This window comes from Salipiger sp. IMCC34102, from assembly GCF_004145405.1.
GTDB lineage: Bacteria > Pseudomonadota > Alphaproteobacteria > Rhodobacterales > Rhodobacteraceae > Loktanella.
Genome location: NZ_SELQ01000012.1, coordinates 1 through 57671, shown reverse-complemented (window position 1 = coordinate 57671; position 57671 = coordinate 1). Strand labels below are relative to the sequence as shown.

Annotated in this window: 48 protein-coding genes and 3 pseudogenes; 27 read left to right on the top strand and 24 right to left on the bottom strand. The window is 64.6% G+C overall.

Features of this window, described 5'->3' with window-relative positions:
• Window positions 1-49 precede the first annotated feature (49 nt).
• Together EU805_RS16455 and EU805_RS16450 are read right to left on the bottom strand one after the other, a co-directional pair.
• Complete coding sequence (locus EU805_RS16455) at window positions 50-250, bottom strand: DNA-binding protein (protein ID WP_129765071.1); 201 nt, start codon at window positions 248-250, stop codon at window positions 50-52.
• 231 nt (window positions 251-481) lie between these two features.
• Window positions 482-1288: a hypothetical protein gene (locus tag EU805_RS16450; protein WP_129765070.1), complete on the bottom strand. Its 807-nt coding sequence runs from the start codon at window positions 1286-1288 to the stop codon at window positions 482-484.
• 336 nt (window positions 1289-1624) lie between these two features.
• Between EU805_RS16450 and EU805_RS16445 the strand changes: the two genes are divergently transcribed.
• Entirely contained in the window at window positions 1625-2758 is a 1134-nt protein-coding gene (locus EU805_RS16445) for a DUF4268 domain-containing protein (protein WP_129765069.1), read from the top strand.
• A 576-nt stretch (window positions 2759-3334) separates the two neighbouring features.
• On the opposite strand, the gene EU805_RS16440 is transcribed toward EU805_RS16445, so the two are convergent.
• The 4 genes from EU805_RS16440 to EU805_RS16425 are packed head-to-tail and all read right to left on the bottom strand — an operon-like array spanning window position 3335 to window position 7424.
• Window positions 3335-4426 (bottom strand): NADH:flavin oxidoreductase, encoded by a 1092-nt coding sequence (locus EU805_RS16440; protein ID WP_129765068.1) that lies wholly within the window; start codon window positions 4424-4426, stop codon window positions 3335-3337.
• A gap of 24 nt (window positions 4427-4450) precedes the next feature.
• The gene (locus EU805_RS16435) at window positions 4451-5869 is read right to left on the bottom strand and encodes a DHA2 family efflux MFS transporter permease subunit (RefSeq protein ID WP_129765067.1); all 1419 of its coding nucleotides are present in this window, start codon (window positions 5867-5869) and stop codon (window positions 4451-4453) included.
• An 11-nt stretch (window positions 5870-5880) separates the two neighbouring features.
• Window positions 5881-6495 (bottom strand): class I SAM-dependent methyltransferase, encoded by a 615-nt coding sequence (locus EU805_RS16430; RefSeq protein ID WP_129765066.1) that lies wholly within the window; start codon window positions 6493-6495, stop codon window positions 5881-5883.
• Window positions 6496-6506: 11 nt separating this feature from the next.
• A complete protein-coding gene (locus EU805_RS16425) occupies window positions 6507-7424 on the bottom strand; it encodes an NAD(P)/FAD-dependent oxidoreductase (RefSeq protein ID WP_129765065.1) in 918 nt (305 codons plus the stop codon).
• Window positions 7425-7557: 133 nt separating this feature from the next.
• Here EU805_RS16425 and EU805_RS16420 point away from each other — a divergent pair, with 133 nt between their 5' ends.
• Entirely contained in the window at window positions 7558-8043 is a 486-nt protein-coding gene (locus EU805_RS16420; RefSeq protein WP_129765064.1) for an Rrf2 family transcriptional regulator, read from the top strand.
• A gap of 205 nt (window positions 8044-8248) precedes the next feature.
• Here EU805_RS16420 and EU805_RS16415 read toward each other — a convergent pair whose 3' ends face one another.
• The gene (locus EU805_RS16415) at window positions 8249-9064 is read right to left on the bottom strand and encodes a serine hydrolase (protein ID WP_242494209.1); all 816 of its coding nucleotides are present in this window, start codon (window positions 9062-9064) and stop codon (window positions 8249-8251) included.
• A gap of 467 nt (window positions 9065-9531) precedes the next feature.
• On the opposite strand from EU805_RS16415, the gene EU805_RS16410 reads away from it, so the two are divergent.
• Window positions 9532-10644, top strand: a complete 1113-nt coding sequence (locus tag EU805_RS16410; RefSeq protein ID WP_129765062.1) for a zinc-binding dehydrogenase — start codon at window positions 9532-9534, stop codon at window positions 10642-10644.
• Between the two features lie 864 nt (window positions 10645-11508).
• Here EU805_RS16410 and EU805_RS16405 read toward each other — a convergent pair.
• On the bottom strand, window positions 11509-12123 hold the full coding sequence (locus EU805_RS16405; protein ID WP_129765061.1) for a TetR/AcrR family transcriptional regulator: 615 nt from the start codon (window positions 12121-12123) through the stop codon (window positions 11509-11511).
• A gap of 103 nt (window positions 12124-12226) precedes the next feature.
• Here EU805_RS16405 and EU805_RS16400 point away from each other — a divergent pair, with 103 nt between their 5' ends.
• Window positions 12227-13414 (top strand): MFS transporter, encoded by a 1188-nt coding sequence (locus EU805_RS16400; RefSeq protein WP_129765060.1) that lies wholly within the window; start codon window positions 12227-12229, stop codon window positions 13412-13414.
• Window positions 13415-13632: 218 nt separating this feature from the next.
• Here the strand turns inward: EU805_RS16400 and EU805_RS16395 are convergent, their stop codons facing one another.
• On the bottom strand, window positions 13633-14391 hold the full coding sequence (locus tag EU805_RS16395; RefSeq protein WP_129765059.1) for a MauE/DoxX family redox-associated membrane protein: 759 nt from the start codon (window positions 14389-14391) through the stop codon (window positions 13633-13635).
• Window positions 14392-14420: 29 nt separating this feature from the next.
• Window positions 14421-15302, bottom strand: a complete 882-nt coding sequence (locus EU805_RS16390) for a DUF305 domain-containing protein (protein WP_242494208.1) — start codon at window positions 15300-15302, stop codon at window positions 14421-14423.
• Between the two features lie 127 nt (window positions 15303-15429).
• Here EU805_RS16390 and EU805_RS16385 point away from each other — a divergent pair, with 127 nt between their 5' ends.
• On the top strand, window positions 15430-15702 hold the full coding sequence (locus EU805_RS16385) for a metal-sensitive transcriptional regulator (RefSeq protein ID WP_129765058.1): 273 nt from the start codon (window positions 15430-15432) through the stop codon (window positions 15700-15702).
• Window positions 15703-15745: 43 nt separating this feature from the next.
• Here the strand turns inward: EU805_RS16385 and EU805_RS16380 are convergent, their stop codons facing one another.
• The 4 genes from EU805_RS16380 to EU805_RS16365 form a co-directional block, all read right to left on the bottom strand.
• The gene (locus EU805_RS16380) at window positions 15746-16195 is read right to left on the bottom strand and encodes a cytochrome c (RefSeq protein ID WP_129765057.1); all 450 of its coding nucleotides are present in this window, start codon (window positions 16193-16195) and stop codon (window positions 15746-15748) included.
• On the bottom strand, window positions 16192-16677 hold the full coding sequence (locus tag EU805_RS16375) for a DUF411 domain-containing protein (RefSeq protein WP_129765056.1): 486 nt from the start codon (window positions 16675-16677) through the stop codon (window positions 16192-16194). The genes EU805_RS16380 and EU805_RS16375 overlap by 4 nt, the downstream gene beginning before the upstream one ends.
• Window positions 16678-16755: 78 nt before the next feature.
• Entirely contained in the window at window positions 16756-17136 is a 381-nt protein-coding gene (locus EU805_RS16370) for a DUF305 domain-containing protein (RefSeq protein ID WP_129765055.1), read from the bottom strand.
• A gap of 328 nt (window positions 17137-17464) precedes the next feature.
• The gene (locus EU805_RS16365) at window positions 17465-18019 is read right to left on the bottom strand and encodes a hypothetical protein (RefSeq protein ID WP_129765054.1); all 555 of its coding nucleotides are present in this window, start codon (window positions 18017-18019) and stop codon (window positions 17465-17467) included.
• Between the two features lie 113 nt (window positions 18020-18132).
• Here EU805_RS16365 and EU805_RS16360 point away from each other — a divergent pair.
• The 15 genes and pseudogenes from EU805_RS16360 (at window position 18133) to cysG (ending at window position 38828) form a co-directional block, all read left to right on the top strand.
• Window positions 18133-19361, top strand: a pseudogene (locus tag EU805_RS16360) (IS3 family transposase).
• Window positions 19362-19771: 410 nt separating this feature from the next.
• Window positions 19772-20629 (top strand): annotated as a pseudogene (locus EU805_RS17965) (type IIL restriction-modification enzyme MmeI); the annotation flags it as partial.
• Window positions 20606-23167 (top strand): class I SAM-dependent DNA methyltransferase, encoded by a 2562-nt coding sequence (locus EU805_RS16350; RefSeq protein WP_370318229.1) that lies wholly within the window; start codon window positions 20606-20608, stop codon window positions 23165-23167. The pseudogene EU805_RS17965 and the gene EU805_RS16350, both read left to right, overlap by 24 nt.
• Window positions 23157-23390, top strand: a complete 234-nt coding sequence (locus tag EU805_RS16345) for a hypothetical protein (RefSeq protein WP_129765053.1) — start codon at window positions 23157-23159, stop codon at window positions 23388-23390. Before EU805_RS16350 ends, EU805_RS16345 begins: the two co-directional genes overlap by 11 nt.
• 422 nt (window positions 23391-23812) lie before the next feature.
• On the top strand, window positions 23813-24397 hold the full coding sequence (locus tag EU805_RS16340) for an ANTAR domain-containing response regulator (protein WP_129765078.1): 585 nt from the start codon (window positions 23813-23815) through the stop codon (window positions 24395-24397).
• The gene (locus tag EU805_RS16335) at window positions 24394-25572 is read left to right on the top strand and encodes an ABC transporter substrate-binding protein (protein WP_129765052.1); all 1179 of its coding nucleotides are present in this window, start codon (window positions 24394-24396) and stop codon (window positions 25570-25572) included. The genes EU805_RS16340 and EU805_RS16335 overlap by 4 nt, the downstream gene beginning before the upstream one ends.
• A 262-nt stretch (window positions 25573-25834) precedes the next feature.
• Window positions 25835-27202 (top strand): CmpA/NrtA family ABC transporter substrate-binding protein, encoded by a 1368-nt coding sequence (locus EU805_RS16330; protein ID WP_129765051.1) that lies wholly within the window; start codon window positions 25835-25837, stop codon window positions 27200-27202.
• Between the two features lie 64 nt (window positions 27203-27266).
• Entirely contained in the window at window positions 27267-28343 is a 1077-nt protein-coding gene (locus EU805_RS16325; RefSeq protein ID WP_129765050.1) for an ABC transporter permease, read from the top strand.
• Window positions 28344-28387: 44 nt separating this feature from the next.
• The gene (locus tag EU805_RS16320) at window positions 28388-30046 is read left to right on the top strand and encodes an ABC transporter ATP-binding protein (RefSeq protein WP_129765049.1); all 1659 of its coding nucleotides are present in this window, start codon (window positions 28388-28390) and stop codon (window positions 30044-30046) included.
• Window positions 30043-30981 (top strand): GAF domain-containing protein, encoded by a 939-nt coding sequence (locus EU805_RS16315; protein WP_242494206.1) that lies wholly within the window; start codon window positions 30043-30045, stop codon window positions 30979-30981. The genes EU805_RS16320 and EU805_RS16315 overlap by 4 nt, the downstream gene beginning before the upstream one ends.
• Before the next feature lie 7 nt (window positions 30982-30988).
• Window positions 30989-33421, top strand: coding sequence for a nitrite reductase large subunit NirB (gene nirB / locus EU805_RS16310; protein WP_207208128.1), 2433 nt, complete (start codon window positions 30989-30991; stop codon window positions 33419-33421).
• Entirely contained in the window at window positions 33418-33750 is a 333-nt protein-coding gene (gene nirD / locus EU805_RS16305; RefSeq protein ID WP_129765047.1) for a nitrite reductase small subunit NirD, read from the top strand. Before nirB ends, nirD begins: the two co-directional genes overlap by 4 nt.
• The gene (locus EU805_RS16300) at window positions 33750-36416 is read left to right on the top strand and encodes a nitrate reductase (protein ID WP_129765046.1); all 2667 of its coding nucleotides are present in this window, start codon (window positions 33750-33752) and stop codon (window positions 36414-36416) included. The genes nirD and EU805_RS16300 overlap by 1 nt, the downstream gene beginning before the upstream one ends.
• A complete protein-coding gene (locus EU805_RS16295; RefSeq protein WP_129765045.1) occupies window positions 36413-37384 on the top strand; it encodes a glycosyl transferase family protein in 972 nt (323 codons plus the stop codon). Before EU805_RS16300 ends, EU805_RS16295 begins: the two co-directional genes overlap by 4 nt.
• A 13-nt stretch (window positions 37385-37397) precedes the next feature.
• Window positions 37398-38828 (top strand): siroheme synthase CysG, encoded by a 1431-nt coding sequence (gene cysG / locus EU805_RS16290; protein ID WP_129765044.1) that lies wholly within the window; start codon window positions 37398-37400, stop codon window positions 38826-38828.
• A 54-nt stretch (window positions 38829-38882) separates the two neighbouring features.
• Here cysG and EU805_RS17860 read toward each other — a convergent pair whose 3' ends face one another.
• The 6 genes and pseudogenes from EU805_RS17860 to EU805_RS16265 all read right to left on the bottom strand — a co-directional run.
• The gene (locus tag EU805_RS17860) at window positions 38883-39011 is read right to left on the bottom strand and encodes a hypothetical protein (RefSeq protein ID WP_255465915.1); all 129 of its coding nucleotides are present in this window, start codon (window positions 39009-39011) and stop codon (window positions 38883-38885) included.
• A 97-nt stretch (window positions 39012-39108) separates the two neighbouring features.
• The gene (locus tag EU805_RS16285; RefSeq protein WP_129765043.1) at window positions 39109-40443 is read right to left on the bottom strand and encodes a sigma-54 dependent transcriptional regulator; all 1335 of its coding nucleotides are present in this window, start codon (window positions 40441-40443) and stop codon (window positions 39109-39111) included.
• Complete coding sequence (locus tag EU805_RS16280; protein WP_129765042.1) at window positions 40440-42344, bottom strand: ATP-binding protein; 1905 nt, start codon at window positions 42342-42344, stop codon at window positions 40440-40442. The genes EU805_RS16285 and EU805_RS16280 overlap by 4 nt, the downstream gene beginning before the upstream one ends.
• A 179-nt stretch (window positions 42345-42523) precedes the next feature.
• Window positions 42524-44746: a TRAP transporter permease gene (locus EU805_RS16275; protein WP_129765041.1), complete on the bottom strand. Its 2223-nt coding sequence runs from the start codon at window positions 44744-44746 to the stop codon at window positions 42524-42526.
• A gap of 68 nt (window positions 44747-44814) precedes the next feature.
• The gene (locus EU805_RS16270) at window positions 44815-45810 is read right to left on the bottom strand and encodes a TAXI family TRAP transporter solute-binding subunit (RefSeq protein ID WP_129765040.1); all 996 of its coding nucleotides are present in this window, start codon (window positions 45808-45810) and stop codon (window positions 44815-44817) included.
• 341 nt (window positions 45811-46151) lie between these two features.
• Window positions 46152-46298, bottom strand: a pseudogene (locus tag EU805_RS16265) (transposase); the annotation flags it as partial.
• On the opposite strand from EU805_RS16265, the gene EU805_RS17530 reads away from it, so the two are divergent.
• Window positions 46230-46520 carry a hypothetical protein gene (locus EU805_RS17530; RefSeq protein ID WP_165352001.1) on the top strand — a complete coding sequence of 97 codons (291 nt, stop codon included), beginning with the start codon at window positions 46230-46232 and terminating at the stop codon, window positions 46518-46520. The pseudogene EU805_RS16265 and the gene EU805_RS17530 overlap by 69 nt on opposite strands.
• Before the next feature lie 23 nt (window positions 46521-46543).
• On the opposite strand, the gene EU805_RS16260 is transcribed toward EU805_RS17530, so the two are convergent.
• Both EU805_RS16260 and EU805_RS16255 read right to left on the bottom strand, forming a co-directional pair.
• Window positions 46544-47014, bottom strand: a complete 471-nt coding sequence (locus EU805_RS16260) for a Dps family protein (RefSeq protein ID WP_129765039.1) — start codon at window positions 47012-47014, stop codon at window positions 46544-46546.
• Window positions 47015-47060: 46 nt separating this feature from the next.
• On the bottom strand, window positions 47061-47456 hold the full coding sequence (locus EU805_RS16255; RefSeq protein WP_129765038.1) for a hypothetical protein: 396 nt from the start codon (window positions 47454-47456) through the stop codon (window positions 47061-47063).
• Window positions 47457-47678: 222 nt separating this feature from the next.
• Here EU805_RS16255 and EU805_RS16250 point away from each other — a divergent pair, with 222 nt between their 5' ends.
• The 6 genes from EU805_RS16250 (at window position 47679) to EU805_RS16225 (ending at window position 55040) form a co-directional block, all read left to right on the top strand.
• Complete coding sequence (locus EU805_RS16250; protein WP_129765037.1) at window positions 47679-48686, top strand: ABC transporter substrate-binding protein; 1008 nt, start codon at window positions 47679-47681, stop codon at window positions 48684-48686.
• Window positions 48686-49723, top strand: coding sequence for an iron ABC transporter permease (locus EU805_RS16245; RefSeq protein WP_129765076.1), 1038 nt, complete (start codon window positions 48686-48688; stop codon window positions 49721-49723). The genes EU805_RS16250 and EU805_RS16245 overlap by 1 nt, the downstream gene beginning before the upstream one ends.
• Window positions 49720-50484, top strand: coding sequence for an ABC transporter ATP-binding protein (locus EU805_RS16240; RefSeq protein WP_129765036.1), 765 nt, complete (start codon window positions 49720-49722; stop codon window positions 50482-50484). Before EU805_RS16245 ends, EU805_RS16240 begins: the two co-directional genes overlap by 4 nt.
• Window positions 50485-50536: 52 nt before the next feature.
• On the top strand, window positions 50537-51433 hold the full coding sequence (locus EU805_RS16235; protein ID WP_242494205.1) for a DMT family transporter: 897 nt from the start codon (window positions 50537-50539) through the stop codon (window positions 51431-51433).
• A gap of 264 nt (window positions 51434-51697) precedes the next feature.
• The gene (locus tag EU805_RS16230; protein ID WP_165352002.1) at window positions 51698-52987 is read left to right on the top strand and encodes an HlyD family efflux transporter periplasmic adaptor subunit; all 1290 of its coding nucleotides are present in this window, start codon (window positions 51698-51700) and stop codon (window positions 52985-52987) included.
• A 1-nt stretch (window position 52988) separates the two neighbouring features.
• Window positions 52989-55040, top strand: a complete 2052-nt coding sequence (locus EU805_RS16225) for a glycosyltransferase (RefSeq protein ID WP_129765034.1) — start codon at window positions 52989-52991, stop codon at window positions 55038-55040.
• 76 nt (window positions 55041-55116) lie between these two features.
• Here the strand turns inward: EU805_RS16225 and EU805_RS16220 are convergent, their stop codons facing one another.
• Window positions 55117-57111, bottom strand: coding sequence for an MDR family MFS transporter (locus EU805_RS16220; RefSeq protein WP_129765033.1), 1995 nt, complete (start codon window positions 57109-57111; stop codon window positions 55117-55119).
• Window positions 57112-57396: 285 nt separating this feature from the next.
• The coding region (locus EU805_RS16215) for a response regulator transcription factor (protein ID WP_129765032.1) at window positions 57397-57671 on the bottom strand (275 nt) is incomplete at its 5' end.

Here is a 57671-nt window from a genome sequence, read left to right as displayed (position 1 = left end):
AATGCTCTCTAACGCTTTGACATTTATGGACATTAGTGTCCGTACGTCCCTAGCGATGAAGGCGCCAGCGGTAGGCGGAATGCGCATCGGGATGGATCCGGAGAAGTCGGCCCGAAGGTCCGACACGGATCACCTCCAAGAGGCCCGCCTCGATAGCTCGGCGAACGGTCTTCTCGGACACGTTGTCTTCACAAGCGACCTCCTTGACCGTTTTAAGTTGAATGTTCGCTGAAGTCGTCTTGCGGGTCATCTGTGCGCACCTTTTCCGATGAAATAGGGTGACGCGTGTTCGCCTCTGCCTCTCCGAAGAGGCGAGCCAAGGACAGTATAGCCTGGTCTATCCGATCGAGATCAGATGGTTTTTGCTGCTTGGGATGGGGAACGCGTGTCATGGCCTGACCATGAAAGCGCGCTGCAAAACACACCAAGTGTATCAAACAATCTAAATCAAAACGATCGATACACTTGGCGAAGACGATGGCTACTCGGCATCGGACGGCAGCTTTTTGAAGGCTTCGATGTCTTTCTGGATCGTGTCCGCGCTGAGGATGAAGTTCGGGCTTGTGACGTTCAGCGCAACGATGGTTTGAACGAACTCGATCAAAGGACCACCCCGCGTGCTGCGCTTCGAGCCATCAGGTGTCGTCGTATAGGTTACGGGCTTGCCGGCCGCTCTCCACGTCAGGCAGCAATCATACACAACCCCAATGCGTCGACGGTCGCTCACCTTTCTTAGATCTGTGGCATCGAACACGAACGCAGGCTGATCCTGTGAAGATAGTTTGGACAGGTCATCGACCAAGGCATTGACTAAGCGTTGGATGACTTGCTGAGACTCTTTAACCTCCAACAGATCTGACGCGGGCTGCGCGCCGTATGTGAACTCGCCTCCGAGCGGCTGCAAAGCATTCCCGCATTTGTTAAGCTGATCTGAGACCTTCTTGCTTCGCTCCAACGCTTCAAGCAGCCCTTTGCTACCCCGCTCAGCCGCTTTTTCCTTCTCGACTTCGACGGCGCCCAAAAGCGACCCCTCGTGCAAGGTTGCCGCCAGTTCCCGTGATAGGTCACGTACAAGGTCAAGCGTCAGATCGAACCGTTCAGCGAGCTCGCTGATCTGTCCTGGCGTCAAGGCGTCAACTTCGCTGTCTCGCAAAAGGCGCCACGGATTTTGAACGTCAAGACCAGTTATGGCGGGATAGATTGCTTGCTTCTTGGTTTTAAACTCAGCCTCCGGTTCAGGACCGAAAACTGGTGGGAGGTAGTTCATCGGCTTCAAAAGGCGGCGCATCTTTTGGCCTCGTTTGGAAGAAGAGCAACCAACGCGTAGCCGAAAAAGCCATATCCTGTCGAGTTTACCGAGGCTTCCCAACGGCTGCCGATAGCGATTTGGACTGACACCCTATAAAACGCTGCAAGTGGATACTCAAACTGAGATGGCAGGGTGTCAGCTATGCGGACAGGGAAGTCGTTTGGGCCCGCCTAGCGTCGACAGCGCCGTCAGTCATTGAGAATTCGCTATCGATCTAAGGTTGATCGGAAACCCGATGACATCATCGCCGCGGTGCGCGATTGTTGGTAAAATTTTGCTCTTGGACAGAATGTGTCCACTTACTAGGCTACGTGGATGTTCCAAGTAAATCGCTCCGAAAATCGCCTGCATAAGCTAGAGGAGAAGCGTTTCTCTGATCTCGCCCTGCGTGAGCGGGATCACCTTCAGGAATGGCTCGCCAATCAGCCTGATGCGCTGGGAGAGGATCTACTGATTATCCAGAAGGAGTTTGACGGCTTCGCTGACACCCGCGAGCGGCTGGACCTTCTGGCGCTCGACAAAGATGGCCAGGTGGTAGTGATCGAGAACAAACTTGACGACTCTGGCCGGGATGTCGCTTGGCAGGCCCTCAAGTATGCGGCCTATGTTTCTAGCCTGAAAACCACTCAGATCGTGGAGATTTTCCAGCATTATCTTGCTCGGCACACGGACGGCCAAAACGCAGCACAGATCATCGCTGAATTCCTGGGTCTTGATACACTTGACGGTGAGACGCTGAACGAAGGTAGTAGTCAGCGCATCGCACTCATCGCCGCCAATTTTCGCAAGGAAGTAACGTCGACCGTCCTCTGGCTACGTGAATATCAGATCGACGTGCGCTGCTATCGTGTGATTCCTTACGCTTTCGGCGAGGAGCTGCTGATCGACATTCAGCCTGTGATACCGACGCCCGAAGCCGCAGATTTTATGATCCGCATGGCTGAGAAGGAAAGCGAGGCCAAATCTGCTCACACCGTAAAGAAACGTCGCCATGATCTCCGTCAGGAGTTCTGGGCTGTCGCGCTGGATCATCTGCGCCAGCATGGTGTTTCGCGGTTCGACGCAGTTGGACCCAGCCGGGACAACTCGATTACCTGCGGAACAGGTCTGAGCTCGGTACACTACGGCTTGGCATTTACTCAGTCAGAGGCGCGCGTCGAGCTCGTCTTCAACACCAGTAGCCAAGAGAAGAACAAGCAGATGTTCGACTTAATCGCGTCTGAACGCACACAATGGGATGCCGCTTTCGGTGCTCCGCTCGAGTGGCAGCGGATGGACGATCGCAAAATGTCCAAGGTTTGTTTAATTCAGTCGTTTGATGGGTTCGATCGCGAGATCTGGGCAAACATGGCTGAGTGGATGGCCGCGAACATGAAGACCATGCAGGAGGTCTTTAGCCAACCAGTGACTGCACTGCGCCCCAGTGGTGGCGGCGAGCGACAAACCTAACGACCAGACTGGCGCTTCTGGTATGCCACATTGGGAAAGCCTGCAGCGTTGACCGAGTCTGACCAGAACCAGACCTTCGCCGCAAGCAACATCAAGGTCCGCACCTGAAGGCCCGCAGAGTGCGGGAAAGATAGTTGATTCCGCGCTGAAATCAGGCGTGAAGTGGTGCGCGGGTTCGCAGGGGTGGGTCCACTGGCCGGGCGTTGTGAATGTTGTCCGAGACCAACAACTTAACGAAGGCCTGAACCAACAGTGCAACGGCTGGACCAGTGCCGTTTTCGCAGATCAGAGCCGACGCAACTAGTCAGATGAGATGAAACCAGGACTTTGGATCGATGTGGCGAATTGCCCGCTTGCAAGCCAAAGCGGTCTTTCCGCGCGTGCCCAAAACCATGGTTTTTGAGAGTGCTAGAAGCCCCAGAACAGACCTTTGAGCGCGGGCCGGTCACTGTCCGCTTTGCGGGACAAAGCGGCCATCAGTGAATGGCCGCTTTGGTGCTTCAAGCGATGCTGCCCTCGTTCTTTCACCGAAGCTCCAAGCAAACTCGCGATCGAGAACGCAATCGCAGTAGTAGCTCAGCCCTCGACGAAACTCCGTTGCCCACGCAGGTAGGCGATGAAAGCTGCACCGACCCCTTCCTGTCGCAATTCCGCTGGCGAAACCGGAAGTGCGAGGGAAGTGTAGCGAGGTTCCTTCCTGATACGGATCGGAAGGTCGTGGGCCAGTATGCCTGCCTTGCCGATTGCTACGTAATCCGCGCCCTCGGACAGCGCCCATTCCGCCTGGGTTGCGGTCATGATCCCACCGGCAACGCCGAGCGCGCAGAGGCCCCGGTCGAGGCCGGTGAATAGCGACATCAGGGTGCCTCCCTTGAAGGCGTGGTCTTCTGGTTCCTTGGTGACGTCCCACAGCGATAGATCGAGGTAGTCCATCGCCCCGTCCGCAAAGAGCTGTGAAGCCAAATCGACCATCTCTGGCAGGACCAGTCCGAAACGCTCCGTCGAGATCCGGATGCCGATCTGGAAATCGGATCGGCATGCTGCGCGGATTCGGTGGAGGATCTCGAATAGGAACCGCGCCCGGTTTTCGGGTGAGCCGCCCCACCGGTCGGTGCGCTTGTTCAGCTCTGGCGACAGGAACTGGGCGATGAGGTAGCCGTGACCGCCATGAATCTGGACGCCATCGAACCCGGCCAGCTCGGCACGGCGGGCAGCGGCGACGAACTCTTCAATGACGAGTTCGATCTCGGCGTCGGTCAGACCCCGGGCACCGGTTTCGGCGTGGGCGGAGGGTCCGGCCAATTCGCCGACCTCAGGAAGCGACCGCATGCCACCATGCTGAAGTTGCAGCGACGAAATCGCACCCTGCGCCCGCAGGCCGGCCGCGAGGCGTTCCAGACCTGGCAAATGCCGGTCGTCGAAACAGCCCAGCTGACCCGCGAAGGCCTTGCCGGCGGCCGACACGTGGCTGGCGCAGGTCGTGACGAGGCCAAAACCGCCCTCTGCGCGCATTGTGAGCCAGCGGTATTCATCGTCGGACAGGGTTCCGTCCTCGAAGCTCTGAGTATTGGTCAAAGGGGCGAGGATGAAACGATTGCGGATCTGCGGCCCGCGCCGGAGGTTGAGCGGGGCGAACAGGTCGGGGCCTGATTTGATATTGGAAGTCATGAGAGTGTCCTTGAGATTGGTTTGTCAGGCGGCCGTGCGCCTGGAGGCACGTCGCGGCAGAACCAGCACGACGATGAGAGCGACGAGAAAGAGGACGGCGGCGGCACCGAACGCCGCGCGGTAGCCCTCTGGTGTTTGCAGGCCAATGCCAGGGGTTGCCGCAGTGGCCATGAGGAAGATCGTGTTGAGCAGAGCCGGGCCGATGGAGCCGCCGACTTGCTGGGTCACGTTGACGAGGGCCGACGCCACGCCGGATTCCTCGTCCCTCACGCCGGTCAGAGCCGAACTTGACGCGGGCACGAAGTAGACACCGAGGCCGAAGCTCATGACGCAGAGCGCAGGCAGCACTTGCGTCCAGAAGCCGGGACCCGCACCGACCGGCACCAACCACATCATCCCGACCGCAGCCCCGAGCAATCCGATCCACATGGTTCGGCTGTTACCGAGGCGCTGCATCAGCTTCGATGCGAGTGACGAGCCAAGCACGATCCCGACTGAGAAAGGAAGGAACGCGAGTCCTGTCGCCAAGGGCGAGAACGCCAGCACCGACTGGAGGTAGAACGCGAGGAACATCAGCATCCCGAACATCCCCGCCCCGATCAAGGCCATGGACAGGAAGGCCGTGGCGCGGTTGCGGTCCGCCGGTATCGAAAGCGGCAGGAGCGGATTGCGGGCCCGGCTTTGGCGAAGGAGGAAGAGCGCGAGAAGCGCCACGCCCGTCAGGATCGTGGCCGAAGCGAGGGCAGGATGCGTTTCCGCCCCGCCTTCACCGGCAACGGTTAGGCCATAAACAACGGCTGCAAGACCCGTGACGGAGAGGAGGGCCCCGAGAAGGTCCAGCTTGGCTCGGGTCCGCTCAAGGCTGGGGGGAAGTGTGCGCAGCGCGACGAGTGCTACGATCAGCGCGATTGGCAGGTTGATATACAAGCACCAGCGCCAGCCGAGGTATTCCGTCAGCACGCCACCCAAGAGAAGCCCGACCGCTCCGCCCAGCCCCTGAACAGCGCCGTAGACCGCGAAAGCGCGCGCGCGATCCTCGGGGGATGTGAATGTCGTGGTCAGGAGTGCCAGCGCCGCCGGAGCGAGGATCGCCCCGAAGACGCCCTGCAGGGCGCGCGCAAGGATGAGGGTCGTGCCGGACGCGGCCACTCCACCGAGGCCAGAGGCCAGCGCGAAGCCCGCCAATCCGAGCAGGAACATCCTCCGATGACCGAACCGGTCACCGAGCCGTCCGCCCAGAAGAAGCAGGCCACCAAAGCTCAGCGCGTAGGCCGTGATCACCCAAGGGCGGGCCGTATCGGACAGGCCGAGACTGGCCTGTGCGCGTGGCAAGGCGATGTTGATGATCGATGCATCGAGCACGATCATGAGCGTGGCCGAGGCAATGACGGCAAGCACGACGAAGGGGTTCCCCGCCCGCGGCGGAGTCGATGTAGGGTTCATTTTGGAAGGCCTCAGCTCAGACGTTGCAGGAAGAGGATATTGTCGGTCACCGTGGCGCTCTGTCCGCCCGGGCCCGAAGCGCTGCGGGCGATGGGGCAAAGGCAGCGATGTGCCCAATCCTTCGAATCGAGTTGCATCGACGCCAGCGTCTGTTCCGCGGTCGGAAAGCGTGTGTTTTCGGGCGACCACGACCAAGGCGCGCGCGAGGCATGCTCGATGATCAGCAGATGACCGCCGGGAGCCACGGCCGCCGCGCCCTTTGCCAGAACCTCGCCGCGCGGCCAGTCCTGCGGCGAATGGAGGAAGCTGGCGGTGACGAGGTCGAACTGGCCGTCCGGAAAGGACAAAGCGAGATCGTGCACCGCGAGCCAGATAAGGTGCGCGACACCGGCGGCTTCAGCATTGCGGGCAGCGATGTCGAGCGCCACGGATGAGACATCGACCGCGGTTATCTGCCAGCCCCGCCCAGCCAGCCAGACGGCGTCGTCACCTCTTGCACAGCCGAGCTCCAGCGCCGTGCCCGCGCGAAGCGGCCCCGCAAACTGGGTCAGGGCCAGTCCGGGTTTGCCCGACGACGTCTGCGGGCCCTTCGCATATATGTCGTTCCAAATGGTTTCGGTCTGCATCTGTCGTCTCCTCAGGCAGATTCGGTGAGATCAGGGTCGAAGATCAGCGATCGATGCGCCGCGCCGCCCGCCAGCACGCCCGCGGCCGCAGCAAGGGTCGCGTTGGGCATCGGGCTGGCGAGGTCGCCCGCTGCGAAAACGCCCGGAACGCTGGTCGCCTGCGTCCCGTCCACGGCAAGGTAGGGACCGGTGGGGCCGTCCTTCTTCTCGCAGCCAAGCATGGCGCCGAGGTCGGACGACGGCGCGGTCTGCGGGGCAATGAACAGTCCGGCCAGAAGGACCTCGCGGCCATCGGCCAGTCGGACGGCCTCGAGCGCCGGGGCGGGGCCGACGAGGCCGGTGATCGGCACCTCTTCGACAATACCGCCTCGTTTCGCCAGCGTCTGACGCTGGTCTTGCGTTGGCTCGAAGATGCCTTGGGTAAACAGCGTGGTCGGCCCCCAGTCGGGCAGCAGCATGGCCTGATGCATCGCCATCTCGTTCCGGGCCAGAACACCCACCGGTTGCCGGTTTAGCTCATAGCCGTGGCAATAGGGGCAATGCAGCACGCTCGCGCCCCACCGTTCGCGCAGTCCCGGCAGGTAAGGCAGCGTGTCGCGGACGCCGTAGGCAAGAATGAGCCTGCGCCCGGTGATCTCTTCTCCGTTCGAGAGTGAGACGACAAATCCGTACCCTCGCCGGGATGCCGCCGTGGCTTCTGCCCCGCGGATCTGAACGGTCGCATAGGCGCTCAGTTCGGCACGCAAAGCCGCCGTGATCGCATCCGGAGACTGCCCGTCCTGCCCGGGAAACCCGTGCGACGTGGCGGCATAGCGATTTCGCGGCGCGCTGGTGTCGAGGATGAGTACGTCGCGTCTGGCGCGCGCGAGCTGCATGGCCGCCGAGAGGCCAGCAAAGCTGCCGCCAATGATGATAACGTCTTGGCTCATCGGTTCATTCCTGTTCATAAAATATCTTGCAACACGACGAGTTACATACCCGCAGGCCCGATAGCAAGACATGAAACTTGGAATGTTGCATTAGCGGTGATAGAAACCTCTCAACCGTAAAAGGACCTTGCCAATGCCGCGCGACCTTCGCATGTCCCGGATGCTGCACGTGTTGATCCACATGGACCGGCATGTGAGCCTCGCGACCTCCGAGCAGATCTCGAAAATGATATCGACCAACCCGGTGGTCGTGCGCCGGATGATGGGTGGGCTTCGCGACCGAGGAATCGTCACGTCTGAAAAAGGGCATGGCGGCGGCTGGACACTTGCGCGCTCGTTGACCGAGGTCACGCTGCGCGACGTCTATGACGCCGTCGGCGCGCCACCTTTGTTCAACATCGGTCCGAACGCAGACCCGTCCGATTGCCTCGTCGAGAAGGCCGTAGATTCTCAACTCAAGGCCTCACTGCGCGAGGCAGAGGTGCGACTTCTCGCGCAGTTCTCGGAAATCTGGGTAGAAGATCTGGCAGCCGACTACGAAAGCCGGACCGCCGGAAAGCAGGAGATCGCTCATCCCTCTTCCGTCGCCGCGAACGCGCATACCGGAAATGGCGCATAACGTGCTGTCGGTTAAGATAGTCAAGAACTCCGAATGACACGGGTCAACACTCCCCGCCGCGTATTCGACCAACCCTGGGCCATGGCCATGGGAAATACCAAAAGGTCATAGCCGACCTTCGCGGCGGCGCAGCAAATTTGTAGTCTGGGCTCTTTCCGGACCTTCGCTGCGGACCGGCCCGAGGACCGCTGTGCGGACGAAACCGTCAGTGGTCGAGTGCAAGTCCTGCGGCGGCGAACTCTGCCGCCCCTTGATCTGTCGCATTGGTGAAAGCGGCTATGGTCGTCGGATCGGGAAGATCGGGAAAATGATAGACAGCATTCACGCTGAAGGGTCCGGCGCCGGTGTGGCCGATGGCGCGTCCCGCATCGCCCATGGAACCCGACACGAGACCGAGCGCATATCCACATTCGGTCCAAGGACGCCCGGGAATCGCACCGCCCAAGGATCTTCTGACCAGCATGTCGTTTAACGTCTCCGAGCCAAGCAGATTGCCGGCGAAAAGAGCGTGCAGCAGACGTGCCGCGTCCGGGGCCGACCCGATCAGGCACCCATGATAGACCCATCGCGGATCATACCCTGAGCCATCGTCCCAATGCAGCGCCGCCGACTGGTCGAGGGTGTCCCAGAACTCCAGGCTCGCCAGACCAAGGGGTTTGCAGATCAGGTCGTGAATGAAGTCGCCAAGAGGCTTACCCGTCGCCTCCTCGATCAGGTCGCGGACAAAGAGATATTCGATATTGGAATAGGACCACCCTTCGCCCGGGGGAAAATGCATGTCCTGGGCGAGGGTCGCATCAAGCAGTTTTTGGCGGGGCCAAGGCCGATCTCCCCGTGCCACTGCGGCGTGATACTCCTTCAGCGACCCATAGTCGGGCAGACCGGAACTGTGGCCAAGGAGCTGGCGTAGCGTGAAGGGATGTTCCTCGTGCGGCGCGTCCAGGCTCAGAAGGTCCTCGTCAACCAGCTTGAGCGCGCAGATCGCGATCGCGGTCTTCGAAAAGCTCCAGTAGGGAAACACAGTGCCCTCCGGGCTGTCGCAGCCACTGAGCCCGGACACCGTCATCCACGCTGTAAATCTGCTCAGCCCTTCCATACGGATTGCATAGGTGGCCGTTGAACATTGGTCAATTTGGGCTCGAACCGGACTTTCGTAACATCGCGTTGCAAACTCGGATGAGCGCACATCGGCGGGGGCATCCTGTCCGGTCGCCTCGGGCAGGACGGCACATTGGATAAGCTGATACAACCTGCCATAAGTGCAGCGGCATGACCGCACCTTTTGTCACCGGAAAGCAGAGCGCCGCCTTTTCTGCTTTCCAGGCGCATTAAATCTTAACGCAGGTGTCCCTGTTTTCCGATCGCGCCAATTCGACCTTCCGCCACGCGAACGTCTCCCACCCACTCGTGGCGCTCCGACCGTGATCCATGACATCTGAACCACTTGGCTTAGTTATACCCGAAACGGATCAAGCAAAGGACCCCGCCATGGCCACTACAGGAAAACAAATTTTCACCACGCTGGAGGCGGACGGAACGCTGACCGTCGCGCTGGAGGACGTGACCTTTGACGATCCTACCGGCGACCAAGTGCTGGTGCGCATGGAAGCCGCCCCGATCAACCCGTCCGACCTCGCGATCCTCGTCGGTGGCGCGGACATGGAGAATGCCGCATACACGCCCGGCAAGTTCGTCGCGAAAATGCCGGAGAACGTAAACGCAGCGTCGAAGGCCCGTCACGGTTTGAAGCTGCCTGCCGGCAATGAGGGCGCCGGCACGGTGATCGCCGCGGGCGACAGTGACGCGGCGCAGGCCCTGATAGGGCAGCGCGTCTCATGTGTTCCGGGCAATGCCTATAGCCAGTATTGTATCGCCAATGCCGGGATGTGCCTGCCCCTCGGCGAGCATTCGGCGGAAGAGGGGGCGAGCGCCTTCGTCAACCCGATGACCGCACTGGGCTTTGTCGAGAACGCCAAGGCGGACGGGCAGAACGCCATACTGCACACCGTCGGTGCCTCCAACCTTGGCCAGATGCTCACCCGCATCTGCAAGGAGGACGGGATCGGCCTGGTTAACATCGTTCGCAAGGACGAACAGGTCGACCTGCTGAAGAATATTGGCGCGGAGCATGTGGTCAATTCCTCCAACGACGACTTCATGGACCGGCTGACTGCCGGCATCCGCGACACCGGTGCCTTCTACGGGTTCGATCCCGTGGGCGGTGGAAAGCTCGTCGATACAGCGTTCAGGGCAATGGAGCGTGTCGCGGTCGAACGGATGAGCGAATATTCTCGCTACGGCTCGAACCAGCAGAAACGCATGTTCATCTACGGCCGCCTCGACACTGGCGCGACTGTGCTGACGCCAAGCTACGGCTTCGGCTGGACCTTGTCGGGTTGGCTGCTGTTCCCCTTCCTTCAATCGGCCGGGCAGGAGACAATGGGGCGCATGCGCCAACGTGTGCGCGACAACCTCACAACGACCTTCGCCAGCCATTACAAGAAGCACGTCACACTGGACGAGATGCTAACGAAGGAGGCCGTCATAGACTACCGCACGATGCGCACCGGTGAAAAGTACCTCGTCAGCCCATGGGGGTAATCAACCGAGAAGCATCGCCGCAGCAGCAACAAGGCGGTGCTTTTAATCAGACTGACAAATATCGTAGCCGGTCGAACTTGGATCGTTTTGTGCGCCAAGAGGTGCATGACAAATGCTGGCCGCCCCCCGTCTCTGTAAGAGCGTCGGTCTCGGCCCTCTGCGGCCATTGGCCAGCTTCGGCTTTGCCGCAGCGTGGCTTCCCCATAGCGGACCTTGATGGCACCGCGCAGCATAGCCCAAGTGCCCAAGGTCGGCAGAGCGGACAAAGACGACCTTGAACAACTCGGCTCTTTGCCTAATCTCTCCAAAAGCCAAAATACGTCTAAAACGGGATTTTCGTGTTGTTTAAAGCTACTATTATGTACTTACCTTTCGGAGTCGGAGCCCTCTTGGGTTACTATAGTGTTTCCTTTTGGTTTAATTTTATTGTTTCAGTAGGGCCGGTTGCACTAGTTTTGTCGTTTTTTGATCCGATGGCAAAGTCCGAGTTAGTCAGATTTTTTGCCTATTATGGGATCTCAACCATTTCGACAATTGTAGGCTATGGCGGAGGTAAGCTTCTGCGAGACAGAGCTGTCAGGAAAGATCAAGATTGAACGATTGTTAAAGCAGTATGGGCTCGAAGCAGACCTGCGGCGGCGCAGCATGAGGCACCTCCGTGGCTCCCCAAGTGCGCCGCCGCTCCCGGCCCGAAGCTGCCGTTCAGTCCCTGACCGATCGCCGCGGTGCAGCTTCACCAAACCGGCCATCCGTCCATCGCGCAGCATTTTCCGAGGATGAAGGTCGGCAGCGCGGACAGAGCCGACATTGGTTTCTCCGAATAGCATGACTGGAGATGCAAAGGCGTGTTGCCGGTCGAGGCCGCTATTTCTCGGTGGGCTGGCAGACACTCCAGCTTGCCATGGCCAAACTTACAGCCCTTTCAAGCGCCTCTCGGCTTGCGCCGTCGCGTGCCGACGTGGCGATCCCGACCATGAAGGTGCTGAAAAGAGTCGCGTTCGCATGGGCGTCGGTGTCCGGCGGCATGTGTCCTGATGCAATGTCGCGCTCGACTTGCTTGAAGATCGCGTCGAAGTTCGCCCTTCGCTCCGCCGAAAGAACCTCGGCGGCAAACTGGTTTTCGGGGCCGCAATTCGTCGCAGCTTGCGTCACAAGGCAGCCGATCGGATGAGAAGCATCCGTCTGCATGGCGACGGAGCGGCGCAGACATGTCTCGACCACCTCGCGCGGCGGAAGACTCTCATCCCGCAGGATGTCGGTGACGCTGCCATGCGTGACGCGATACCGTTCCACGACTTCCCGGAACAGGGCCTCCTTAGATCCGAAGGCCGCGTAGAAGCTGGTGGGAGAGATGCCGCCCATGGCCTCCTTGAGCATGTTGAGCGTCGTCGGCTCAAAGCCATGTTCCCAGAACAGGTGCATCGCCGCGTCGAGCGCCGCGTCGCGGTCGAAGCCGCGCGGTCTTCCGGTTCTTGCCATGTTGGTCCTCCTGACGATTAATGAATTAGTTGATACAGAAGTCATTGACAAGGGCTGCAACCGCCCCCTAATTCCGTATCGAGCGATACATAATGGACACTCAATGACAACCACGACACATTTTGGCGCCGAAGAGCGCTTCCCCATCGCGGCCCTGCTGGCGCTGGCGATGACAGGCTTCATCTGCATTGCGACCGAGACCTTGCCTGCGGGGCTGTTGCCGCAGATGTCCGATGGGCTCGGTGTCTCACCCTCCCTGGCAGGACAAACCGTGACGGCCTATGCGTTCGGCTCGCTCCTGGCGGCCATTCCCCTGACGATCCTGACGCAAACATGGCCACGCCGGTCTGTGCTGCTGCTGACCGTCTTCGGCTTTCTGATCTTCAACTCGGCGACAGCCCTGTCGGAGAGCTATTGGCTGACGATGGGCGCGCGGTTCATGGCCGGGGCGGCAGCAGGGCTCGCGTGGAGCCTGATTGGCGGATACGCGCGGCGCATGGTTTCGGCGGCGCAGCAAGGGCGCGCAATGGCCATTGCGATGGTGGGCACGCCTGTTGCCCTCTCTGTAGGCGTTCCGCTTGGCACATGGCTTGGAACCGCCATCGGATGGCAGATGGCCTTCGCGGTCATGTCCGGGCTATCCGCCCTGCTGATCGCGTGGATCCTGATTGCCGTGCCGGACCATCCGGGCCAGAAAGCGGAAAGCCGAATTCATCTTGGCAGCGTCATTGCCGTGCCAGGCGTGCGCGCGGTTCTCGCCGTGGTCTTGCTCTGGATGCTCGGCCACAATATCCTCTATACCTACATCGCGCCATTCGCAGAACGCGCCGACTTGGGCGATCGCGTCGATCTCGTGCTGCTGATCTTTGGCGTTGCATCCTTGCTGGGCATCTGGATTTCAGGACAATTGGTCGATCGCGCGTTGCGCCGTTCGGTCCTGATCAGCCTGTCGGTTTTCGCTCTGATGGCGCTTGCCCTGGGGCTGTTCGGGCACCATCCTGAAACGGTCCTCATTGCCGCCGTGGTCTGGGGCCTGACTTTTGGTGGCGCTGCAACCTTCCTTCAGACGGCGCTTGCCGATACCGCCGGTAAAGGCGCGGACGTTGCTCTGTCAATGAATGTCGTGGTGTGGAATTCCGCGATTGCCTCTGGAAGCATCGTTGGCGGTATTCTTCTCGATGCCGGGGGACCGGGCGCGTTTCCATGGGCGGTCTTCTTCCTGGCTGTTGTGGGCTTCGTTGTCACATTCGGTGCGCGCAGGTCTGGCTTCCGCCCCGGAAGCCGCGGATAAGGAATTTAACGCAAGACGGCGGCGGGCTCGAGGCGGACCTGCGGCGGCGCAGCACGAGGCACACGCGTGGTTGCCCCAAGTGCGCCGTCGCTCAAAGCCCATAGCAGACTTTCAATCTCCGCTCGCTCGCAGCCGTGCAATAGTGCCGAAGGAGACATTCGTGACGACATGCGGCATTACGAAGCTGACGTCCAGCGGTGTTGGACCATCCGATGGCCTCACGTCAGCAACAGCACCAGCATTGTGATCGACATGGCGACCATGCCCAGGTTCTCGGTCAGCGACACGAAGCCGAGCGGGACATTGCTGTCGCCGCCGACGCAGGCGCACTTCAGCTCGCGCTTGTCGATGTAGACCGCCTTTAACACGCTGATGGCACCGATCGTGCCGATCACCAATGCCAGCGGCGCCGACAGCCAGGTCGCGACCATCGCCGTCATCAGGATGCCTGCTCCCGTCTCGATGAACGGGTAGACGTAGCCGTAGCGCACCCAGCGTTTCGCCAGCAGGTCGTAGTTTAGGAACATGGTCGAGAAGCTCTCGATGTCCTTGAGCTTCTGCAAGCCCAGCAGGATCATCGAGATCGAGACGAACCAGCCCAGCGTCTGCCAGGTCAGCAGCGTGCCGAAGGCATACCAGGTGAACGCCACCGCCGTCAGCGCCGCGACCGAGAAGAGGGCGATGACCGGCGTGTAGGACAGGCCGTCGTCCTCCGGGTCCTTCTTGCCGAAATGCACGGCAAGGTCGTCGTAGCCGCCGACGGGCTCGCCGTCGATGAAGGTCTGCGGCGTGGTCTTGACGTCATGCTTTGCCTTGAAGGCGTCGGTCTCCTCACGCGTCTTCAGGTGGTGATCCTCGATCGTGTAGCCTTCACGCTCCAGCAGGTCCTTGGATTTCAGGCCGTAGGGGCAGGTGTGTTCCGGCATGACCATCCGGTAGAGGACGGCCGTCTTGGCAGTGGCGGTATCCTTTGGCATCATGTTCTCCTTGTCTGAGTGACCTGCGGTCAGGCGGCACAGGTCCAATAGCCGTCGTAGCCGACGGTAAGGGATGGGGTGGTTGCGAGGTCGAACAGCAGCGTCGCCTCGCCTGCGGCGGCGTTCGGCGTTACGGTGATGCGCAATCCGTCAGTCGAGCTCACGACACCGTCCACCGTGGGCGCGGCCTCGCTGGTCAGCTGGATCGGCTGTCCGGACACCTTGGTCGCCGCGCTGCCGTCGGCGGCCACGACCAGGACGGGATCGGTGTCGGTGCCGCGCCGAAAGGTGCAGGCCGCCCCGACGGGCACCGCGAGGGCCACATCTTCCGCCGTCAGCGGTGCCAGATCCACGGCGGCGATCACCGGTGACGCCAGTGCGTCGGCCAGTGTCGCGATCTGCGCGGGCCCCTCGGCCTCGCCCAGAGGGAAGGCGGTCTGCTTGCCGTTGGCCTCGATGTCGGCAACCATCCAGCGCATCTCCGAGATCTCGCGGTTCTGGGCCAGCACGATCTCGTCCGCCAGCTTGCGCACGCGCGGGTCGGTGATGTGGGCGCGGGATGAGGTCATGATCGCGATGGAATGGTGCGGAATCATCGCCTTCATCCAGGCCACGTCGTCCACGGTCGACTGCGACCGCACCAGCCAGAGGCACAGCGCGAAGGCCACCGCCGCACCGCCGAAGATCGCGGCGTTCAGCATCGTGTTGCGATACATCCCCAGCATGAAGGCCAGCATGATGATGGCCATGACCGCCCCCATGTAGAGCGCCATCCACATCCGCGTCTGTGAGAAATAGACATGCTCCAGCGCGTAGGTGTTGAGATACATCAGCCCGAACATCACGATCGTCGAGGTCGCGATCATCGCGAAGAACCGTCCGTAGCTGCTGCTCTGCTTGTCGTGGTCCACGGTCAGATCCGTCCTATTTTGAAGGAAGAGGGCGGTCAGCCCGATATCGGCAGTCGTATACCCCCAGTGGGTATGGAACGCGAGGGTGCCGTGAAGAGTTCCAACCGGACAAGTGGAAAGACGACGGATGAGGGAAAACAGGCAGAAGACGCTGGATCGGCTCGCCCGGCTCGAAGGCCAGGTGCGCGGCATCGCCAAGATGGTGTCCGAGGACCGCTACTGCGTCGACATTCTGGCGCAGACGGCGGCCGTCCGCTCGGCGCTCAAGGGGGTCGAGCGCCTGATCCTCGAAGACCACGCCCACCACTGCGTGCAAGCCGCCATCGACAGCGGTGACCCGGCGGAACAGCAGGCAAAGTTCCAGGAGCTGATCGCGCTGTTGCAAAAGACGCAAGTTTGACGGCAGTGACAGGCAGCCCCCGCCACGAGAAATGCGGTGAGCCTCAGAGCCCGTCGTGGCGCGCGCGGATGTCGGCGGGCCAGGTCGACTTGATGTAACTCAGGACCGCCACGATCTCCGCATCACTCAGGGTGTCGGCGAAAGCCGGCATGTCGGATGCATATCCGGGGTCGCCGATCATCTCGGCCACCCCGACCTTGGTCAGTTGAAACAGGGCAGTGGCGTCATGGTGCCAGGTGTGGCCGGTCTCATCGTGTGGCGGAGCTGGCAACCGCCCGTCGGCATTGCGGGAGCGCCAGTTCGGCTGGCCCTCCAGATCAACCCCGTGACAACTGGCGCAGGCCGCGGCGTAGATCTCTGCCCCCTGCGTCACCACGTCCGGCGAGTCGGGCCGCAGCCGGATGGTCTCGGCCTCTGCCATGCGGTCGGCCACGACGAACCAGGCCACCCCGGCGGCCAGGACGCTCGCCCCGGCAATCAGGCTGCGCCTCATGCACCGGCCTTGAAGTAGACCTGCCCGTCCGCCGCATCGCCGCCAAAGGCGATCACATCGAAGCGCGCCGTCGGATCGTCGCCCATGCCGGGGGAGCCTATGGGCATGCCCGGCACGGCGAGCCCAGTGATCGCTGGCCTGTCACGCAGCAGCATGGCGATGGCCGCGAACGGCACATGGCCCTCGATGACGTAGCCCGCGACCGACGCGGTATGGCAAGACCACAGGGGCTGCGGCACGCCAGCCTGCACCTTGGCGGGGGTCACGTCATCCATCTCCGTCGTTGCGACGTCGAAGCCTTCGGCGACGGCCAAATTCACCCAGGCCTCGCAACAACCGCAGGTCGGGCTCTTGGCGACGTGCAGCGCGAGCGGGGTCGCCGGTGCCTCTGCTCTCACGACGGCGGGAAGCGCCAAGGACGTCACGCCACAGCCGATCGCCCCGAGTGCAGAGCGGCGGTTGAGCGAGGGATGAAACGTCATTGTGAACCTCGTGAATGGATGGGGTGTAATATTCTGGGGCAGTGGCAGACGGCTGACTCGTCCACCACACGACATCCCCTATTCGACGGGATGACCCAGCCGGGTCAGCATCGCCTTCATCATGTCGATCTCGGCTTCCTGCGCCTCGATGATGGTCTCGGCCAAGGCGACGGTTTCCGGGTCGTCCATCTCCGCCAGCGAGGCGCGCGACATGTCGACGGCGCTCTGGTGGTGCGGGATCATCATGAGAAGGAAGTCGGCATCCGCATCGCCGGTCGGCTCGATGGGTGCCATGGCCTCCATCATGGTGTCCATGGCACCCATGCTGCCCTCGTCCGTGGTCATGGTGCCGTGCATGGTGCCATGGTCCGTCGATTGCGCGATGGCGGGCGCGGCGGACATGAAGACGGTGGCGACGAGTGCGGCGAAGGTTGCCGCTGGGCGGAGATGGTCGGTCATGGATGCATCCTTGCGTGAAGTGCGCGAGACAATTGAAGACCCGCTCCTATCCCTCATATGGGCACCGCACGCGAAGGACCAACGTCAAACTGACGGAGGCAAGGGATTGTGAACCACGCGGTCGCGCACGGGTATGATGTGGAATTCTTCCTTCGGGAAAGAACTACATCTTTTCAAGCTGAGATGGCACGAGAAACTGGGGATAAGCGTCCGCTTTTGTAAGTCCATGTCGTGCCAATGCGCCCGCAGCGAAAGTCTGCTTTCCGCCCTTTCTGAACAACACTCAGATCTTAGAGGTCAGAAATACCTTCTGGCATCACCAACGCTGTTAACCGAAATTCCCGGTAGTTCGGTTCAAGCCAATGCGCCCTCCCGCAACCAACTCAAACGAACACGCCGCTGCCGAAAGGCCCGCGGCGTTTTTGCTGTCCCCAAAGCCCAGCAATCCCAGCATCGTACCTGCCAACTCGACCTCGTGCCCACCGCCGGGGCGCGGACGCACGATGACCGCGGAAATCAGCTCCCGCAGCGCATCCGACCCGCGGTCGCGCACCGTCGGGTCCGACAGCGATCCTACCAGATCTTCCACATGGGTGCGGTAGAGCGTCGGCAGGTCGTCGGGTAGCTCCACCGGTGCCGGCGTCGCCGCCTCCCGCTGGCTCTTCATCTGCTCGAGCTCGGCCTGGAGGGTGTTCAGGCGTGCGACGAGCGGTGGGGAGAACTCACCAGTCTCGATGGCCCCGAAGATATTGTCGACCTTGGCCTGCTGCTCGGCGATCATCTTGTCTCGCAGCTTCAGGTCATCGCCGATCGTTGATTGCTCGGCGCGAAGGCGCGCCTCGAACTCCCGGCGGAAGGTCTCGTAGGGTCCGTCCTGCATCATGCCGGTCCTGACCTGCTACGGGATTTTTCCCCCACCGTCGATTAGAGTCCGGCCCAACTTGAAGGCGGACAAAGAAGCGAACGAGATTCACGGACGAGTATATCATCGGCATCATGACCGAGCACAAGGCAGGTGCGAAGTGCGCGGACCTGCGCCGCAGTTCAAGCGTCAAGCAAACGATCCGCGGGATCGTTTGTAGCGCCGAACGGCATGTCGGAAGGCACCTTCTACAACTGGAAGGCCAAGTTCGGCGTCCTGACAGTATCGGAAGCGAAGCGGCTGAAGGCACTCGAGGATGAGAACGCCAAGCTGAAGAAGCTACTTGCCGAGCAGATGCTCGATCTCGCCGCGATGAAAGAGCTTGTTTCAAAAAAGTGGTGACGATGAGCCATGTCACGCCATTGGTCCGAGTGACAATGGCGAATGCGTGAAGCGCGAGGCGGTCGCGCATCTGAAGGCCCGGTTCGGACTCTCGGAACGGCGGGCGTGCCGGATTGCCGGGGCGGATCGCAAGATGATCCGCTACCAAGCGCAGCGCGCGTCGGACACGGTGCTACGCGGGCGGTTGCGGGAGCTGGTCAACGAACGTCGGCGGTTCGGCTATCGGCGCCTCTTCGTGCTGTTGCGCCGCGGGGGCGAGCCTTCGGGGATCAACCGGATCTATCGGCTCTACCGCGAAGAAGGTCTTACGGTCCGTAAGCGAAAGGCCCGGCGCAAGGCTGTCGGGACACGAGCCCCGAACCTAGTCGAGGTGAGGCCCAATGCGCGCTGGTCGCTGGATTTCGTCCATGACCAGTACGCCAACGGTTAACACTTCCGGGTTCTCAACGTGGTCGACGACGTCACCCGGGAATGCCTCGCTGCGATCCCGGACGCCTCGATCTCGGGGCGCCGTGTGGCGCGTGAGCTGACGGCGCTGATCGAACGCCGCGGCAAACCCGGAATGATTGTCAGCGACAATGGCACCGAACTGACCAGTAACGCGATCTTAACCTTCGCGGCCGCCCACAGGATCGAGTGGCACTACATTGCGCCGGGCAAGCCGATGCAGAACGGCTTCGTAGAAAGCTTCAACGGGCGGATGCGGGACGAGCTGCTCAACGATACCATGTTCCGCAACCTGGCCCACGCCCGGGTCGTAATCGCCGCCTGGGCTGCCGACTACAATACTGAACGCCCGCACTCGGCCTTGAATTACCAAACCCCGGCTGACTACGCGCGGGCCCTGACCACCGCAATCGCCCGCCCCGCTGCGCGAGAGGAAAGCTCTGCGCGTCGGGCGATTACTCACCCTGCGCCGATCGGCGTAAACTCCAACCGGGCTCCAGTCACGGCTGGATGAAAGACCCGTGGCAGGTCACAACCACCGGCAGTGATCTACTCGCTGCAAATCGAAGTAGCGCAACCCGATCAGCAGGAGCAGATCAAGGCTTAAAAAGCGCCACATCCTGTCCAGAGAATGCGGAGCGCCTCTCGCGGCGACGGCCCTCGTGCATGGCATGAGTGTCGTGACGCGCAACGTCCGGGATTTCGAAGCGACGGGCATTGCGATCGTCGATCCGTGGTCGGGCGACAGGTAAAGCCGAGGTACCGGATCATGAAGTCAACAAATGGGTCCGAAGAGCTCTCGTGGAGTCTGCTTCAAGGTCGGTTCGAGAGCCGTTGCCGTGCTTTCGATTGCGTGTAATCCTCCCGGCCGAGGGAAAAACCGTTTTGTCGATTGAAGAATTCGTTTAGCGCTGGAGCAGGTCCGGCGGCAGCGAAATGGCGAACTTTCAGCAGTTCGCAGCAGAGTTGTGTAACGTGCTGGAGGTCGATCGCCCGAAACCGGCGCAAAGCGACGGCCAGACGGATGACTACCGGTTCGAACGTCCCGTCACGGAAACCCATCGGGTGCGACGCAGCCCAAGGCGGATCGACCTGTACCGCAGCGGGTGCTTCGTGATGGAGGCCAAGCAGGGGGCCGGACCGAAGGCGGAGCAGGATCAACTGGACCTTCGGCAGGGCGGCGGGTCCGAGAAGGTCGGCCACGGGCGTCGCGGCACGCGGTCCTTCGAGGACACCATGCTGCGGGCCCGCAACCAGGCGGACAACTATGCGCGGGCCGTGTCCCGCAGCGACGGATGGCCGCCGTTTCTGCTGATCGTGGACGTGGGCCACGTCATCGAGGTCTTCGCCGATTTCTCGGGGCAGGGGCAGGGCTACACGCAATTCCCGGACGGAAACCGGTTTCGCATCCACCTCGACGACCTGCGCGACGAAGGGATCCGCGCGCGGCTGCGCACCATCTGGACCGATCCCGCAGCACTCGACCCCGCGCGAAGGTCGGCGGAGGTCACGCGGGAGATCGCCGGCCACCTGGCCGAACTGGGCAAGAGTTTCGAGGGGCAGGGACACGACGGCGAAACCGTCGCGCGCTTCCCCATGCGATGCCTCTTCACGATGTTCGCCGAGGACGTGGAGCTTTTGCCGAAGGACAGTTTCCGCGACAAGCTGCGCGAGTTGCGGGGCAAGCCGGACCAGGCCGAATTCGTGCTGCAATCGCTGTGGGACACCATGAACACCGGCGGCAACTCGCCCGTGCTGATGGCGAAGCTTCTGCGCTTCAACGGCGGCCTGTTCCGCGATGCCATGGCGCTGCCCCTGTCCGAGGTTCAGCTGAGCCTGTTGATCGAGGCGGCGGAGGCTGACTGGAAACAGGTCGAGCCGGCGATCTTCGGCACGCTTCTGGAGCGCGCCCTTGACAAGAAGAGCCGGCACAAATTGGGCGCCCACTACACGCCGCGGGCCTATGTCGAGCGGCTGGTGATGCCGACGATCATCGAGCCCCTGCGCGCCGACTTGCGCAGCGTACAGGCCGCCGCCGACCTGCTGCGCAGTCAGGGCAAGGAAAAGGAGGCGCTGCGCGCAGTTCAGGACTTCCACCGCACCCTCTGCGAGGTCACCGTGCTGGACCCGGCCTGTGGCAGCGGAAATTTCCTCTACGTCGCGCTCGAGCTGATGAAGCGGCTTGAGGGCGAGGTGGTTGCCACCATGGAGGAGCTGGGCGAGACACAGGCCAACCTTGGCCTTGCGGGATATACCGTCGATCCGCACCAGTTCCTTGGGATCGAGCTGAACCCCTGGGCCGCGAACGTGGCCGAGCTGGTGCTGTGGATCGGCTACCTGCAATGGCACTACCGCACCCACGGCAAGGCGGCGCCGTCAGAGCCGATCCTGCGCGACTTCGAAAACATCGAACATCGCGACGCCGTCCTAACATGGACGGACCGCACGCCCCGGCTGGACAAGGACGGCGCGCCTGTGACCCGCTGGGACGGGACGACCACCATGCGCCATCCGGCGACGGGGGAAGAGGTGCCGGACCCCGCGGCGCGCGTGCAGATCTACGACTACGCCGATCCCCGCCCGGCGGTCTGGCCCGAGGCGACCTTCATCGTCGGCAACCCGCCGTTCATCGGCAAGCTCAAGATGCGCGAGGCCCTCGGCGACGGCTATGTCGAGGCCCTGTGGACCGCCTATCCGAAGATGCCGCAGAGTGCCGACCTTGTGATGTTCTGGTGGGAGAAGGCAGCGCTGAAGGCCCGCGCCTACGATGGCGAGACTGGCCTGCGTCGGTTCGGCCTGATCACAACGAACTCCCTGCGCCAGACCTTCAACCGCCGAGTGCTGGAGCCGCATCTGGGCGATGCGAAGCGTCCCCTGTCGCTGCTCTTCGCGATCCCGGATCACCCTTGGGTGGATACCGTGGACGGTGCTGCGGTGCGGATCGGCATGACCGTCGCAGCAGCGGGCAGTCGGGCTGGGCGGCTGGTGACGGTCGTGTCCGAGAGCGGGGAGCGAAACGAGGCAGAAGGGAGGGATGTCGCGCTATTCACAAAATTTGGGTTGATAATGCCAGATATGCGCATAGGGCCCGATTTGAGTAAGGCGAGGCCACTTCGCGCAAATCTTCGTTTGGTATCTCCTGGAGTAATTCCTCATGGTGAGGGGATGGTCGTTTCAGGTGCTGTCGCAGAGAAGCTAAAGACTGAGGACGATTCCGCAGCACAAATCCTTCGTCAATATTGCAATGGGCGAGAAATACTCGCTGGCGATATATCAAGATATGTCATTGATGCCTATCCGAGAAACGAAGAGGAACTTCGGAAGGACGCTCCGGCTATTTATCAGTGGCTTACGGATCGCGTCAGACCATTCCGAGCAACAAATCGCGATCCGGACCTTAGGGAGAAATGGTGGCTTCACAGACGAGCAAATCATGATCTTAGGGGCTTTATAGCTAACCTTGATCGATTCATTGTTACTGTTTTGACTTCGCGGCATAGAATTTTCCAATTCCTTGATGGACAATTCTTGCCAGACCAGACACTTGTAGTAATCGGATCAGACGATGCCGCCGTCTTTACAATTCTGAACTCAGGTGTGCATACGGCATGGGCTCGAGAAACTGGATCTTGGCTTGGGGTTGGAAACGACCAGAGGTATACGAAGTCGCGCTGCTTCGACCCCTTCCCCTTCCCCGAGCTCACCCCCGCGCAGCGCACCACCCTGCGCCAGCTTGGCGAGGAGCTCGACGCCCACCGCAAGGAGCGGCAGGCGCGGCATCCGAAGCTGACGCTGACCCAGATGTACAACACCCTCGAAAAGCTTCGCGCCGGTGAAGGGATCGAGGGCAAGGACAGGCAGGTCTACGAGGACGGTCTGATCGGTCTGCTCAAGGACATCCACGACCGGATCGACGCCGCCGTGGCCGCGGCCTATGGCTGGCCCGAGGGCCTCTCCGAGAACGACATCCTGATGAACCTCGTGGCCCTCAACCACGAACGCGCCGCGGAAGAGGCCCGCGGCCACGTCCGCTGGCTGCGCCCCGACTACCAGAACCCCGACGGCCGCGCGGCGGAAGCGAAGCAAGGCAAGCTCGAGATCGCCGCCGCCGCCAGGACCGGCAAAGCCCAATGGCCCAAGACGCTTCCCGCCCAGATCGCCGCAGTCCGCGAGGCGCTGGAGGACCTTGGCGAGGCCGACGCCGAAGCGGTCGCCCGCACTTTTACCCGCGGCCGCGCCACCACCGTCGCTCCGCTGCTCGAAACGCTCGCGGGTCTCGGCATGGCCGAGATGACCGAGGAGGGCCGCTATGCCATCTGACCGCCGCTTCACGATCGAACCCGAGGGATTGCCGGATCTCGCCGGCATGATGCTCGCCATGCTCGCCACGCTCGACGCGCTGCGACAGCTCGGCGGCTCTGGCGGTATCCAGGAGATCGACGGCGACCGTCTGTGCGACCTGCCCAAGGAGAACGGCCTGGGCGTCACGACACAGATGGTCGAGCGCGTCCGCATCGACGGTAGCTGGTTCGACAGGGTCTGACCCGCACTCCATACCGATCCGGATGTGACGGACCGGGCGCTTCCGTTTGACCGGTACCCTGCGCGACGGCCGTTTTGCCGACAAAGAGTGCGGAAAATCGACAACCGAAGCGTCTGACCCGGCAAGCTTCTTCGAGAAGGGGGACAGCTTTCCTGTCAAAACACCTGCTGCCTGTCACGAAGCCGAGGGCAGTCTCTTTCGAAGAGGATGCTTTCCTTCGGTCGTAGCAAGGCGAAGTTTGCGAGCGGTGCTACATGAAGGATGAGCCAGGTTCGGTCCGCAAAGCCTTCATTATCCCAATTTCGGTCGCTTAGCGGGCAAGGGCTTCATTGACCGCTCAAACGGTCAGCAGGATGATGGAATTCGCACTGAACGTCATCCCGTCGGGTGGCGCTTCGGGGGAAAGAATGGGTTTAGAACTCATGGTCGCGCCCCTTTCCATCGTCGTCGTAGAACCCGATCCCGATCGGGCGCGTCTGATCATCGACGCGCTGAGGGACGACACCAACTACGAAATTCACGTCGTGGCCGACCGCGCCTCTCTGGCGCGTCGGATCGTGCAGATCGAACCCGATCTGGTCCTCGTGGATCTGGCGGACCCTTCGCGCGACATCATCGAGGAGTTGACCCTGGCCAGCGGCCCGCTGGAGCGGCCTGTCGCCCTTTTCGTCGACCGGACCGATACCGGCCTGTCTACCGCCGCGATCGAGGCAGGTCTGTCGGCCTATGTCGTCGACGGGCTGACGCAGGCGCGCGTCAAGCCGGTGCTGGATGCCGCCATCGCGCGTTTTCGCCTGATGCAGCGGATGCGGGCGGAACTGGCCGAAACGAAGCGTGCCCTGGAGGACCGCAAGGTCATCGACCGGGCCAAGGGCCTGCTGATGCGCGCGCGCGGCATCACCGAGGACGAGGCCTATTCCCTGCTTCGCAAGACCGCGATGGACCAGGGCCGTCGCCTGCCGGAGGTGGCGGCGGCGCTGGTGACCGCGGCGGATCTGCTGGGATGAGGGTCGCGACCCTGAACATCGGGTTCGTCCCGCTGGTGGATGCGGCCCCCGTGATCGTCGCGCAGGAAATGGGGTTCGCGGCGGCGGAAGGTCTGGATCTGCGTTTGCACGCCGCACCGTCCTGGGCCAGTGCCCGCGACGCGCTGTCGTTCGGGCAGGTGGATGCAGCCCACATGCTGTCACCCGTGCCGGTCGCGATGGCGCTGGGGCTGGCCGGTGGCGGTGCGGGGCTGGAGGCCGTCTCTGTCCTGTCCGCCAACGGAACGGTCGTCGGCGTCAGCGAGCGCATTGCGGACCGGATGCGCGGGGCGGGTCACCCCTTCGATTTCACCGATGCGACCACGGCGGGACGCGCCCTGATCGCGGCGACGGACGGGCCGCTTCGTATCGGTGTGCCGTTCCCGTTCTCGATGCACGCCGAGTTGGTTTACTACTGGCTGTCGGCCCTTGGGCTTCCCAGCCCGCAAAGCCTGATCGTGCGCACCGTTCCGCCGTCCTTGATGCCCGACGCCATCGGCGCGGGTGAGATCGACGCCTTTTGCGTCGGAGAGCCCTGGGGATCGAAGGTGGTCGAAAGCGGCGTGGGCCATCTCTTGCTGCCGGGCGCTGCGATCTGGGCCTTTGCGCCGGAAAAGGTGCTTGCAACGCGCCAAGGCTGGGCAGAAGCCGAACCGGAGCGCTCGGCCCGGTTGATCCGGGCTGTTTGGCGCGCGGGTCAGTGGCTCGACACGGTGGACGGTCGATCCCTCGCCGCCGATCTGATGGCGCGCTCGGCCTATCTGGGGATCGCGCCGGAGCTGATCGAACGCGCCCTGTCGGGGCGGCTGACCATCGGACACGCGGGCGAGGTGCGCACGGTGCACCGCTTCATCGGCTTTCACGATGGGGCGGTCAGCCTGCCCTGGCGCAGCCAGGCGGCCTGGATCGGCAGTCGGATCGCCGCGCGGACGGGTCTGGACCGGGCCCACGCGATCCAGGCCGCCGCCGCCGTGTTTCGCAGCGACATTCACCGTGCGGCGCTGACGCAGGCGGGGGTCGATCTGCCACCCGCCTCGGCGCGAATCGAGGGCGCATTGCAGCGCGATACCGTCGTCACCTCTCAGCGAGGTCCCCAGATGACGCTGGTCCGCGACGCCTTCTTCGATGGCGGAACCTTCGATCCCGGGTTTTTATAGCGCCCAGGTTTGAGGCGGCGCGGCACTCTGGTGCTGCAATGCAGCGCAAACGGACAACATGGATGAAGTAATCCTTCCGTTCTGCAACCCAAGCGCGCAGGATCAACCTGTCGGCAGGCAACGGGGCCCGCCACGACCGAACACCCGAACGACCGGGAGTATGAGCAAAGCCGCTCGACCCTTCGCCCAGACAGGCGAGGTGCGTCAGCGGCTTTTTTCGTGTTTGGCCGGCCCCGTGCCGGTCCAGAAGTGGGACGACAGAATGCACAAGATACTGATCGGCCTTGCGGCCACCACCTTCCTTGCCAGCCCCGCCGGGGCGCAGATGCTGGATCTGGAAAAGGACGAGCTGACCTTCGGCTTCATCAAGCTGACGGACATGGCCCCCCTCGCGGTGGCCTATGAGCAAGGCTATTTCCTGGACGAAGGCCTCTTCGTCACGCTCGAAGCGCAGGCTAACTGGAAGGTGCTGCTGGACGGTGTCATCGACGGCACGCTCGACGGGGCGCACATGCTGGCCGGTCAGCCGCTGGCCGCCACCATCGGCTACGGCACCGAGGCGCATATCATCACGCCCTTCTCGATGGATCTGAACGGCAACGGCATCACCGTGTCGAACGAGGTCTGGGACATGATGAAGCCCAACATCCCCGAAAACGCCGACGGCCTGCCACAGCACCCGATCTCGGCCTCCGCGCTGGTGCCCGTGGTCGAAGAGTTCAACGCCACCGGCGAAGCGTTCAAGATGGGCATGGTCTTCCCGGTGTCGACCCACAACTACGAGCTGCGCTACTGGCTGGCCGCCGGTGGTCTGAACCCCGGGTTCTACGCCGACGGCGACGCCACCGGGCAGATCGGGGCCGACGTGCTGCTGTCCGTGACCCCCCCGCCGCAGATGCCCGCCACGCTGGAGGCCGGGACGATCAACGGCTACTGCGTGGGCGAGCCATGGAACCAGCAGGCAGTCTTCAAGGGGATCGGCGTTCCGGTCATCACCGACTACGAGATCTGGAAGAACAATCCCGAAAAGGTCTTTGGCCTCACCGCCGGTTTTGCCGAAGAGAACCCCAACACCACCCTCGCGCTGACCAAGGCGCTGATCCGCGCCGCGATCTGGCTGGACGAGAACGACAACGCGAACCGCGAAGAGGCGGTCGAGATCCTGTCGCGCCCCGAATACGTCGGTGCCGACGAAGAGGTCATCGCCGCCTCGATGACCGGCACGTTCGAATACGAAGAAGGCGACGTGCGCGACGTCCCCGACTTCAACGTGTTCTTCCGTTACAACGCGACCTACCCGTTCTACTCGGACGCGGTGTGGTACCTGACGCAGATGCGCCGTTGGGGCCAGATCCCCGAGGCGAAGGACGACCAGTGGTACTTCGACACCGCTGAATCCGTTTACCGCCCGGACATCTACCTCGACGCCGCACGGATGCTGGTGGACGAGGGCCTGGCCCCCGAAGACGGCTTTCCCTGGGACACCGACGGCTACAAGGCGCCGACACCCGCCGAGGATATCATCGACGGGCTGGCCTATGACGGGCGCGCGCCCACCGCATACCTCGAGAGCCTGACGATCGGACTGAAGGACGGCCAGACCGTCACCGGGGCCGGCATTCAGGGCTGACCCACGACGCCCCGGCCTTGTGCCGGGGCCTTCGACCACCTTCCTTCGATAAACGGAGCCTTTCATGACCGCCGTCGATCCCAACAGCATCGAAGCCAACCACCGCGAAGCCCGCCGCGCCGTCTGGTTCACCCGTATCAACAAGGCCGATGCCTGGTTCAACGTGCTGGGCCTTTCCTTCGTGACGCCGCTTCTGAGAGCGGTCGCGGGCGACAATCCCCGCGCACAAGTCAAGGAGATCTGGCGCCTTCTGGGGGTGCCATTGCTGGCGATCGCGGCGTTCCTCTCGCTCTGGGCCGTGCTGGCGCCGCAGGTGCAGACCTCTCTGGGGGCGGTGCCGGGACCCGCGCAGGTCTGGACCGAGGCGCGCGGCTTGCACGCAGACGCCGTGCGCACCGGCGAAAGCCGCGCCCGCTTCCAGGAACAGGTCGCCGCGTTGAACGAACGCCGCGCCGCCAACGGGCAAGAACCGACCGAGCGCGCCTATACCGGCGCCCCGTCCTTCTATCAGCAGATCCGGACGTCCATCGGCACGGTCTTCTTCGGCTTCCTCGTCGCCACCGCCGTGGCCGTGCCGCTGGGGATCATGGCGGGCCTGTCGCCCACCGCCAACGCGGCGCTGAACCCGATCATCCAGATTTTCAAGCCGGTCAGCCCGCTGGCCTGGCTGCCCATCGTCACCATGGTCGTCTCGGCGGTCTATGCCACCAACGACGGGCTGTTCCAGAAGTCCTTTCTGGTCTCGGCGATCACCGTGACGCTGTGCTCGCTCTGGCCCACGCTGATCAACACCGCCCTTGGCGTGGCCTCGATCGACAAGGATCTGGTGAATGTCTCCAAGGTGCTGAAAATGAACACCTACACCAAGATCACCAAGCTGGTGCTGCCCTCGGCCCTGCCGCTGATCTTCACCGGGCTGCGCCTGTCGCTGGGGGTTGGCTGGATGGTTCTGATCGCGGCAGAGATGCTGGCGCAGAACCCAGGTCTGGGCAAATTCGTCTGGGACGAGTTCCAGAACGGCAGCTCGTCCAGCCTCGCCCGGATCATGGTCGCCGTGCTGACCATCGGCATCATCGGCTTCCTTCTGGACCGGCTGATGTTCGCGATCCAGGCCGCCTTTACCTTCACGAACCAGCGGTGACCCTCGCCCGAGCAGCGAAGCGGTAGCGCCTCCAAGGAGTGACCATGGCAATTCTGACTTTCGAGAACGTCTCCAAAAGCTTCGGCGACAGCGCCGTGCTGAAGGACATCGACCTGTCGGTCGAGCAGGGCGAGTTCCTTGTCCTGCTGGGCTTTTCCGGCACCGGCAAGACCACGCTGATCAACCTGATGGCGGGGTTGCAGACGCCGACCACCGGCGAAATCCGTTTCCGGGACCGCCCCGTCACCGGGCCGGGGCCAGAGCGGGGCGTGATCTTTCAAAGCTACTCCTTGATGCCCTGGTTGACCGTCACCGGCAACGTGCGGCTGGCCGTGGACACGGTCTTTCCCAGGATGTCCGCCGCCGAGCGGGCCGCGAAGGTCGCGCATTACGTCGACATGGTCGGCCTGTCCCACGCCGCACAGCGGCGCCCGGCAGAGCTGTCGGGGGGCATGCGCCAGCGGGTCAACGTCGCCCGCGCGCTGGCCATGAAGCCGGAGGTGCTGCTGCTGGACGAGCCGCTCTCCGCGCTCGATGCCCTGACCCGCGCCAACCTCGCCGACGAGATCGAGGCGATCTGGCAGGCCGAGAAACAGACCTGCGTGCTGATCACCAATGACGTGGACGAAGCCATCGTGCTGGCCGACCGCATCATCGCGCTGAACCCCGACGGCACCCTGGGCCGCGCGTTCCGGGTCAGCATCCCGCGCCCCCGCGACCGCACCGCGATGAACAACGACGCCCAGTTCAAACGCCTGCGCGCCGACGTGACCGGCTATCTGATGGACGCAGGGATCACGGCGGCCGCGCCAGGCAGGCGCGACCTGCCCAATGTCACGCCGATCCACGATATGCCGCGCGCGCAAAAGACTGCGAACGAAGGCTTGATCGACGAGCGTTTCCTGGACTTCAGCCAGTTGCACAAGGTCTATCCGACACCGAAAGGTCCCCTGACGGTGGTCGAGGATTTCGACCTGAAGGTGAACCGAGGCGAATTCATCTCTCTGATCGGTCACTCGGGCTGCGGGAAGTCCACGGTGCTGACCATGGCCGCCGGGTTGAACGACATTTCCAAGGGCGCGATCAAGCTGGACGGTCGCCACATCGTCGGAGCCGATCCCGAACGCGCCGTGGTCTTTCAGTCGCCGTCGCTGTTCCCGTGGCTGAGCGCCAAGGAAAACGTCGCGGTGGGGGTCGACAAGGTCTACCCCAATGCCACCCGCGCCGAACGGCAGGAGGTGGTCGAATACTACCTTGAGAAGGTCGGGCTGAGCGATGCCATGGACCGCTCCGCCGCCGATCTGTCGAACGGGATGAAGCAGCGCGTCGGTATCGCCCGCGCCTTTGCCCTGTCGCCGAAGCTGCTGTTGCTGGACGAGCCCTTCGGAATGCTCGACAGCCTGACCCGCTGGGAATTGCAGGAAGTGCTGATGGAGGTCTGGGACCGCACGAAGGTCACCGCGATCTGCGTCACGCACGATGTCGACGAGGCGATCCTGCTGGCGGACCGCGTGGTGATGATGACCAATGGCCCGCAAGCCACTATCGGCAAGATCGTCGATGTGGGCCTGCCGCGCCCGCGCTCGCGCAAGGCGCTTCTCGAACACCCTGACTACTATCGCTACCGGCAGGAGGTGCTCGATTTCCTCGAGGAATACGAGCACGGCGCAAAACCCAAACCAAAGACGGCGGACGCGGCATGACCTTGATGGACCCCGTCACGATCTCCCGCACCTTTATCGAGGTCGCCGAAGTCTGGGTGCCCGAAGGCGACCGACTGGTGCTGGCCAGCGGTGCCTACGGCGACCACGAGACCTTCGGGGAAGCCTCGCAACGCGAGAGCTTTGCGAAGGGCGAGGGCCTGCCCGGCAAGGCTTGGTCCGATGCCTGTCCGGTCGTGCTGAAAGGGTTCGACGGCTCTTATTTCAAGCGTACGGATGCCGCGAAGGAAGCGGGGCTGACATCGGCCGTCGCCATCCCGGTCTTCGCCGGGGCCACTTTGAAGGCGGTCCTCGTCGTCCTGTGCGCCGATGATGCCACGCGCAACGGCGCGATAGAGGTCTGGAGCGAGGACGCCGGCACCCTGTCGCTTTGCGATGGTTACTTCGGGGCGGCGACCGACTTCGAGGCGGTCAGCCAGACGACGACCTTCCAGGCGGGGTCTGGCCTGCCGGGCGGGGTGTGGGCCGCAAGACGCCCGATCCTGATGCGCGACCTTGGCGCGCGCTACGGTTTCCTGCGGGCGGAAACCGCAAGCCCGGCGGGCTTGAAACGCGGTCTTGGCCTGCCGGTCCCCGTGCCGGGTGGCCGGGTCTTCGTGGTCACGCTGCTCTCTGCCCAGGCCACCCCGATCGCCCGCCGGTTCGAAGTCTGGGACGCCCGCTCCGCCCGCACGGGGGCGCGCGAAACCGCCCGCCTGATCGACGGAATCTGCGACCGCGACGGCCCCCTGTGGGACCCCGACAACGCGGGCAACGAACGCACCGCAACCATTTGGGAAGGACCCATCGGCCGCGTCCTGGGCACTGGCGTGCCAGTCGCGGAAACGGGTGCCGCGGCCTTGGGCTACGCCATGATGGTCGCTCTGCCGATTCACAAGGACGGTGAGCTTGCGCACATCGTCGCCTGGTATTGCTGAGGAACATATGATGGAAAAACTTGTCGTCATCGGTGCCGGCATGGCCTCTGGCCGCTTGTTGGAGCATTTGTTCGAGGCCGATCCCACCGCCTACGACGTCACGCTGTTCAACGCGGAACCGCGCGGCAACTACAACCGCATCATGCTCTCGCCGGTGCTTTCGGGCGAAAAAAGCTACGCCGAGATCGTCACCCACGACGACGCGTGGTACGCGCAGAACAACGTCACCTGCCGCTTTGGCGAGCGGGTCGAGCGGATCGACCGCGACCGCAAAATGGTCGTCGGCGCGCAGGGCGAAGTGGCCTACGACAAGCTGGTCATTGCCACCGGATCGGACCCGTTCATCATTCCCTGCGACGGTCACGATCTGGACGGCGTCATCGCCTATCGCGATCTGGATGACACCAACCGCATGATCGACACCGCCCCCGGCCAGCGCGCCGTGGTCATCGGTGGCGGCCTTCTGGGGCTGGAGGCCGCGGCGGGCCTGCGGATGAGAGGCCTCGACGTGACCGTGCTGCACTTGGCGGGCCATCTCATGGAACGCCAGTTGGACCCGGCGGCGGGCTACCTGTTGCGCGCCGATCTGGAACGCCGCGGGATCACCGTGATGACCGAGGCCTCTACCAAGTGCATTCGGGGAGAGACCTGCGTGGAGGCGGTCGAACTGCAGGACGGCACTGTCCTGCCCGCCGATCTGGTGGTCATGGCCGTCGGCATCCGCCCCGCCGCCCGGCTTGCAAAGGACAACGGCCTGATCGTCAACAAGGCGATCGAGGTCGACGCCCAGATGCGCACCTCCGACCCGGACATCTTCGCCGTGGGCGAGTGCATCGAATTCGCGGGCCAGCTATTCGGGCTTGTCGCCCCGCTTTACGATCAGGCCAAGGTGCTGGCGGCGACGCTGCTGGGGCAGGACGCGGTCTTTGCGCCCAAGCAGCTGTCCACCAAGTTGAAGGTCACCGGCTGCGATCTGTTCAGCGCAGGCGATTTCGCCGAAGGTCCGGGGCGCGAGGATGTGGTCTTCCGCGACCCCGCGCGCGGCATCTACAAGCGTCTGGTGATCGAGGACGACCAGCTTGTCGGCGCGGTGATGTACGGCGACACGGCGGATGCCAACTGGTTCTTCGGCCTCATCAAGGACGGCACCGATATCGCGGAAATGCGAGAGACGCTGATCTTTGGTCCCGCTTATCAGGGGGGGGCCGCCGTGGACCCTTTGGCCGCCGTTGCAGCCTTGCCGGCTGACGCAGAAATCTGCGGCTGCAACGGCGTATGCAAGGGTCAGATCGTTGCCGCCATCGACGGGGGTGCGACGGATCTGGGGGCCGTCCGCGCGACCACCAAGGCCAGCGCGTCCTGCGGCACCTGCACCGGGCTGGTGGAACAGGTGCTGGCTGCCACGCTGGGCGACGCGTTTCAGATGCCCGCCGCACAACCCGTCTGCGGCTGCACCGACCTTAGCCACGAGGACGTGCGCCGCCTGATCAAATCGCAGGCGTTGAAATCCCAGCCCGCCGTCTGGCAGGAACTGGGCTGGTCCACCCCCAACGGCTGCCATATCTGCCGCCCGGCAGTGAATTTCTACCTGCTGGCCGACTGGCCGCTGGAGTATCAGGACGACCCGCAAAGCCGCTTCGTCAACGAACGCAAGCATGCCAACATTCAGAAGGACGGCACCTTCAGCGTCGTCCCGCGCATGTGGGGTGGCATCACCACGGCGGACGAGTTGCGCGCCATCGCGGATGCCGCCGACAAATACGACGTGCCCACGGTCAAGGTCACCGGAGGCCAGCGCATCGACCTGCTCGGCGTGAAGGGCGAGGACCTGCCCGCCATGTGGGCGGACCTGAACGCCGCGGGTCTCGTCTCTGGCCACGCTTATTCCAAGGGCCTGCGCACGGTGAAGACCTGCGTTGGAACGGACCACTGCCGCTTTGGCACGCAGGACAGCACCGGTCTGGGCATCCGTCTGGAAAAGCGCCTTTGGGGGTCCTGGACGCCGCACAAGGTGAAACTGGCCGTCTCCGGCTGCCCGCGCAACTGCGCCGAGGCGACCTGCAAGGATGTCGGCATCGTCTGCGTGGAGTCCGGGTTCGAGATCGGCGTGGGCGGCGCGGCGGGCATGGACGTGAAAGAGGTCGAACCGCTGGTGAAGGTCGCGACCGAGGACGAGGCGGTGGAATGGACCGTCGCCTTCGTCCAGCTTTACCGGGAGCACGCCAAGTATCTGGACCGGCCCTACAAGTGGCTGTCGAAGGTGGGTCTCGACTGGGTGCAGCAGACGCTGACCGACGCCGCAGAGCGTAAGGCCTTGGTCGACCGCTTCGACCTTAGCCAGACGATCTATCAGACCGACCCCTGGGCCGAACTGGCCGTGCGCGAGAAGGCCCGCGCCTTCGCCCCCATCGCAGACCTGACACTGGAGGCCGCAGAATGAGCTGGATCGACGTAGGCGCCGTCACCGACATCCCCCTGCGCGGCGCGCGGGTGGTCAAGACGCCGGCCGGCTGCGTGGCTCTGTTCCGCACCGAAACGGCAGAGGTCTTTGCCACCTCCAACACCTGCGCCCACAAGGGCGGGCCACTGAGCGAGGGGATCGTCCACGGCCGGCACGTGACCTGCCCCCTGCACAACTGGGTCTGGTCGCTGGAAACCGGCGAGGCGCAAGGCGCGGACGACGGTCGGATCGCCACCTATCCCACCCGGATCGAAGGCGGTCGCATCCTGATCGACGGCGCGGCCATCGGCAAACGGACCGCCGCGTAATGGCCGCGCCTGCTCAGACCGGCGCCGGGCAGATTTCGGATCGGGGGGCCGGTACGCGCCCTTGCGCGCCCATCCGGTCGACCTGCCCCTATTGCGGCGTCGGCTGCGGCGTGCGTCTGGACCGGGACGATACCGGCGCGCTGACCGTCACCGGTGACCCCGATCACCCGGCCAACCGGGGCAAGCTTTGCTCCAAGGGGTCGGCGCTGGCCGAGACGGCCGGGTTGCAAAACCGCCTGCTGGCTCCGCGCGTGGACGGCCACGACACCGACTGGGATACCGCGCTGCAGACCGTGGCTCACCGCTTCGAACGGACCATCGCAGAACACGGCCCGGACAGTGTCGCCTTCTACGCCTCTGGCCAGATGCTGACCGAGGATTACTACCTCGCCAACAAGTTCATGAAAGGCTTCGTCGGCACCGCGAACATCGACACCAATTCGCGCCTGTGCATGGCGTCCACCGTCGCGGGGCATAAGCGCGCCTTCGGCACCGACACCGTCCCGGGCACCTACGAGGATCTTGACGAGGCGGACCTTGTCGTCATCGTCGGCTCCAATCTGGCCTGGTGCCATCCGATCCTTCACCAGCGCGTTCTGGCCGCCAAGGCCAGGCGCGGCACCCGGACCGTCGTGATCGATCCCCGTCGCACCGCGACCTGCGACGGCGCGGACCTGCATCTGCCGCTGCGCATCGGGTCGGATGTGGCGCTGTTCAACGGTCTTCTGGCCGCGATCTACGAAGGCGGCGCGCTCGACGCGGGCTATTTGGCCCAGGTTGATGGCTTCGACGCGAGCCTCATGAGCGCCATGGCCTCGGACCTTGGCCCGACCGGGCTCGACCCCGACCTTGCGGCGTCCTTCTTCCGGCTGTGGATACGGACAGAGCGGGTCGTCACGATCTTCAGCCAGGGCGTCAACCAATCCTCCAGCGGCACCGACAAGGTCAACGCGATCCTGAACTGCCATATCGCCACCGGGCGGATCGGCAAGCCCGGGATGGGCCCGTTCAGCGTCACCGGCCAGCCCAACGCCATGGGCGGACGAGAGGTCGGCGGCCTGTCGAACACGCTCGCCTGTCATCTGGACATCGAGAACCCGGCCCACCGCACGGCCGTGCGCGATTTCTGGGAGGCGCCCCGGATCCCGGACGCCCCCGGCCTGAAGGCGGTCGATATGTTCCGCGCGGTGGCCGACGGGCGGATCAAGGCGCTGTGGATCATGCACACCAACCCTGCCGTCACGCTGCCCGAGGCGGATGCCGTGCGCGACGCGATTGCCGCCTGTCCCTTCACCGTCGTCTCTGACATCACCGCCCGGACCGACACCGCGCGACTGGCCGACGTCCTGCTCCCCGCGAGCGCCTGGGCGGAAAAGGACGGAACCGTCACCAATTCGGACCGCACGATTTCCCGGCAGCGGTCCGCGCTGCCCGCGCCCGGCGACGCGCGCCCCGACTGGTGGCACATCGCGCAGGTCGCGCGGAAGATGGGGTTTGCGACCGCGTTCGACTACACCGAGCCTGCGGAAATCTTCCGCGAACACGCGGCCCTCTCTGGTATCGCGGGCGCCTTGGGGCGCGATTTCGACATCTCCGAGCTGTCGGATCTGACGAACCGCGCCTACGACGAGATGACCCCCACGCGCTGGCCGATCGCGGCAAAGCGAGGCGGTCGGTTCTTTGCGGACGGTCGGTCCTTCCACGACAGCGGGCGGATGTGCATGATCCCGGTTCGATGGCGCGCGCCCGCCGCCAGACAGGCCCCGCGTTTTCCGTTCCGCCTGAACACGGGACGCGTCCGCGACCACTGGCACACGATGACCCGCACCGGCCTGACCCCACGCCTGTCGGCCCATCTGGCCGAACCCTTCGTCGAAATTCATCCCGACGACGCCACAGCCTTGCAGATCGCGCCTGACACGCTCGTGGAGCTGACCGCGCCCAAGGGCCACGCCGTTCTGCGCGCGACGATCACGGATGCGGTGCAGCCCGGAACGCTCTTTGCGCCGATGCACTGGACCGCAGAGACGGCCCCCACGGGCCGGATCGACGCGGTGGTCGCAGGTGCCACCGATCCGGTGTCCGGCCAGCCCGAAAGCAAGGCCAGCGTCTGCGCCGCCCGAGCCTTTGCCGCCGCGTGGTATGGGTTCGCGGTGTCCTCGCGCCCCATGACCCCGACCAGCGCCTACTGGGCCATGGCTCCCAGCGGCGCAGGCTGGCGGGCCGAACTGGCGGGCCGCGCCGCGTCGCAGGATTGGGAAGCCGAGGCCCGCGCATTGTTCGATCTGCCAACCGCGCAGGCGCAGGTCCTGACCGACCCCGCACGGGGCATCGCCCGCCTTGCTTTCAGAGAGGGGGGCAAGCTGGTCGCCGCTCTCTTCGTCAGCCCGCAGCCGGTGGGCGTCATGCGCGACTACCTTGCGGGCCTTCCCGACGAGGACGTGCTGTCGGGCCGCGCCCCGCTGGGCCGACCCGATCCCGGCCCGACCTTGTGCTCGTGCTTTGGCGTGGGAGTGAACACCATCCTGTCGGCGATCGAAAGCGATGGGCTGATGACGGTAGAGGCCGTCGGCGCGGCTTTGTCCGCCGGAACCAACTGCGGCTCGTGCCGGTCCGAGATCGCGACGCTTCTGACCAGCGCCCGCGTGAACGAGGCGGCGCAATGACGCTCGCCCCCTTCGTCCGCATCCTGGCCCCGGGGCAAGGCCGTGCGCGCGGTTTCACCCAGGAAGAAGCGTCGGAGGCGATGACGGCGATGCTGGCGCCGGAGGCCGCCCCCGAAGCGGTCGGTGCGATCCTGATGCTGCTGCGCATGAAGGGCGAAACCGCGGACGAGATCGCCGGGTTCGCCGCCGCGGCCCAAGGCGCATTGCCTGGCTGGACCGGCGCGCGCCCCGCGCTCGACTGGCCCAGCTACGCCGCCGGGCGCACGCGCGGTCTGCCGTGGTTTTTGCTGGCGGCCCGCCTTGTGGCGGACGCGGGCGTCCCGGTGCTGCTGCATGGCTGGAACAGCCATCAAGCCGACGGCGCATCGCTGCGCGCGGCGCTTCCGGTCATCGGCCTGCGGCCCTCCGACAGCATGGCCGACGCAGGCGCCGCGTTGGCCCGCGACGGCATCGCCTATCTGCCGCTGGAAATCCTGTCGCCCCCGCTGATGGCGCTGCTGTCCTTGCGCGATACCCTCGGCCTGCGGTCCTGCGTCAACACCGTCTGCCGGATGCTGAACCCCGGACGGGCCCCCGCCGCCGTCCAGGGCGTCTTTCACCCCACCTACCGAGAGCTGCAGGCCGATGCGGGCGCGCGTCTGGGTCTTGACCGCCTGACCGTCCTGAAAGGCGGCGGCGGAGAGTTCGAGCATCACCCGGCCAAGACCATCGAGACCTTCGGCCTGCGCGACGGGACCAGCTGGACCGGCCTGACCGGGCAGATCACCGACGACCGCCGACGCCTGTCCGACGGCCCCCGCGATCCTGCCGTGCTGCGGCAGGTCTGGTCCGGCCAGATCCAGGATCCCTTTGCGGAGGCCATCGTGCTGTCCACCGCCGCCCTCGCGCTCGACACCGTCGGGATCGCCGATCCTGAGGTTGTCGCCCGGGACCTGTGGCAGTCCCGCAACCGCGCCCTCGCCGCCTGACAGGAGCCTGCCCGTGAAAAGCTTTCCGATGTTCATCCGCACCACCGGCCGCCGGGTCCTGATCGTCGGCGGTGGCGAGCAGGCCGCCCAGAAGGCGCGGCTAATCCTCAAAACGGACGCGCGGATCACCCTGATCGCCCCGGCGCTGGAACCGGAACTGGCCGAACTGGTCAGAACCGGACGCGTCGAGCAGGTGGACGGCGCCGTCACTTCTGCCCTGTTCGAAGGGGCCGCGATGGCCTTCGTCGCGACGGGGTGTCCGGGCCTCGATGCGTCGATCCACGCGCTGGTGACGGCGGCCCGCTGCCCGGTGAACGTCGTCGACCGACCCGATCTGTGCGATCTGACCACGCCCTCCATCGTGGACCGCGACCCGGTGGTGGTGGCTATCGGCACCGAAGGCACTGCACCCGTTCTGGGACGGCAGATCAAGACCCAGATCGAGCAGATGCTGGTGCCCAACCTTGGCGGACTTGCCGCCCTCGCCGGTCGTCTGCGCGCCAGCGTCGCGGGCCGGGTCCCGCGAGACGACCGCCGCGCCTTCTGGCGCTGGGTCTTTGCCGACGCCCCGCGCGACGCTTGGACTCGGGGCGCCGAACGGGACGCCGCCCACCAGATCAAGGATGCCATCGCGGCTGGCGGCGCGCCCGGGACGCTCTCCGCAGGCTCGGTCGCCTATGTCGGCGCGGGTCCCGGCGCGCGCGACCTGTTGACCCTGCGTGCGGTCCAGCGCCTGCAAGAGGCGGACGTCGTGTTCTATGATCGCCTGGTGGATCCGGACGTGCTGGAACTGGCCCGCCGCGACGCGGAGCGCGTCTTCGTCGGCAAGGTCGTCGGCGCCCACGTCTGGCCGCAGCACCGGATCGACGCCGCCGTGGTGGCCGAGGCCCGCAAGGGTCGCCGTGTCGTGCGCCTGAAATCCGGCGATCCCGGCATCTTCGGACGGCTCGACGAAGAGTTGCGCGCTGCCCGGGCTGCCGGGATCGAGACAGAAATCGTACCCGGCGTCACCGCCGCCTGCGCCGCCGCATCCCGCATCCAGCGTCCTCTGACGGTCCGGGGAGAGACCGATACCGTGGTTCTGGCAACCGCGCGGTCCCAGGCCGATGGCGCGCTTCCCGATCTGGAACGCCATGTCCAACCCGGAACGACCTTGGCGATCTACATGGGCGTCGCGGCGGCGGGGGACATCGCAAACCGTCTGCTGGACCGCGGCATCCCCCCGGACGCCCCCGTCGACGTGATCGCCGATGCGTCCAAATCGCAAGAGCTCATCTTGAATACGACCCTGTCTGAGATGACCCGAAGTATTGCCGCCTCGGGTATCGTCGGGTGCGCCATGATCCTCGTCACATTCGCACTGTCTCAAGAGGTCAGCCCCTGGTCTTCCGTCGATCAAATCCCCGTTGGAACGGCAGGGAAACATATATCCACGACGGCGTGACACGGCCAAAGTCGACGCAGTGAACGACCTGCCCCCCGCGAGATCCCTTCAACCTCATTGATAAATCATGGTCAGATGCACCCTGAACCGGCTCGCCAGCCGGGCCGCCGACTCTTCACCTTTCAGGGCTTGCAGCGCGACCTTCGCGATGAATTCAGGTGCGTGCTGCTTGCGTTCGGACATCTCTGAATCCCTTGTCGTCGAAGATCGGCAGACTGCAATTCGTTGATCTCAGGTCCGATATTCAGGAGGCAGCTCCGAGCATCTGACTTTCTTGCGATCAGTTGGAAAACCTCTCGCGGCGCAGGCCGTACTTTTGCATTTTGTCGTAGAGCGTCTTGCGCGACAGACCGAGGGCCTCGTAGGTCTTCTTCACGCTTCCATTCTGTGCCGCCAACGTGGCCGCGATGATATCGCGCTCGATCCGGTCCATGCGCTCGGGAAGCGACTGGCCGCTTGCCGTCTCGGCCAGTCCGTCGTTCTCCAGCCCCAGGACGAAGAGTTCCGCCGCGCTGCGCAACTCTCTCATGTTGCCGCCCCAGGTCCGATCGCCCAGTCTGATAAGCTGCGCAGGCGTAATCGCGGGTTCGGTTTTCTTGAACCGCCGGGCGGCGTCGGACACGAACCTCTGGAACAGCCGCGGCAGATCTTCGGGCCGATCCGACAGTGCAGGCAGGCGGATCGTCACCGGCGCGATTCGGTAGAGCAGATCGTCCCTGAAATCACCGCTGGCGACGAGCGGCTCCAGCGGCGCGCGACTGGAGGCGATGAAGCGCGCGTCCAGCGGCACGGGGTCCGATGCGCCCAATGGCACGACCGCACGGTCTTCGATGACGCGCAAAAGCTTGGCCTGCAGCGGCGGGGGCACCGATCCGATCTCGTCGAGGAAGATCGTGCCGCCGCGGCCATGTTCGAGCCGTCCGATGCGCGACCGCGCCGCGCCGGGGAAGGCACCGGAGACATATCCGAAGAGCTCCGTCTCGATCTGCGCTTCCGGCAGCGCATTCAGATTGATCGTGACGAAAGGTCCCCCTTGCCGCTGTTCGCCCAGGCGGTGGATCGCACGCGCGACATGATCCTTGCCGGTCCCGGTCTCGCCGACGATCAAGACGTCGATATCGCTCTGTGCGATCGTCTCGACCTTGCGGCGCAGCTCGACGATCGGAGGGGATTGTCCCAGGATCAGACCTTCGAGTGGGCCGGCCTGCGGCGTCGTCTCGCGCAGTTCACGCAGTTCGAGAATCATCCGGCGGTGCGCAAGACCGCGCTCGACGGCACTGAGCAACCGGTCCTTGGCAAAAGGTTTTTCGATGAAATCGAAGGCGCCCTTCCGAAGCGCCTCGACGGCGAGGGGCACATCGCCATGGCCGGTGATCATGACGACGGGGATCGTCATGTCGAGCTCCAGAACCGCGTCCAGGAACTGCAACCCGTCCATCCCGGGCATCTTGATGTCGGACACGACGAGACCGGCGAAATCCGGACCGATCCGCTCGACCGCCCGGTCCGCGCGGGCGAAAGCGAGAACGTCGTGCCCGGCCAGTTCCAGCGTCTGGCCGAGCGAAAGCCGGATGTCCTCGTCGTCGTCCACCAAAATGACATCGGGATCGCTCACGAAGGGAACCCTTTCGGCTTGGCCAGGCGCAGCGTGACGGTTACCCGCGCACCGCCCTCGCCGCGGGTTTCGGCCGCCATGGTGCCACCGAAGTCGTGGACGATATTGTAGCAGATCGACAGGCCCAGCCCCAGGCCGCGCCCGACCTCCTTGGTGGTGAAGAAAGGGTCGAAGATCCGGTCCGCAAGATCATCGGGAATCCCCGTGCCGTTGTCTTCGACGATGAGCTGCGCGCGATCTTCGTCCGCGGTTGTGCGGATGGTGATACACGGTGTGCGATCATCCGGCACGGCGTCGATCGCGTTGCCGATCAGGTTCATCGCCACGTGCTGAAGCCGCACCGCGCCGCCCAGGACGACGATGCCCCGCTCTCCCTCGCGGGCAACCTCGGTTTCGGAGCGCTGGACCCGGCCGGACAGAAGGGCGAGCGCTTCGTCGATCACGTTGTCGATCTCGATCTCGTGCAGATCGTTGTCCGACTTCCGGGCGAACCGGTTGAGATGCTTCGACAATTGCGCCATCCGCTCGGTCAACCGCAGGACCCGCTCGAGGTTGTCGCTCGCGCGCTCCTGCTTGCCGGCCTGCTGGAAGGCGACGGCGTTTTCGACGTAGGTCCGGATCGCCGTCAGCGGCTGGTTGAACTCGTGGCTCAGCGCGGCCGACATCTGCCCGAGAGCCGCGAGCTTGCCTGCCTGAACGAGTTCGTGCTGGGTCTGGCGAAGGGTCGTCTCGGCCGTGCGGCGTTCCTTCACCTCGGTCTCGAGCGCCGCGGTCCGCACTGCAACGCGACGCTCCAGCTCGCGCGCCGTGCGTTCGCGCTCGCTCAGCCGTTCGATCAGTCGTCGCCTGCGCCCGAGCGCGAGGGCAGTCATGGCAAGCGTCGCCAGCCCGGTGGAGAATGCAACCAGGCTCCAGGTCAGTGCCGCCGCCCTCGCCGCCGCCGCGTCGTAGAGCAGGTGCAGCGTCCAAGGGTTTTGAGTCAGCGGCTCTGTAAGGTGCAGGTAGGTACGGTCCTGGCCGTCCTCCTTCGCGGGGGCCCGCACCAGAGGTCTTTCGGGGCCCCAGCTTCCCGTAGACGTGATCGTCGCAGGTTCCACGCGGTCGAGATCGAAGCGGCGGGTCCGGGTGATCTCCGCGCGGTCCTGGGGTGAAAGGGCACCGAGGGAAGACAGCCGCAGCGCCTCGATGTTCGAGATGATGACAACGCCGGTCTCGTCGGTGACAAAAGCGCCGTACGGCACGTTGCCCATGGCCAGTTCGAGCCCATCGATGGAGATCTTGATCACGGCGACGCCGACGATCCTTCCGTCATCCCGCACCGGCGCAGACAGATAGTAGCCGCGCAGGCCAGATGTCGTGCCAAGGGCAAAGAGGCGCCCGGTCTCGCCTTTCATCGCCTGCTGAAAATAGGGCCGGAAAGAGAAGTTCTGTCCAACGAAGCTGACCTCTGTCCCGGCGTTGGACGCCGCCACGGTGGTCCCGTCGGTCGCCATGAGATAGATGTCGGAGGTCAGCGTGGCGTCTTTCCAGACGGCCAGTTCCCGGTTCAGCCAGCCCAGATCTGCGGACGCGATTTCGTTCGACAGCGCGGAAATCACGCGCGGATCCCGGGCCAGCAGATCGGGCAACGGCGCATAGTGCGAAAACCAGCCGTCCACCATCTCGGCCATGCCGGTCGTCGCGACGCGGGCCCGCTCCGTTGCCTGGTCCCGGAAGACCCCAAGGAGGAACATCAGCGCAAGAAGGCCCAAGGCCGCCGCGATTCCCGCAATGACGGTGAAGGTGCGCCAGGCGGCTGGCCCGCGCTGTCGCGCCAGCTTCGTATGCCTGTGCGCAAGGCCTTCGGACCGGGCGCTGCCTGCCTTCGGGCTGAAGGCCCCGGTGGCCGTTTCCTCAGTCATCGCTTGTTACCGGGCTGTGCCATCCCTGCAGTGTCGAATGGAATCGCCCCATGCGCAATGGACGGGCCGCGCAACCCTTGGACCCGCAGGCCGCGCGGCATCCGAGAGCACCTCGGAACGGCGAACGCCGACCTTGTGAAGCTGGCGTCGCGCGCCTTCGTGTCCCGAGGCACGACGGCTCAGGCAGCTTGCGCCTTGCTTCCGTCGCCGGGGCCCGTGAACCGGGCACTGGCGTAGGCAAAGGCCACCAGTGCAAGGCCCGCCAGATCGCTCAGCAGGCCCCCCTCGATCAGCGCAAGCGCCGCGAAGACCAGCGCCGCCCGGGTGATCCAGCCGACCGCTCGACCAACAAACCAACCCTGCACCCCGCCCGAAAGCAGGAAGACACCGATGATCGCCGTCACCGCGGCCCGGATGATCTCGAGCGTGGTGCCGTCCATCAGGAGGGCCTGGTTGTAGAAGAACATGAAGGGCACGACGAAGGCGGCGATGCCGATCTTGAACGAGGCCATCGACGTCTCCATCGGGTTCGACCCGGAGATTCCGGCAGCCGCATAGCTGGCGAGCGCCACGGGCGGCGTGATCGCCGAGAGCACCGCGAAGTAGAACACGAAGAAATGCGCCGTCAGCGGTCCGATCCCGAGCTGAATGAGGCCCGGAGCCACGACCGAGGCCGCCACCGCATAAGCCGCCGTCGTCGGCATCCCCATGCCCAGCAGGATCGAGATGCACATGGCGAAGAACAAGGCCAGCAGCTGCGAGGCCGAAGCCAGTCCCAACAGGACCGAAGAGAACCGCGCGCCCACCCCCGTCAGGCTGATGACGCCCACGATGATGCCCGCGCAGGCGCAGACCGCGATGATCTGGATCGACATGATCCCGCCCATCTCGAAGGCCTTGGCGATACGCCTGGGACCCATCCTGTGCTCGGTCAGCCAGCTGACGACGACCGCCGCCACCGTGGCGTAGACGCCCGCGCGGATCACCGAATAGCCCACGAAGAGCGCGATGATCAGGATCACGATGGGAATGAAGAGGAAGATCTTGCGGATCAGTTTCGACAGAACCGGGATCTCGTCCTTGGTCATGCCCTTCATGCCCAGCTTGGCCGCCTCGAAGTCGACCATGAAGTAGACGGACACAAAGTAAAGGATCGCGGGGATCACGGCGGCGAAGGCGATCTCGGTGTAGGGGATGCCGGTGATCTCGGCCATGATGAAGGCACCTGCACCCATGATCGGCGGCACGATCTGCCCGCCGGTGGAGGCCGCGGCCTCGATCGCTCCGGCAGTCTTGGGCTTGTAGCCGACTTTCTTCATCAGCGGAATCGTGAGCGAACCCGTCGCCACCACGTTGCCCGCCGAGGTGCCGTTGATCATGCCCATCAATCCGCTCGCAAAGATCGCCACCTTCGCCGGACCGCCGCGCGCACGTCCCGCCAGGGCGAAGGCGAAGTTCACGAAGTAATCGCCAACCTTGGAGGCCTGCAGGAAGGCCGCGAAGATGATGAACAGGATGATGTAGGTCGACGACACCGCCGTCGTCGGCCCGAGAATTCCGGCGTCCGTGTAAAGCTGGCTGAAGAACCGCTCCCATCCGATGGGGGGCGAGTTCAGGAAGCCGGGCAGATACTGCCCGGTGAAGACATAGGCGAGGAAGACCGCCGAAATCACCACCAGCGCCAGACCCGCCACGCGGCGCGTCATCTCGAGGATCAGCGCGCTGCCCGCAACGGCAGCCAGAGAGATGCCGATGGGCGCAAAGGGCGTGCCGGTCGAGTTGCGCATGAGCGTCGCGTAGATTGTGATGAGATAGACCGCGACCGCGACCGAACAGATGCACATCACCAGGTCGGGGATTGCGAAGCCCGATCGCACCCGACGGTGAAACCAGCTCAACGCGATGGCCCCGAAGCTAGCAACGCACAGCGGGATGCCGAAAAGCCAGACTTCACGGAAGCGGATGGTCGCGTCCATGCCGTTCCACATCACGCCCGAGTTGATCTGGAGCGCGAACCAGATCGCCACCACCAGAGACAGGATCGCGGGGATGCCGAGTGCCAGGCCAAGGTAGCCCAGCATCGGTGTCTCGCCGCGGGGGTCTTCGGGAAATGCGTTGGGCGCGTAGAACAGAAAGCCCAGGATCAGCGCACCCGCCACGTGGACGATGCGGAAATTCCAGGTCTCCATCGGGAACTGGGGCAGGAAGGGAATGTCGATGCCGGTCGCGGACGAGATCGACAGACCCGTCAGCGCCGCCATATGGAACGCGGCATAGAGCCCGGCGGCCCAGGCGACGACCATGTAGCGCCAATCGGTAAAGATGCGCCGGTTGCCCTCCGCGATATCCTCGTCAACGCCTTCCGCTATGATGATGTCGTCTTCCATGTCGCTGCGCGCCATGCCGTCCCCTCCCGAAAACCAAGATGCGGGCCCCGGTCGCCCGGGGCCCGACATTCATGCCGCGCGGATCAGTTCGCGCTGTAGATCATGTCGTCGGAGATCTCGACGTCGGAGTTCTCTGCGAACCACTCTGCCGCACCGGGGTGCCAGGGCAGGACCGTGTTCCGGGATGCGTTCTCCGGCAGGGTGGACCCCGCGGCCCGGTGAATGCTGACCATCCGCTCGTTATCCGACATCACCACGTCGACGACCGCCTTCACGAAGCTCGCCGGCAGGTCGCAGTTGGCGACCGCGAAGTTCCACATCGAAACCGACCGGGCGGGGTCGGTAAGCGTGGAGTAGGTATCGGCCGGGATCTCGAACTGGGACACCGGGAAGGCGTCCAGAAGCTGCTGCTGCTCTTCCTCGGTGAACTCGATGATGTTCACGTCGGTCTGCACCTCGAGCTGGCTGACGGCTGGAACCGGAATGCCTGCGGCGAAGGCGATCACGTCGAGCAGCCCGTCCTGCAGCTGGCCGCCCAGGTCGGACCAGCCACCGTTGCGGCGGTCGTAGTTCACGCCCAGTGTATCCATCATGCGCGGAAAGTAGGTGTCCGAGGTGGATCCAGCCGGTCCGAAGCCGATCCGTGCCCCATCGGGAATGTCCGACACGCTCGTGATGCCCGATGATGACAGCGCCGTCACCGAAAAGGGCGTCTGATACATCGGGAACATCGCGCAGGCATTGGTCATCTCCAGCCCCGGCGCGATCGGGTTCGCCCCGTCCATGCTTTCGCGCGCCGGACCAAGCGTGGTCATGCCAAAGGCCAGATCGCCGGTATGCACCAGCGCCATGTTCTGCATCGGGCCACCGGTGACTTCCGCACCGCCGGAGATGCCCAGTTCCTCGCCCACGAGGTTGGCCCAGCCGGAGCCATAGGCGAAATAGGTGCCACCCTGGCTTGCGGTGCCGACCGTGAAGCTCGACGGCCAATCCGAACGGTCGGCCTCCTGCGCTCCGGCCGGGACGGCGATGGTCAGTGCAAGCGCGCAGCCGGCAAAGATCGAAACATGCGTATTCATCTTAACTCCTCCGATTTCGACGGGGCGGGCAGAATGCACGCCGCCATCGGATCGCGATTAACCTCGGGAATACCCGCCATGCAAAACACGCAATGCTCGCCGGAGCGGTTTTTAAAAGATTTTACGGTGCCGTGTTTCGGTCCTCACCCAAAATCAGAACTTGGGTGTGTAGGAAATTTTACAGTGACAGGCTGAACGGCTCCCCGCTTCCAGCGCCACCTTCGGTTTGAACGCAGGGGCATGCTGCCTGCGTCTCGACATCTTCGACCTCTTTCTCACCGAAGATCAGCAGACTGCAAACCATAGCTTATGTCAGTGTCCGAATTTCGGGGGTAGCTCACATCGCGCCACCGCAAGCCGTTACGATTTAGGAAGATGATCCCACTCAACACGCGCCGACCATCAACGCGCGGCTTGCCATGGGACTTCGGAAAGAAGGGCTCAAGGCGCGCCATCTGCGCATCGTTCAGCCAGAAGAGGCCAAGCATATCACCGCTCTGTTTTCGTGCGATGAACCTTGCCCTTCGATTCAGACAATGGGTCCTGAGCCTGACGCAGGAACGGATCGCCACCCAACGAACAAGGGCCGTTTTGCAGGCCTTGCCGAATTCGTACCGAAAGCCGCTGTGCACTGTCAGGTCGGCGTGACAGGTTTGCGCCAACTCATCTTCGGTCCGCGCCACCTGACCGAAGAAAACGGCCCGGCGTGATGTGCGCCGGGCCGTCTGAGTGTTTACTTCAGGTGCGCGCGCAGCATCCAGGCAAACTTGTCGTGGATGCGGCCGCGTTCGATGGCCAGGTCCTCGGTGCGGATATCACCGTGGCGGGCTGCGATCTCCGACAGGCCGGCGAGGGTGGCGCCGATCGTTTCCTGCGCTTCGGCAAGGTGACGGATCATCTCCTTGTCGGAGGCCTGCTCGTCGCCTTCGGTGACCTTGGAGCGTTCGAGATGCGTGGCCAGCTTGCCTTCCGCGATCTCACCGATGGCGCGGATGCGTTCCGCCAGATCGTCCTGGCCCGTGAAGTGATCCTCGTAGATCGCCTGGAAAAGCTCGTGCAGCGGGCCGAAGGCCATGCCGGTCACGTTCCAGTGGAAGTTCTGGGCAAGCATGGTCGCGACCACGGTCTCGGCGACGCTTTGGTTCAGGGCGGTCGCGATTTCGGCGGTGGCGTCGGGGCTGAGATCGGATGCGGTTTCGGCCATGATGGGGTCCTTTGTTGTGGTCGGTCGGCTGACCGGGTGTTTGTCTTCAGATCGTGGTTTGCGTCCGGCGGATCAACCCCCGAACCAGCGTCCTTGCGGAATGAAGCGAGGCGGCATCGATCCGGCTGGACAGAAGGAAACGCTCGCTGTCCCGGTCGCCGCGCCGCACGGCGCGGTCGAGCGCGAGAAGCCAGGCTTCGTCGAAGGACATGCCGCGGGTCCCGGGACGCCAAAGGACGGGCCGACGCTTCAGGAACTGCGGCAGCATCTTCACCAGTTGCGTGGCCAGCACGTCGGGACGGGCCGCCGGATCGATGGCGGCACAGGCCGTGGCCTCGGCCCGTGCCGCGGCCCGGCAATCGAGCGCGGACATGCGGACAAGGCCAAGCAGCGGGGGTTCCGCTTGCGGGGCGTCGTCGGCTTTGAGAAGGGGGACGGCCATCTCGCCTCCATATCCGGGTTATTTCCGACAAATATAGTCTGGAATCATGCGCCTTGAAAAGGGGTATCTGACCGGTGTCTCGACATGACCGACCCGTGGCATTTTCCCAGCCTGCGAGCTTTCAGGAACGACGCCGTGTTCGCGACAGAATCGCTCTTGATCGTCGCGGATGCCGATTCTAGAGGATTTCCGACTGAATCACTCGGAAATGAGAGTAGCGCCATGACCTTCAAGACCGCCCCGGCCATCGCGAGCATCGCCCTTGCCGCCTCCGGAACCATCCTCCACGCCGAGACGAGCTACCCGCTCACGATCGAGAACTGTGGGCAGTCCATAACCTTCGACGAAGCCCCTCAGAACGCCGTTGCCCTCGGTCAGAACAGCGCCGAGATCATGCTGCTGCTGGGGCTCGAGGACCGCATGGCGGCGACGGCCTTCTGGCCGAACTCCGTCCTTCCCGAACTGGAAGAGGCCAACGACGGCGTCCAGTTGCTGACCGTCGAATTCCCGACGCTTGAATCGGTCCTGTCGACGCAGCCCGATTTCGTGGCCGCCATGCTGACGACGCTGATGGGCCCCGACAGCAAGGTCGCGCAGCGGACGGATTTCGAAACGCTCGGCATCCCGAGCTACCTGTCGCCGAGCGCCTGCGCGACGACGATGGACTCCGGCGACGCCTACGGCTCGCGCGACGCCCTGTGGAGCATGGACCTGCTTTACCAGGAGATCGACGATCTTGCGCGGATCTTCGACGTGACCGATCGGGGCGACGCGCTCATCGCGGATTTCAAGGCGCGCGAGGCGGCCCTGCGCGAGGAGTTCTCGGACACCGAGGACAGGACGTTCCTGTTCTGGTTCTCCAGCCCGTCGCCCGCCGATGACGCCTATCTGGGTGGCGGAAACGGACCCTCGGGGTACATCGCGGACATCCTCGGCGGGTCGAATGCGATCACCACGGATGCGGACTGGCCGGCCGTCGGCTGGGAAGGCATCATGGCCGCCGATCCGACCATCTTCGTGGCAGCCCAGGTCGACCGCAACCGCTGGGACCTGGATACCGCGGAAAACAAGATCGAGTTCCTCGAGAGTGATCCGACCGTCAGCCAGATGGAAGCCGTCCAGCAGGGCCGGATCGTCACCATGAGCGGGGCCGCGATGAACCCCAGCATCCGCACGCTCTACGGGGCGGAACAGGTGGCCGAGCAGATGAAGGCGCTCGACCTGCCGTGATGGCGTCCGACGATGCGGGCGGCGGGCCGAAGGGCCTCGCCGCCTTTCTTGCCCTGACAGTCATCGTGCTCGTCTTCGCCGTCGCCACCGCGACGGCGATCGGCGATTACAACATCGGCCTCGGCACCGTCTTCCTGTCGGTCACCAACGAGCTTGGCCTGACCGGGGCCGAAATCGCGCCGATCGAGCAAAGCGTGATCTGGAACCTGCGCCTGAGCCGCGCGCTGGTGGCGGCCCTGGCCGGGGCGGGGCTGGCGCTCTGCGGGGCGATCCTGCAGGCGCTTTTGCGCAACGCGCTGGCCGAGCCTTTCGTGCTGGGCGTCTCTGCGGGGGCGTCGACGGGGGCGGTCTGCGTGATCGTCCTGGGTATCGGGGCGGGCAGCCTGTCGCTGTCGTTGGGCGCCTTTGCGGGGGCCTTCGCGGCCTTCGCGCTCGTGGCGCTCCTGTCGAACGGCGCGACGAGCGGGCCCAATCACACGATCCTCGCAGGGGTCGCGGCCTCGCAGCTTTTCAATGCGCTGACGTCTTATATCGTCACGACCTCCGGCAACGCGCAGCAGGCGCGCGACGTGATGTTCTGGCTGCTGGGCAGCTTCGGCGGTGTGCGCTGGCCGGACTTCCAGCTTCTTCTGGCGGTCGTGATCGTAAGTTTTGCCGTCTGCATCTGGATGGGCCGCGCGCTCGACGCCTTCGCCTTCGGGGACGAGGATGCCGCCGCCCTGGGCGTGCCGGTGGGCCGGGTCCGCCTGATCCTGTTCGGCGTCACTGCCCTTCTGACCGCGACCATCGTCAGCATGGTGGGGGCCATCGGCTTCGTGGGGTTGGTGGTGCCGCATGCGGCGCGCTACGTCGTGGGGCCCTTGCACCTGCGCCTTCTGCCGGCCTGCGCCGTGGTGGGCGCGGTCTTCATGGTGATCGCGGATATCGTCTCCCGCGTGGTGGCGACGCAGCAGACGGTGCCAATCGGGGTCGTCACGGCGCTGGTCGGTGTGCCGTTCTTCGCGATCATCCTCTACCGGGCAAGGCCGCAATCATGAGTGTGGTGGCCGAGAGCCTGGAATGGGGAGTGCGGCGCAAGCCCATCGTGCGCGACGTGTCCCTCTCGGTGGCCCCGGGCGAGACGCTGGGCCTGATCGGTCCGAACGGATCGGGCAAGTCGTCGCTGCTGCGCCTGCTCGCCGGGCTCAAGCGCCCGCAGTCCGGCGGGGTCCGGATCAACGGGCAGGACATCGCGCAGGTGTCGCGCAAGGCCCTGTCGCGGCAGGTGGCCTTCGTGCAGCAAAGTGCCGCGACGGACACCAACATCACCGTCCACGACGTGGTGCGCCTGGGCCGGATGCCGCATCGCTCCGCGCTGGCCGGCTGGTCCGAAACCGACGAGGCCGCCGTCGCCTCGGCGCTCATGCGTGTCGACATGACCTCGCGCCGGGCGCAACCTTGGCAGACGCTGTCCGGGGGCGAGCGGCAGCGCGTGCATATCGCGCGGGCCCTGGCGCAGACGCCGCAGGTCATGTTCCTCGACGAGCCGACCAACCACCTCGACATCCACCACCAGATCGAGATCCTGCGCATGGTGCGCGACCTCGACCTCACCAGCGTGATCGCCCTGCACGACCTTAACCTTGCCGCCATGTTCTGCGACCGGATCGTCGTGCTGGAGGCCGGGGCCGTCCGCGCCTGCGGAACCCCGACCGAGGTCCTGACCCAGACGCTGCTGCGCGACGTGTTCCGCGTCTCGGCGCAGGTGAGCGCCTCGGAGGACGCGGACCGTCCCCACATCCGGTACCGGGTCGAATGAGATCAAGCGACCCAAGCGCGCGCACGGCCTTTGGTGCGACGCGGAAGCCTGCGTGAACGAGCGCCTGGGCATAGCACTTCGGGTCGCCTCGACGCTGGCCTTTGCCGTCATGGCGGCTTTCGTCAAGGCGTTGGGCGACGCCGTGCCGCTGGGGCAGGTCGTCTTCTTCCGGTCCGCCTTCGCGCTGCTGCCGCTGGTGGGTTTCCTTTGGTGGCGCGGGGAGTGGCCCCGGGGGCTGGCGACCCGCAACCCGGTCGGCCACGTCCTGCGCTGCCTGATGGGCGCGCTTGCGATGTTCACCTCCTTTGCCACGATCCGCCTGCTGCCCCTGGCCGAAGCGACGATGCTGTCCTACCTCGCGCCGGTGATCCTGGCGCTACTGGGCTGGGCGCTGCTGAAGGAGCACCTGACCGCACGCCGGGTCGGTGGCGTGGCACTGGGGCTGGCGGGCGGCATCGCGTTCTGTGTGCCCGCACTGACGGGCACGCTGCCTCAGACCGCTGGCATCGGCGTGGCCCTTGGACTGGTGACGGCCGTCCTCACGGCCGGCGCGCTGATCCAGGTCCGCAGGCTCACGCGGATGGGAGAGGGGGCCGGGGCGATCGCGTTCTGGTTCGCGGTCGTCTCGGCACTTGCGGGACTGGCGACGCTTCCCTGGGGGTGGGTCTGGCCGGGGCAGGCTGCGATCTGGCTGCTGGTCGGCACCGGCCTGTCGGGCGGCGTGGCCCATATCCTCATGACGCTGTCGTTCAGCCATGCGGATGCCGCGGCCCTAGCCCCGTTCGAATATCTGTCGATTCTCTGGGCGGTGGTGATCGGCGTCCTCATTTTCGCCGAAATTCCCGGCTGGGCGTTCCTGCTGGCCGCACCGCTGATCCTGGCGGGGGCCTTCGTCGCATCCGCTGCACGGGCGCCCGCGCAAGACCGCGCGACGGCCTCGACCTCTTGATACGCTGGAACTGCGGTGGCGTGTGACCGCCGCCGTGACGGTGCCGCAGTGCCGCTTCCTCACCGTTCCCAGGACCGGAACATAGAATTTCCGTAAAAGCTATAAACGCCCAAATTACGCCTCTTTTTTACGAATTATTAATGTTTGTAAGAGGTTGCAGTTAAACGGGGCTGGTTCACATGCATCAGATCTTTTCGGTGAAATACGCGGTCTACCCATCCGACGCGCACACACCGCATCATGCAAACCGCGGGGGGCAATAAGATGCGCGCCTCCGTCCTACGTATCCCCGCCGCCATCGTCCTGCTCGGCGCCGCCGGGACGGCGATCGCACCGCGCCTGACCAATCACGTCTCTTCTGCCGCGGTCGTCAACGCCCCCCTGGTGTCCGTCTACTCTCCCTTCGACGGAACGATCGTGACCGCCAGCGAATGGGCCTCATCGGTTCTCGAGCCGGGCGACACGATCGCGGTGGTCCGGGATCTCAGAAGCGAAAGCGCGCACCTGCGGGCCCTGCGCAGCGAAGTCGCGCGCACCTCGGGCGAGATTTCCGGCATCTCGAGCCAGCGTCGCCGGCTCGAGGCGGTCGAGGAAGACCTGCGCGCCCGGCGCACCGGTTGGATCGCGGCGCGGATCGACTGGTTCGACCACAGGCTCGACGAGGCCGACGCCAACATCGCGGCCGCCCGGGCCGCGGTCACGCAGGCCGAGGATGTCGCAGACCGCCTGAACCGCTTGCAGGGCACGGGCAACGTCACGCAACGCGACGTATCCGCGGCGGAAGCCGATCTTGCCGCGGCGAGGGCCGGTCTCGACCGCGAGATCGCGGTGCGCCGTCGGCTGCAGGTCGAACGCGATTTCCTGGAGGCCGAGGACACCGTCGATCTTGGGTCCAGCACCCTCGACCAGATCAACTCCCGGCTGGACGAGATTGCCTTGCGGGATGCGGACCTCTACACCCGCCTGCTGACCTTGCAGACCAGCCGGGCAGCGCTCCAGACCGAGATTTCGGGCCTCGAAGTGGAAAAGGCCCGGAACGATACCTTCGCGCCGAAATCGTCCCACGGCGGCATCATCTGGGAAACCTCCGGACAAGTCGGCACCAACGTCGGGGAAGGGGAGCAGATCGCGCAGGTGCTCGATTGCTCGCGCCGGTTCCTCGAGGTGATGATCGGGGCGTCCTACATCGAAAGCATCACCCCGGGCGACAGCGTCTCGGTCCAGCTCAAAGGCGACAAGGCGCGCTCGGAAGGGACGGTCTTTGCCGTCTACGGCAGCGGCGCGCGACCGAACCGCCAGATGGAAGCCGCGCGCCCCCGGATCGAGACGCCGGACGGTCTGCGCGTGATCGTGGGCATCGGTCCGGTGGATCTGACGGACCCGGACGTGGGACGGTCGTTCTGCGACGTCGGTCGGGCCGCCGAAGTGCACTTCACGATGAAGTCGATCTCGGCCCTGTCGAACGCCTTCGCCTCCCTGCGCAAGCTGGCCGGGTTCGCGCCGGTGATGACCGCGGAACTCGAAGCTTCCAACACCGATACGGCCGTCAACTAAGATGGCCTCGCACCTGGTTCCCGTGGCGCTGGTCCTGGCGATCGGCATGCTCATTCCGCGCGCCTGGCTGGCGGGACCGACCGCCCGCAGGGGGGCGATCTGGACCCTGCTCGCCGCGCTTGCAGCCTTGCTCGCCCGCTATCTCCACTGGCGCGTGACGGCGACGCTGCCGGGTCCGTCCTCGGGATTGGGCGAGACGCTGTTCGCCTTGACCCTCTTCGTGATCGAGATGGTCATCTGGGTCGACACGATCCTGCTCTTCACGAACCAGGGCCGCCGCCGCAACAATTCCGCCCTGGCCGACGAGGGCGAAGCCCGCCTGCGGGCGACAGCCGCCGCTGACCTGCCCACCGTCGACGTCTTCATCGCCACCTACAATGAAGACCTCGACGTGCTCGAAAAGACGATCCTCGGCGCGCTGGCACTCGACTGGCCGCGGGATCGGTTGCGGGTCTGCGTCCTGGACGACGGCGCGCGAGGCTGGCTGAAGGACTACTGCGCACGCAAGGGGGCAGACTACTTCGCGCGCGAGGGCAATGCCCATGCGAAAGCCGGGAACATCAACGCGGCCATCGCCCGGACGGACGGCGACTACTTCATGGTGCTCGACGCGGATTTCGTCCCGCACCGGAATTTCCTCTACCGCGCGATGGGCCTCTTCGAGGACCCGAAGGTCGGCATCGTCCAGATTCCGCACAACTTCTACAACGCCGATCCGATGCAGACCAACCTGAACCTGCGCAAGGCCTTGCCCGACGACCAGCGGATCTTCTTCGGGTCGATCATGGAAGGGCGCGACGGCTGGGACGCGGCCTTTTGCTGCGGATCGAATTCCGTCACGCGGCGCACCGCGATCGAGGCCGTCGGCGGCGCGCTGCCCACCGAGTCGATCACGGAGGACATGCTCCTGACCCTCGTGATGCTGCGCAAGGGCTACATCACCCGTTATCTCAACGAACGCCTGGCCGTCGGGCTGGCACCGGAATCGCTGTCGGCGATGTATGTCCAGCGCGCGCGCTGGGCCCGCGGCGCCATCCAGATCCTCTATCTGCGCGACGGTCCTTTCGGGCCGAACCTCAGCTGGTATCACCGTTTCCTCTTCCTGCCGCTGCACTGGATCATCCAGCCGATCATGATGATCGCCTCGTTCCTCACGCCGGCGATCTGTCTCTGGACGGGATGGTCGCCGCTGCCGCAGACGCCCATCCACGAGCTGCTCGAATACCAAGTGCCGACGCTGATCGCCGTTCCTTGGGCGCTGGTTATGCTCGACTCGAAGGGCTTCTTTCCCCTCGCGTCGACCGTCCTGGCCACGTTGCAGGCCCCGCGGATCCTGCCGACCGTCATCGCGACGCTGATCCGCCCGCACGGTCACGCGTTCAAGGTCACGCCGAAGGGCAAGGCGGCGCAGGCGCAGGGCGTCGACCGGCTCATGATCTACGCGCCCTTGATGCTCATCATCGTCACGGCGCTGGGCTTCGTGGTGAATGCCGACTTCAGCACGCGGATCGTGCTGTCCGCCGACCAGATGCCGCTGCTCACCTTCTGGGGGGTCGTCACCATGCTCATCCTGTCGGTGGTCCAGGTGGTCGCGGTGGCCACGCCGGCCGAGACCGGGGATGAACGCTTCCCCGTGGAGCAGCCCTGCACGTTTCACACGCGACCCGGCCAGCGGCTCGACGCGCAGCTCGACTGGCTGTCCGTCTCCGGCGCGGGTCTGCGGATCGAAAGTGCGCCCGACGTGGGCCACAACGTCCGCTGGCTGCAGCTCGACGTGCCCGGCCTCGGTCCCGTTGCGGCCTTCGTCGAAAGTCGCGACGAAGACGAGATCGAGGTCTCTTTCCATGGTCTCGACGAGGACCGCCGCGACCGGCTGATCCTCATGCTGTTCTCGGAAGGGATCGACAACTCGACCCGCCCCGCAGGCGCCTTTGCCGTGACGGTCGCGATCGTGGCGCGGATCTTCCGCAGCCAGAAGACCCGTCGCGGCACGCTCCGCGCGGCGACAGCCGTCGCACCGCCTGCCTGGATCACCACCCGGACCGCGGGGTGACACGTCGCGCGATCCTGCAAAGCCCGACCGCAGGATCGGGCGCACGGTCATCAAGGCCGATGCGTTCGGGCGCCCATCACGCGGGCGCCGAGGTCGCGCGCGTGGCCGTCCCGTTGGGCATCGTCTCGACCAACTCGCGGGCGAACTCGGTCAGCATGTTGCGGACCTCCGCGTGATTTTCGGGGTTCCAGCGCGCCACCAGCTCGGCGAGCCGCGTGCGGTAGCGCTCCGTCATCCGCTCGAACAGCGCGCGCCCCTCCGGCGTGGTGCAGTAGGCCCGCGCGGAATCGCGCCGCAGTAGGCCGCGCGTCAGCAGATCTTCGGCCACCGGGCGCGCCTCCGACAAGGCCGCGCCGTCCAGACGGTCGAGCGCCACATTCTCGTCGGCGCGGGCGATGCGCAGCAGGATCCAGGCCTCCTCGGGCGTGAGTTCCACGTCGAGGGTCGAAAGGATCCGGCGCAACGCCTCCCGCCGGTTCGTCTCGCTTGCGGCGATGGCCACGATGCGGCGCAGTTCCTCGAGCGAGCTTGCGTTGCGGGGCATCGCGAAGCTGTCTGCAAGGTCCGGGGCGGCGGGGGCCGAGCCGACGGTTTCGCGCAGCGGGATCTCCTCCATCGCCCAGGACAGGGCGAAGGCCAGCACCGCAAGGGACGTGGCGGCCACGAAGACGGGATGCAACGCGGCCGCGTAGGCGGCGTGGTAGAGCGCCTGGATCGCTTCCGGCAGGGCGTTGATCGCCACCGGCGTCGTCTCCACCGGCGCGCCTTCGGGCAAGGCGGCCGTCAGCCGCGGCGCCAGCCCCGCCGAGAAGATCGCGCCCGCGCCGGAGACGCCGAGCGCGCCGCCGATGGAACGAAACAGCGTCGCACCGGAGGTCGCGACGCCCAGGTTGCGGTAGTCGACCGCGTTCTGCACCGCCAGCACGAGCACCTGCATCACCAGGCCCAGGCCAAGACCCAGCACCGCCATCGCGCCGAGCGCCAGCCACAGCGAGGTTTCCGGCCCCAGCATCGACATCAGCCCCAGCCCCACGGCCATCAAGGCCGTGCCCGCGATCGGAAAGGCCCGGTAGCGGCCGACGCGGGTAATGATCCGGCCTGCCACGATGGAGGTCAGGAACAGCCCGCCCATCAGCGGTGTCAGCGCCAGTCCCGCGCGCGACGGGCTGATCCCCTGAACGATCTGCAGGTAGACCGGCATGTAGGTCACCGCCGCGAACATCGCGAGACCGACGATGAACCCCACGGCGGAGGAAACAAGGAACGTCCGGTTGCGAAACAGCTCCGGCGGCAGAATCGGCTCGGCGGCGCGGGTCTCGGCCCAGGCAAGTGCCGCCAGCGCCACGACCGCCAAGGCGGCGAGGCCAAGGATGACGGGAGAGGTCCAGGGCAGCGTGCTGCCGCCCAGGCTGGTCGACAGCACCAGCGCGGTCAGCCCCGTGGCCAGCAGGGTCGCCCCCGTCCAGTCCATCGGCCGCGGGGCGCGCTTGGGCGGCGGGGCGAAGGCCCAGGCGATCACCGCAAGCCCCACGAGCCCGATGGGCAGGTTGACGTAGAAGATCCAGCGCCAGCTCAGATGCTCGACGATGTAGCCGCCGATCAGCGGGCCGGTCACGGTGGAGACGCCGAAGACCGCGCCGAAATACCCCTGGTAGCGGCCCCTCTCGCGCGGGCTGACCACGTCGCCGACGGCCGCCATGGTGCTGACGATCAGACCGCCGCCGCCCAGCCCCTGGATCGCCCGGAACACGATCAGGTGCGTCGTCGTCTGGGCGATGCCGCACAAGGCCGATCCCGCCAGGAACAGCACGATCGCCGCCTGCAACACGTATTTCCGTCCCAGCATGTCGCCCAGCTTGCCGAAGATCGGCGTCACCACCGTCATCGCGAGCATGTAGGCGGTGACGATCCAGGCCAGATACTGCACCCCGCCGAGTTCCCCCACGATGGTCGGCAGCGCGGTCGACACGATCGTCTGCGACAGCGACGACAGCAGCATGACCAGCATCAAGGCTCCGATGACGACGCGGACGTCCTGGACGGGGGGACTCTCGAAGGTGGGATCGCTCATGACGGTTCTCTTACGCGGTGCGGTGGCGAAGAGGAACCTAACGCGGCAGCCGCCACGGCAAGGCGGCTTTCGCGCGATCCGGTGCCGCTCCGCGAGAGGAGACCGTCAGGCAGGAGATCTCAGCGCGGCCCGGGGACACGGGGCTTGACGACGGGGACGGCCCCGCATTGCCCTTGCCGCCGTTCGCGCGGTCGTGGGCGCATCCGTTGCGGGGCCCTTGCGGCATGACGCGCGCCGTCCAGGCGACGGCGCGCCGGCGGGGCCCGCCGGGTGGATCGGGTCAACTCAATAGAGTCCTGCTTCTCTTGCGATGATGGCGGCTTGGGTTCGGTTTGCGGCGCCGACCTTTCGGTAGAGGGTCTTGACGTGGAGCTTGACGGTGGGCTCGGTGATGTCGAGGTCTCGGGCGATTTCCTTGTTGGACTTGCCTTCAGTGAGGCCCTTGAGGACCTGCAGTTCGCGGGGGGTGAGCTTCTCGGCCAGCGGGTTGGCGGGGGTGTCCTCGGGGGCGGTCATGAAGTCGATGGGGGCGTATTGCTCTCCCATGGCCATGAAGCGCA

Bases quoted from the DNA above. Each gene is read 5' to 3' on its own strand.
- EU805_RS16260 (WP_129765039.1), bottom strand. From the start codon at position 47,014: ATGGCCGAAACCGCATCCGATCTCAGCCCCGACGCCACCGCCGAAATC.
- EU805_RS16230 (WP_165352002.1), top strand. From the start codon at position 51,698: ATGCGCGCCTCCGTCCTACGTATCCCCGCCGCCATCGTCCTGCTCGGC.
- EU805_RS16370 (WP_129765055.1), bottom strand. From the start codon at position 17,136: ATGACCGACCATCTCCGCCCAGCGGCAACCTTCGCCGCACTCGTCGCC.
- EU805_RS16400 (WP_129765060.1), top strand. From the start codon at position 12,227: ATGACAACCACGACACATTTTGGCGCCGAAGAGCGCTTCCCCATCGCG.
- EU805_RS16345 (WP_129765053.1), top strand. From the start codon at position 23,157: ATGCCATCTGACCGCCGCTTCACGATCGAACCCGAGGGATTGCCGGAT.
- EU805_RS16430 (WP_129765066.1), bottom strand. From the start codon at position 6,495: ATGCAGACCGAAACCATTTGGAACGACATATATGCGAAGGGCCCGCAG.
- EU805_RS16270 (WP_129765040.1), bottom strand. From the start codon at position 45,810: ATGAATACGCATGTTTCGATCTTTGCCGGCTGCGCGCTTGCACTGACC.
- EU805_RS16320 (WP_129765049.1), top strand. From the start codon at position 28,388: ATGGCAATTCTGACTTTCGAGAACGTCTCCAAAAGCTTCGGCGACAGC.
- EU805_RS16225 (WP_129765034.1), top strand. From the start codon at position 52,989: ATGGCCTCGCACCTGGTTCCCGTGGCGCTGGTCCTGGCGATCGGCATG.
- EU805_RS16240 (WP_129765036.1), top strand. From the start codon at position 49,720: ATGAGTGTGGTGGCCGAGAGCCTGGAATGGGGAGTGCGGCGCAAGCCC.
- EU805_RS16250 (WP_129765037.1), top strand. From the start codon at position 47,679: ATGACCTTCAAGACCGCCCCGGCCATCGCGAGCATCGCCCTTGCCGCC.
- EU805_RS16255 (WP_129765038.1), bottom strand. From the start codon at position 47,456: ATGGCCGTCCCCCTTCTCAAAGCCGACGACGCCCCGCAAGCGGAACCC.
- EU805_RS17860 (WP_255465915.1), bottom strand. From the start codon at position 39,011: ATGTCCGAACGCAAGCAGCACGCACCTGAATTCATCGCGAAGGTCGCG.
- EU805_RS16245 (WP_129765076.1), top strand. From the start codon at position 48,686: ATGGCGTCCGACGATGCGGGCGGCGGGCCGAAGGGCCTCGCCGCCTTT.
- EU805_RS16425 (WP_129765065.1), bottom strand. From the start codon at position 7,424: ATGAGCCAAGACGTTATCATCATTGGCGGCAGCTTTGCTGGCCTCTCG.
- EU805_RS16220 (WP_129765033.1), bottom strand. From the start codon at position 57,111: ATGAGCGATCCCACCTTCGAGAGTCCCCCCGTCCAGGACGTCCGCGTC.
- EU805_RS16315 (WP_242494206.1), top strand. From the start codon at position 30,043: ATGACCTTGATGGACCCCGTCACGATCTCCCGCACCTTTATCGAGGTC.
- EU805_RS16350 (WP_370318229.1), top strand. From the start codon at position 20,606: ATGGCGAAGCTTCTGCGCTTCAACGGCGGCCTGTTCCGCGATGCCATG.
- EU805_RS16325 (WP_129765050.1), top strand. From the start codon at position 27,267: ATGACCGCCGTCGATCCCAACAGCATCGAAGCCAACCACCGCGAAGCC.
- EU805_RS16375 (WP_129765056.1), bottom strand. From the start codon at position 16,677: ATGACGTTTCATCCCTCGCTCAACCGCCGCTCTGCACTCGGGGCGATC.
- EU805_RS16300 (WP_129765046.1), top strand. From the start codon at position 33,750: ATGGCCGCGCCTGCTCAGACCGGCGCCGGGCAGATTTCGGATCGGGGG.
- EU805_RS16340 (WP_129765078.1), top strand. From the start codon at position 23,813: ATGGTCGCGCCCCTTTCCATCGTCGTCGTAGAACCCGATCCCGATCGG.
- nirD (WP_129765047.1), top strand. From the start codon at position 33,418: ATGAGCTGGATCGACGTAGGCGCCGTCACCGACATCCCCCTGCGCGGC.
- EU805_RS16445 (WP_129765069.1), top strand. From the start codon at position 1,625: ATGTTCCAAGTAAATCGCTCCGAAAATCGCCTGCATAAGCTAGAGGAG.
- EU805_RS16405 (WP_129765061.1), bottom strand. From the start codon at position 12,123: ATGGCAAGAACCGGAAGACCGCGCGGCTTCGACCGCGACGCGGCGCTC.
- EU805_RS16410 (WP_129765062.1), top strand. From the start codon at position 9,532: ATGGCCACTACAGGAAAACAAATTTTCACCACGCTGGAGGCGGACGGA.
- EU805_RS16365 (WP_129765054.1), bottom strand. From the start codon at position 18,019: ATGATGCAGGACGGACCCTACGAGACCTTCCGCCGGGAGTTCGAGGCG.
- EU805_RS16455 (WP_129765071.1), bottom strand. From the start codon at position 250: ATGACCCGCAAGACGACTTCAGCGAACATTCAACTTAAAACGGTCAAG.
- EU805_RS16420 (WP_129765064.1), top strand. From the start codon at position 7,558: ATGCCGCGCGACCTTCGCATGTCCCGGATGCTGCACGTGTTGATCCAC.
- EU805_RS16385 (WP_129765058.1), top strand. From the start codon at position 15,430: ATGAGGGAAAACAGGCAGAAGACGCTGGATCGGCTCGCCCGGCTCGAA.
- EU805_RS16395 (WP_129765059.1), bottom strand. From the start codon at position 14,391: ATGCCAAAGGATACCGCCACTGCCAAGACGGCCGTCCTCTACCGGATG.
- EU805_RS16450 (WP_129765070.1), bottom strand. From the start codon at position 1,288: ATGCGCCGCCTTTTGAAGCCGATGAACTACCTCCCACCAGTTTTCGGT.
- EU805_RS16335 (WP_129765052.1), top strand. From the start codon at position 24,394: ATGAGGGTCGCGACCCTGAACATCGGGTTCGTCCCGCTGGTGGATGCG.
- EU805_RS16280 (WP_129765042.1), bottom strand. From the start codon at position 42,344: ATGACTGAGGAAACGGCCACCGGGGCCTTCAGCCCGAAGGCAGGCAGC.
- EU805_RS16440 (WP_129765068.1), bottom strand. From the start codon at position 4,426: ATGACTTCCAATATCAAATCAGGCCCCGACCTGTTCGCCCCGCTCAAC.
- EU805_RS16275 (WP_129765041.1), bottom strand. From the start codon at position 44,746: ATGGCGCGCAGCGACATGGAAGACGACATCATCATAGCGGAAGGCGTT.
- nirB (WP_207208128.1), top strand. From the start codon at position 30,989: ATGATGGAAAAACTTGTCGTCATCGGTGCCGGCATGGCCTCTGGCCGC.
- EU805_RS16435 (WP_129765067.1), bottom strand. From the start codon at position 5,869: ATGAACCCTACATCGACTCCGCCGCGGGCGGGGAACCCCTTCGTCGTG.
- EU805_RS16380 (WP_129765057.1), bottom strand. From the start codon at position 16,195: ATGAGGCGCAGCCTGATTGCCGGGGCGAGCGTCCTGGCCGCCGGGGTG.
- EU805_RS16330 (WP_129765051.1), top strand. From the start codon at position 25,835: ATGCACAAGATACTGATCGGCCTTGCGGCCACCACCTTCCTTGCCAGC.
- EU805_RS16295 (WP_129765045.1), top strand. From the start codon at position 36,413: ATGACGCTCGCCCCCTTCGTCCGCATCCTGGCCCCGGGGCAAGGCCGT.
- EU805_RS17530 (WP_165352001.1), top strand. From the start codon at position 46,230: ATGGGACTTCGGAAAGAAGGGCTCAAGGCGCGCCATCTGCGCATCGTT.